Source organism: Mesorhizobium sp. Arg314 (assembly GCF_053714275.1).
Map to the genome: position 1 here is coordinate 1 of NZ_JBSKBP010000029.1, position 57,671 is coordinate 57,671.

Genomic DNA, 57,671 nt, shown 5'->3' on the forward strand with positions numbered 1-57,671 from the left:
GCAGCATGAAGGCCGAATCCCTCCTTCCTTTCAACTCCCAACGCACATCTGGTCGCGATGGCGATCTATCATCTTCACGTCAAGGTCATTGGCCGCAAGGCTGGCTCGAGCGCGGTGGCGTCAGCGGCCTACCGCTCGGCGTCGCGGCTGTCCGAGAGGAGGTGTTGGACAAAACGTTTGCCGCGTTGCTGGACCAACTGCACTTCGATGAGGAGGTGCTGGATTGGGTACGCGACGCGCTCAAGGCGAGCCATGCCGATGAGCGGCGGGACCAGGAGCAGGCGATCGAGCGGTGCCAGACGCAATACAAGCGCCTCGAAGATCGCCTCCAAGCCATGTACCTGGACAAACTCGATGGGCGCATCGACAACGCCTTCTATGACCGCATGTCAGCGCAGTGGCGAGTCGAACAGACGCGTCTCTTGCGTGAGATGGAGCGCCACGGCGAAGCGCAAGAATCATACAAGGAGGACGGCGTTCGGCTCCTGGAATTGGCTCACAACGCTGGCCAGTTGTTCCTTCGTCAGCCTCCGCACGAGAAGAAACGGCTTCTGAATCTGGTACTGTCGAACTGCAAGTGGAACCGAGGGGAGATTCAAGCAGCTTTCAGCCAACCTTTTGATTTGCTTGCGGAAACGGTGGCGGCGGCAGTCATTGAAGAAGCCAGCGGAGCCGCTTTGTCCACAGGGCATCCAGTTTGGCTGGGGCGCCAGGATTCGAACCTGGGAATGTCGGTACCAAAAACCGATGCCTTACCACTTGGCGACGCCCCAGCAGGCGCCCGCTGCGCGCGGCCTTATAGGACGAGGCGGAGCAAAGCTCAATGGCAGCTATGCACGAAACGCGACGGCAATCTGCCGCTACCGTCTAAGCGCCATGATTGCGCAGCCGGGCGTAGAGCTGGGCATAGGCCTGCCCCATTTTTTCGGCGGTGAAGAGATCGCAGAACCGTTGGCGCGCGGCCCGCCCCCATTTTTCCGCGTCTTCGGGGGAATCGAGCAGGCGGTTAATGGCTTCGGCAAGCCGAACCGGATCGGAGGGCGGGACGACAAGGCCGGTGACGCCGGCCTTGTTCACATAGGAGGTTCCTGTCCCGATCTCGCATGAGATCATCGGCTTGCCGCACATCGCCGCCTCCACAAGCGACACGCCATAGGCCTCGGACCGCTGGTTCGAGGGGAAGACGAAACCGCTGCAGGCATGAAGCAAGGCCATCTTCTGTAGCTCGGACACCTCACCGAGGAAGATGATGTTGTCGCGGTCGAGCCTTTTGGCCTGGAGCTTCAACTGCTGCTCGATCGGTCCCGATCCGGCAATGACGATCTTGCATCGCGCCCGGTCCGAGGCCTCGATGAGGATATCCAGCCCCTTGTAGTAACGCAGGACGCCGACGAAGAGCACGAAAGGCTCCGTCACAATCGACTGGCGCCAAGCGTCGTCTGCCGCCGTCGGCACGGGATAGGCGTTCTCCTCTATGCCGATCGGGATGACCGTCGATTTGGCCGTGAACCGCCTGAGCACCGTGCTCGATCTCAGATAGTCGGGAGATGTCGCGACGATCGCGTCGACATCGCTCAGGAAGCGCTGCATCAGCGGGTTGTAGAACGGCAGCAGAAGGCGCTGCTTGACGATGTCGGAATGGTAGGTGACGACGGCCGGCTTGCCGTGGCGCGATCTGAGATGTGCGATGTCCATGACCGGCCACGGAAAATGGTAGTGCACCAGGTCGGACTGACGCGCGAGCGTGTCGAATTTGCGGAACACCTCGCGGGAAAATCCTGTCGAGGCGAGCTCGAAATCCAGCCTGGCTTTCACGGCCATGTGGCCGCCGATGCGCCTGGTGTTTTCGCCGGGTGCCCTACTCAGCGAAAGAATCTGCGTTTCGACGCCATGGCTGGCCGTGCTTTCGGCGATGGCATGGATCGTCCGCTCCACGCCGCCGAAGCTGTCCGGCCAGTATGTCTTGAAGAAATGCAGGACTTTCAAACCGGCGTCTTTCGTCTTTGCCGGATGGCCTGCTCGAAGATCTGCTCGGGCAATCGGCAGCGGGATGTCTTGCAACCGCGCCGGCACAACACTTCAGGCGTTCATGCGGACGTTGATCTCTTTGAAGAGGCAGAGGAAGGCGTTAATTTCGGCCCGTCGTGAGCTTTCTGGTTTAACGCAAACCGCCTGTCCGGGACAGAACGAGATCGCCTTGCAGTTTGGGTACTTCCTCCCATGTTACCTTGCGCAGCGGTTGTTGCCAAATGGCGAGATAGGGGATGAACCCCTCCGATTGGAGGAATGCAATATTTTCCGTGATAGCCTCTGCGCCAAGCGTGCGGTTGACGAGAAACGGGTCCCATTCAATGATAAGCTTGATATCGCGGTTATTGCGGATGACCGCTTTGGCCCCGCGCAGCACAAGCGTTTCGTAACCCTCGACGTCAATCTTAAGGCCGTCGATCTTTTGGCCGGCGAACATCTTGTCGAGCGTGATTGTGCTGACCTGGATCACTTCGACACTGGAATTCCCGGCCTCGTCGAAGATATCGAGCCGCACCTGCGGAACAGTAAAGCCGGACATTGCGGAATGCGACCGGAAGTTTGAAAAGCTTTTGACTTCCTCGGTATCGGCAACCGCGAGTTGGTGGGTCTTGATGACATTCCCCATGCCATTGACATCGACGTTGAGTTTCAGTGTGCCATACAGGTGGGGCAGGGGTTCGAAGGCATAGACTTTGCCTGTCTGACCAACAATCGATCCTGCGAAAAGGGTATGCAACCCGACATTGCTACCAACATCGATAAACGTCGAGCCAGGTTCCAGTATCTGCATCATGGCATCCCTGACGTGATCTTCCCAGCAACCGTGCTCGAGCACGTGCAGGGTAATATGGTGGTCGTTGGCGTCGAGGAAAAACCGATGTCCATCCGAGGTGTGGAAGTAGATGTGCCTATCTGCGGAATTCAGCGTCAACGGTACGGCTTTGGCAATTGCGCGTGCATCGACAGTCCCTGGAGACGTGTCGTTCAGCCGCTGGAGCATCGCATTGAACTGACTGTCAAGTTGCGACTTGATCACGTCGGAGAGCCGCCGCTCGACTCGTTCACTGACCTTGATGGCAAAATAGTCGATCGCAAGCTTGGCACCGTTGCGAATCCAGTTACCCATTTTAGGCCTCCCAGAGCCCAAAGGGCCAAAGGGGACCCCCTTTACCATTATGCCGCGCTTTACCGCAACACTGGTTGCTCAACCCGCGCCTCACGGTGTAACAGAAACGGCCCAGACCCTAGTTGCCGCCAGCTGACAGAACAGGGGCAGATCACCATCTCAGCGCTCAAGATTGCGCGCTGTTGAGATGTAAGTTCTGCCAATTTCATTGGAGGTACTGCAGTTGAAGTTGATATTTCTCAGCCATCACAAGTGCGCATCAAGCCTGCTGAGCTCATTTCTTTTACATTTGAGCAAGGTCAATGGGCTGACATTTTATGCAACTTCAGACGGTTCCGAAATCCCTCCGGAGAATGTAGACATAACGCACCTAGCAAACGCGAACTATAAAACAGTGGCTCCACATCTTCGTGGTGTGGTTGTTCATCTCATCCGCAACCCGTTAAACGTAGTGCAGTCCGCCTATTTCTCGCACCTTGGGACACATCCGCTGGATGGTTGGCCAGAACTAGCTTTGCAACGCAAGGTGCTTCAGCAGTGCTCGCAAGAGCACGGAATGTTCCTCACTCTGGCATTTGTCGAGCGCGATGATTTCTACAAGAATACCGGTGGCCCACTCGCCGATCTGCGGCACTGGGATTTCTCGGATCCACGCATCGTTACGGTGCGCATGGAAGACTTCGGTGAAAACATCGGCGGCGTGATTCGTCCGGCTGTAGGTTCTGCTGCCATTAGGCTTCAGTGGCCAGAATCAGATGAATTTTCATTCCGTCGTATGTCTGGCGGGAGGAAGCCCGGGCAGGTCGATTCGCAATCGCATTATCGATCCGGTAGCTCTGATGCGTGGCGGGAGGAGTTGCCGCCGCCTGTCATCGATTACATCAGGACTCATTACCGCAGTCTGCTGGAAAGGTATTACCCGGCTGCTCTTGAACGCTAGGGCAGGCTTGCATCCTCCCTTTCTTCTCCACGTCCCGTCGCCCACTAAAAGTCGTTCAGAGTGCATCGTCGATATCCTTGCTCGGCCAATTCGCCTTCACGGCGCCGACATTAGTGCGATTGTTTCGTCGATCGCCATTGCCTTGACCAGGCGTGGATAGCAGTCCTTCGGGTATGGCTTCTCGCCTCACTTCGGATAGGCAAGACCCGCCTTGACTGCTGCATCGCGCTTCGCGCCCCCGCCGAGCGGCGGGTAGAACACGTGCGGCTCAAACACAACATCTTCGGCCGGGCAGTCGCGTCGAAGGCGGATCCTGCCGCCTCGACGTCCATGAAGGCGTGCATCTCATCCTTGCCAACTGCGATCTCGGCGCCGATGCGCGGAACGTCAATATCCTGCATGCGCGCGCCGGCGCCCTTGAACGTGGTGTCCACAGGGAAAACCTCTTGAGGTTGTGGGGATTGCGGAACACGTGGCCGCGCATCATATTGCGCGGCGCTATTCTTCTTGCGGTCTTGCTTTGCCAGTCGCCGGGAAGAGGCTAAGCTTCAGAACGGGGGTGCTACGGCCGGACAAGCGGTTTTTTCCTATTAAAGAGCCGGCGCAACCATTTGGAGGGATCAATGAATATTGGCGTGGATCGTCGCCAGGTGGCTCTCAGCCCGTTGAATATGACCGGCAGAGGGATTGAGATCGCCCCATACTTCAATCCATTTTTGGACAAGTCTCAGTACAATGTCGTCTACACCGACTATGTTTCCACCGAAGAGCTCAGGGCCAAGGCAGCCTCAAACCCCGGTGCGGTTTCAAGGGCAGTACCAGAAATTGACTTCGTTTGGAAACCTGGGTGCCGTCTGAAAGAGTGCATGGGCGACAACAATGAATCGTTTGACTTCGCAGTCGCGTCACACGTTGTTGAGCACGTTCCAAACACGATCGGCTGGTTAAACGACATCCTGGAGGTGATGAAAGTCGGCGCAAAGCTTGCGCTTATGGTGCCCAACAGGATGGATTCCTTTGATTTTTACCGGAGAGAGACGACAGTCAGTGACCTCATCGGCACATTTGTCGAGCGCAGGGACATCCCCACACCTTCACAGGTTTTCGATTTCATGAGCCGGTCTGTGGAGGATACGGGCTTACGCCCCAAGACTTTCGGCGAAGGGTATGAGTTCGACAGTGTAAAGCGCAGTTATACGGATGATGACGCGCTTAGGACAACGATATCGACCTATTCGAATCATGCTTACCTTGATGTCCACTGCACTGTCTGGACGGATCAGAGTTTCGTAAAGGCTTTCCGTCATATAGCCTCCTTGGGGGTGATGAATGTCGATGTGTCGGATGCTGTTAAAACCGCACCAAGCGAGTTTATAGTTCATTTAACCAAGCTTGGCGAACCCACGATTTACGCCCCTGACCCCGATCGGACCATAGACGATTTGCAAAATGATTTGGATAGCGCGCGAAATGCATTTGCTGAATGCAACCAGCGCTATGAGATGCTTTGGAATTCGAGATGGATGAAAACTGGCCGAGCCCTTAGAACATTGTTCAGGTAGCGTTCCATAAATAAATGACCAGCACGGCGCGAGCCGGGGCGACGGGGATGTGGGTAGACAATGGCAAACAGAATTCACATTGATGCGAACGCGCCCCGCGCCCGTCCGTACAGTTGCCGGTGTCGAATTAAAGCTTAACCGCAGCTGTGAAGAAGCATAACGCTTACAATAGCGTTCCCCGCAGGAGCTTCTCCGGCGAGATCAATGGTCGCCAGGGCAGCAAATGCAGCGCCGCGAACTCGTTATGGCGCCTCGTTTACCGTCAGCCCAATCACACATCACGGACAATCCCGCCGAAGTTAGGCCTCCAGAGCATGTAACTGAACAATGCACCCGCGTATTCGTCTCAACCTGTACGATTCAGCCTTCGTGCAACGCCGCTAACAGTGAACCACAATTAAGTGCAGCGGCGAGGATTCTTCATCAACCCGCTAGAGCTCTATTTCCACCAATCTTCCGTGCTCCAAGGAGAAAATTCGCGTACAAAACTGCTTTATGAGATCAGTCGAATGGGATGCAAACACAAATATTCGGGAACTATCGACAAGTGTCTTCATGCGGTCTTGGGCTTTTGACTGAAACGCAGCGTCGCCCGTGCCAAACATTTCATCGACTAACAAGATTTCGGGACGCACTGCCGTTCCCACTGCGAACATCAGGCGCATCTTCATTCCTGCCGAATAGGTATGAACGGGAAGTTGTAAGAAGTTCCCCAATTCAGTAAATTCTTCGATCTCGGGCACCATAAGCGTAATCTCTGACCGCGTTGAGCCCAAAAGCATACCCATACGATAGATGTTCTCGTATCCCGACAATTCCTCATCAAGGCCCGCACCCAGTTCGATGATGGTTGCGACCCGACCATCCCTGGTTATTTCTCCGGCAACGGGCATAAATATACCGGCCATAGTGCGCAACAAGGTCGTCTTTCCGGCCCCGTTGTGCCCGATTAACCCGACACTGTCGCCGTCATGCAGTTCAAAGCTCACGTCGTCCAATGCTGTAATCGTAACGACGCCAGCTGTGGCCTGGGATACTATCCCGCCAGTACCAATTTGGACCAACTTGTTTCTCAACGACATGCTTTTCGCATTGTAGACTGGGTATTGGACCGTCACGTTTTTAAACTTTAATAGCGCCATCATCACACCCAAAAAACCACGCGGCCATGCTTTTTGCTAAGAATCCATAGGGTTGCGACTCCGCCGAATATAAGTAAGCCAACGCTAACCTCGTAGACAAAAACGGGCGGTGCGAAGCCCAGCACCGGGTCGCGAATAAGTGAAACGAGGTAAGTAAGCGGATTGAGCCAAGCGATGAATTCGCTCATCGCGAGCTGCTTGGGTCGATATATGACCGGTGTGAGGAAGAACATCAGCGGCATGAACGACCCCACGAGCGGGCCCAAGTCTCGAAACCGCGCACCTAACAACCCAATCAAGGTGGACAGCCAGAAGAGGTTGGCAATCACGAGAATTAGACCGGGCACCACGAGTAATTGATTGAAGCTTAACGGCGGCGGGAATATTAGTAAAACGAATACAACAACAATTAAATTGTGACAAAAATTTATCAACTGTCTCAAGAGCAGCTGTAAGGGGAAAACGAAAAGTGGAGTTCTTAAATTTCTTATCAGTCTTGCGTTAATAATGTATACGTTAGATGCTTCCAGAATCGATCCAGATAGTAGCTGCCAAACTACGAGGCCAATAGAAAGCGACGGGATAAACGTCGGCTTGTCAACGTGGAGTAATTCGCTCCATAAGAAGCCAAGGCCCACCACGCCAACGGCTGTACCTAGCACTAACCAAAGTGGTCCGAGCACGCTTCGTCTGTATCGCGCCTTGGTATCGCCCCATGCAAAGTACAAAGACAGCGGCAGCATTCCTGCCGCCTGGACGAGATCGTTCCAGCCTTCTTTAAAATCCCTAACCATCTGCTATTGCGCGGCCTGTTTGAAGCCTTGTGCCTGAGGTTCAACGTTAACTAAAACATCAGGGAGATCGCGGACGTAAATTAGTGCCTGGGTTTGACAGTTGTAAACCGATGCCGCGGGTCTTTTAGGGCGGGCGCTGAGATCCCGTCGCATCAACATCTCGGTTTTGGCAGCAATCTCCAGATAGTTGCCGATGTCGAATCTCATATAGTTGTCATAGGGCAAAAGTGTAAACAGCTCATCAAACGCAAAAGAAGAAGAACAAAGTACCCGTTGGCATGCATCCATGCATATTGACGCGATCCCTGACCCGTCCTGGCCATTCTCGTAATAAGGCAGCCACGCGACATCTATCGCGCTTGCGACCTTCCAAAAGTCGTTGTCTTCGAGTTCTCCCAGAAAAAATACTCTGCCGCGAAGCGCTTTGTTTGCCGAGACGGTTTCTATGAGTTTTTGAAGATACGCGTCGGTCTTTCCATCTACCCTCAGCGTGTGGGGATGCTGACGACCAAAGATTAGCAGTTTATATTCCTTTGGTAGACGTCCAACTGCCTTCAAGGCATCGCCGTGGCCTTTGTAGGCACTTATATATCCAAACATCCCGAGCAATATGTCGGTTTCTGCAAGATTGAGCTCAGACCGAATCCGTCCTAGGACCGACCCATCTCTCACGAAGCTATCTGGGATAATTTTCAGTGGGTGCACGTCAACGCGTGTATAATCAAAAAATTGTTGAATCTGCCGGGCGGCCCTTGAAGTGTGCACGATCAGGCGAAGGTTATTCTTGATGGCATTTTTAATGATCTTTCGATTAATTCTTATATGTATATCGGCCAGCTTGTTGCCAATAATCTCCCGCAAGCCGCTGACGATTTGCAGGGTTATTAATTTCTTTATCCCTGCCCTGGCACTCGCGGAGGAGGCTTCCATGAGGCGAGGCGAATGCAGGGTAACGGTGGTATTGGGATTCGCTCTCATTAGAATAGTAGCGCGGCGAATGATATCCCCAGGAAGGGTGCCATAAAGGCCCGCTTCAAACTGAATATTTACGCCATCAAAAGCTTTCAGCCGATTCGCAAGTTCGCAAATGTGCCGATGAGCTTTTTGTCGTATCATCTTATTTGTTGATTGCAGCAATCTTAGGTCAAGTTCGACAACCTCGACACTTGCATTGCTGTGCTGGCGGATTGAATCATGCAACACTCTTGTAAAAGACGCGTTGCCGCAGCTTTCAGAGTAGCTGGATACGATCGCGAATGTGCTCATTGTCGAATGCCAGCCTGATTGCCGTCATACCACTTGTAGGTGCGAGCCAACCCGCATTCTATGCTAACTTCCGGCACAAACCCTACGCTTCTCAATTGGCTGTTGTCTACTATGCGGGTTTTTATACCCACCGGTCTATCTACGTTGAATCTGACGTCGGAAACGCCTGCCTCCGACGCAATACACTCCGTGACCGCTCTGATGGTAACGCCATTGCCGCTCGAAATGTTCACGAAACTTTGCAACCCCGTGTTCGTCAAGCACAACATTACGCCTTTGGCCGCATCTTCGACATGCAAAAAATCTCGCTCCGCAGAGCCATCCCCCCAAACCTCGAGCGGCGTCTTGGTCAGCGCCGCGCGGTGAGCCTTGACCACTAATGAAGGAATAACATGCCCGTTCGTAGCATCAAATCGATCGTGGTCACCGTATAGATTAGTGAAGATACCATAGGTATATCGCATACCTATTTCTTCATTTAGAATCCGAAGATAGCTGTAAGCATGACGTTTAGCCATAGCGTAGCCGAACTCTCCGGAATGCGGTAAGCCAGAGAAGAAATGATCTTCGCGCAATGGCATCTCAAGATAAGGGTATGGGTACGATGCAACTGTCCCCGCAAAGAAAAAGTTCTTCACAGGGTATTTTGCGATGGCAGAAAAAACATGATGATTGATAGCTGAGTTCTCAATCACGGCACGGAGTTGGTTGTTCATATTGCCTGCCAGACCAAATACCGTCGCCGCCAGGTGAATTACTGTGTCTGGGCGATGGGCTGAGAAATATCGTTGCGTTGCATTCTCATCGAGCAAATCCAGCTCTTGGCGGCTTGGCTTTAACACAACATCGACGCCAAGCCGCTCAAGCTGCAGAACAATGGCTCGGCCTAGGACGCCGCTCGCACCCGTGACGAGGCATCGCGAATTAGGCAGCGGTTCAGGCGCAGACGACATCAGGGTCATGGGTACGCGTGCCCTCATTCCGGTCGGGGATAGTGATTGTAACCGCTACTCTGAATCATTTGGTCTCTTTGCGCGCTCAGCATGTCTGCGCGCATCATCTCGCCAACCAATTCAGTGAAGCCAATTTTAGGTACCCAGCCGAGCTTTGATTTTGCCTTGCTGGCATCTCCAAGAAGCGTTTCCACCTCCGCCGGCCGGAAATAACGAGGATCCACGGCTACGATGCATTCGCCGGTTTTGGTGTCATATCCTTTTTCATCGACACCTTTTCCTTCCCACCGGATATCGATATCCAGTTCTGCAGCCGCAAGGGTCGCAAACTCACGCACCGAGTGTTGCTCACCAGTTGCTATGACGTAATCCTCGGCCGTCTCCTGCTGCAGGATAAGCCATTGCACTTCCACGTAGTCCTTGGCGTGCCCCCAGTCGCGCAGCGAGTCGAGATTGCCCAGGTAAAGTCTCTCTTGTGTGCCTAGCTTGATACGCGCGAGCGCCCGCGTAATCTTGCGTGTCACAAACGTCTCGCCCCGCATCGGAGACTCGTGATTGAACAAAATGCCGTTGCACGCGTAGATACCGTACGCTTCGCGATAATTGACCGTAATCCAATACGCATACAATTTGGCCACAGCGTATGGAGACCTTGGATAGAATGGCGTGGTCTCCTTTTGGGGCGTCTCTTGCACAAGCCCGTACAGTTCGGACGTAGACGCCTGATAGAAGCGGACCTTTTTCGCCAAGCCAAGAATGCGAATGGCTTCCAAAATTCTCAAGGCCCCGAGAGCATCGGAATTCGCGGTGTATTCGGGTTCCTCAAATGAAACGGCTACGTGGCTCTGTGCCGCCAGATTGTAAATCTCATCCGGCTGCACGAGCTGAATGATGCGCATAAGACTTGACGAGTCGGTGAGATCGCCGTGGTGCAATGTCAAGTCCACACCTTTCTCATGTGGATCATGGTACAAATGATCGATACGATCCGTGTTAAAAAGGGATGTACGACGCTTTATACCATGCACCGAATACCCCTTTGCCAGCAGAAGTTCCGCCAGATAAGCGCCGTCCTGTCCCGTAATGCCGGTTATCAGTGCTATCTTTTTCATCAACGCTCTCGATATGTTCTGGTAGTTGCTCCCCCGAGCCCTTACGTCGTTAATTGTCGGCCCTCGCGAGATCCGCATCCACCATCTCGCAGATCATCTGCTCCAATGAGATCGTCGCCTCCCAGCCCAACTTCGCCTTTGCCTTGGCCGGGTTGCCAAGCAATATCGGGACATCCGCCGGCCGGAACAGGTCAGGATCGATGACCAGGTGATTATCCATCTCCAGCCCGACATGCTCGAACGCGATTCTGCACATGTCGCGCACCGTCGTCGTTCTACCGGTGGCGATCACGTAGTCGTCGGGCTGATCCTGCAGCAACATCAGCCACATGGCGCGGACATAGTCTTTCGAGTGGCCCCAGTCACGCTTGGCGTCTATGTTGCCCAGCCGCAATTCCTTGGCTTGGCCCTTCTTGATGCGCGCGACGGCGTCGGTGACCTTGCGTGTCACGAATTCGATGCCGCGAAGCGGCGATTCGTGATTGAACAGGATGCCGCTCGAAGCGTGCAGGCCGAAGCTTTCGCGATAGTTGACGGTGATCCAGTGACCGTAGACCTTCGCCACGGCGTAAGGCGAGCGGGGATGGAACGGCGTGGTCTCCGACTGCATCGGCTCCTGGATAAGGCCGTACATTTCCGACGACGATGCCTGATAGAAGCGCGCCTCGGGGTTTTCGAGACGCAGCGCCTCAAGCACATTGGTGACGCCGATACCGGTGACATTGCCCGTCAGAACCGGGTGCTGCCATGAAGATTTGACGAATGACTGCGCGGCAAGGTTGTAGACCTCGTCCGGCCTTACGTCGCGCATGGCGCGCGCCAGGCCCGACAGGTCTGTCAGGTTGCCGTCCACGATCCGCACGTCTTTCTCGATGCCCAGCCATTTCAGCCGCGTGGTGTTGACGTCGGCTGTGCTAGACCGTCGCGCAAGGCCGTGGACCTCGTAACCCTTACTGAGCAGGAGCTCAGCCAGATAAGCGCCGTCCTGCCCGGTAATGCCGGTTATCAATGCTGTCTTTGTCATCAACGCTCAGTATGTTTTGCTAATTTCTCCCCCAAGCGCCGTTTCTCCAATTGCCCGCCCCAGCCCTGCGGACCAATGAATCGTTATGCGCGTCCGTATACGTCATCGAAGCGCACTATGTCATCCTCGCCGAGATAGTCGCCGCTCTGAACTTCGATGATCACCAGGTCGATCTTGCCAGGATTCTCCAGCCGATGCTTGTGGCCGCAAGGGATGTAGGTCGACTGGTTTGTCGCCAGGAACAGTTCCTGATCGCCGTTGACCACTTTCGCCGAGCCGCTGACCACGACCCAATGCTCCGAACGATGGTGGTGCATCTGCAGGCTCAGGCGCCGCCCGGGCTTCACTTCGATGCGCTTGATCTTGAAGCGGTCGCCCTCTTCCAGAACCGTGTAGGTGCCCCATGGCCGGTGCACGGTCGAGTGAAGCAGATGTGCCTCATGTCCTGAGGCCTTGAGCCCTTCGAACAGTTTCTTGACGTCCTGGACCCGGTCGCGGGACGCCACCAGCAACGCGTCCGGCGAATCCACGATCACCAGGTCGCTCACGCCGACAGTGCCGATGACACGCTTGTCCGAACTGATGTAGCTACCGGCCGTGTCCACCATGTGCACATCGCCGCGTATCCTGTTCCCGCTTCCATCCGCCGGGATCAGCTCCGCCATGGCATTCCACGATCCGATGTCGTTCCACTCCATCTCGCAGGGCACCACCGCAAGATTGCGCGTCTTCTCCATCACCGCGTGATCGAGCGAGATGCGCGGCGCGAGCGCGAAATGCTCAGGAGAAAGTTCGATCCTGTCGGAGCTCCCGTTGTTGTTGGACAGGCCGTGCTCATAGCTTGCGGCAACCGCATCGAGGACGGCAGGGCAGTGCGCGGCCATCGCATCGAGCATGGTCCGCGCCTTGAAGCAGAAGATGCCGGCGTTCCAGAAGAAACGCCCCGATGCGAGGTAGGTCTTGGCCGTCTCGAGGTCCGGCTTCTCAACGAAACGGACGACTTTCTCGCCATCGGCCTCGATATAGCCGAAGGCGGTGTCCGGACGGCTGGGCCTGATGCCAAGCGTGGCGATCAGCCCTTGCTGTGCATGCTCGATGGCCCGGCCCATGACTTTGGCGAACGCGGGCAGGTCGCCGATCATGTGGTCCGCCGGGAAAACGCACAAAATTGCGTCCGGGCCCTGCGTTGCGTTGGAGTGGACGACAGAAGCGGCAACCGCGGCGGCAGTGTCGCGCCCTTCGGGCTCGAGAAGGAAAGTATGCGGCGGAACCGCCGGGGACAATTCGTCGAAGTCGTCTTTTGTCAGGAAAAGATGATCCTTTGACGTTACCGCGACGAGCTCCGCGACGTCCTTCAGCGAAGCGGCGCGCAGCACGGTGTGCTGGATCAGCGAACGTCCATCCGCAACCTTGAGGAAGGGTTTCGGGTGCGATTGCCTGGACGCCGGCCATAGCCGCGACCCGGCGCCACCGCTGATGATGACGGGAACCACTTTCATTCAACGGCCTCTCGCTCGTCTGCCTCTCTACTGTCCCGCGCCCGTTCGAGGGCTATTGCCACGATTTCAGTCGCCCTGTCATGGCTGGCTGCCTCGGCATAGCAACGAAATTCAGGAGCGTTGCCGGAAGGCCGCAGGTGGATGATCTCGCCGCTGGCCATTCGCGCCCTGAGACCGTCTGTCTCGTCGACGTCCGCGACGGTGCCGAAGGGGGCAAGGAATTGCTGCAGCGCGTCGTGTCCGGCGAGCCTTCGCATCAAGCCGCGCGATTTCTCGACAGGAAAGTTCTCGAGCCGCTCGCTGGCGCAGACCGGAAGATTCCAGGTTTCGCGCAGGCTGGACAGCGATTTTCCAGTCGATGCCATCGTGCCCAGCACCGCCAGGATCGGCAAAAATGAATCCCGTGTCGGCAGCGCCGACAAAACCTTGCCGTTCACCGGGCAGTCCGATCCCAGAAGAACCCCGCCATTGGCTTCGAAGCCGACGACGATGCCGCCTGCCTGCCGCGCGGCGTTCATTCCCTCGATGACGAAAGGGGATCCGACCTTCGTTCTCTTGACGTTGAATCCGAAAGCCTCGGAGATGCCTGAGTTGGAGGTGACCGGCGTCACCACGATGTCGGCCCGCAGGAAGAGCGCCGTGGCGAGCCCGATCAGGTCGCCGCGGAACAGTTCGCCTTCTTCGTCAATGATGAGAGGGCGATCGGCATCGGCATCGGCCGAGAGCACGGCGTCGAATTTGAATTCGCGCACCCAGTCTTTCACCTTCGCCATCGTTACCTGGCCGACGGCCTCCGTATCGACGGGCACGAAAACCTCTGTTTTCCCGACGGGGATCACTTCCGCGCCGCAGGATCGCAGGATCTCGACCAGCAGCTCCGCCGCAACTGTACTGTGCTGGTAGACGCCGAGCCTCATTCCGGAAAGGGCGCGAGGGGCAAGAATACCATCGGCACGGTCTCGAAAAGCCGCGAGCGCCTGGTCATGGCCGGTTTGCCAGTCCGCATGGGCTGGCGGCCACGGATATTGGTCCGACAGGTCAGCGACATGACGGGTGATCGCGGCCTCATCCGCCTTGTCGATCTCGCCCTTCGGCCCATAGAACTTGATGCCGTTGCGGTCGGCGGGAATATGCGATCCGGTCACCATAAGCGCCGCGGCGTCATGCCGGCGGGCATAAAAGGCAAGCACGGGTGTGGGGATCGGACCGCAATCGACCGGCTGGAACCCGGTTGCGGCCAGTGCCGCCATGCAGTCTTCGGCAATCGTTTGACTGCTGTCGCGCAAGTCGCGCCCGACGAAGACCTTGCCTTGCTGAAATCCGGTCGACCGCAAGCGCCGGGCAAAACCCTCGGTGTAAAGTCCGCTTGGCCTTCCAACCAATTCGGAAGCCAAACCCCGAACGCCGCTTGACCCGAATTTCATCAGTCTGCTTTTGCTGTTGGAAGATCGCCGCTACTTATTGGAGTGAGCACGGCTGTCAACAACAAAAAAATACCTCGAAACTTGCGTCTTTTCTAATATCCCCAGACGGCCAGTTCGTTGCCGGCCGGATCGGTGAAATGAAACCGCCTGCCGCCGGGGAAGGCGAAAATCGGCTTGACGATGGTCCCGCCGGCGTTCTCGACCGCGTCCAGCGTTTCCTCGAGGTTTTCGGAGTAGAGCACGGGCAGCGGTCTGGCCGGCGCCTCGCCGGCATCGGCCTGGAAGCCGCCGTCGAGGCCCTCGGCAAAGGCCGAATAGGTCGGGCCGTAATCGGTGAACGACCATGAGAAGGCGGCGCTGTAGAAGGATTTGACACCGTCCAGCGTGCCGCCTGTCGCCGGCAGTTCCAGATAGTCGAGTTTTCCGTTGAGTTTCATCGCGCTACTCCAACATGTTCTTGTTATGTTCTATATCGCGCCGCGCCCTCCGGCAAGTCTTTTTGACGCAGCTTTTGCTTGATCGCCGGCAAGTCTTTTTGACGCAGCTTTTGCTTAATCGCCGGCAAGTCTTTTTGACGCAGCTTTTGCTTAATCGATTGTAGCGGCCGCGCTTGCTTTGCCGGTGCCTTGCCTTTCGCACTGCAGCATCCTATCGCTCGGATCGGGGAAGGCGGGGGAACCGGGCCGTGGTCCGGATGTTTTTGTATCTTCCACGAACTGGAGGGCAAGCATGACCAAGTGGGTTTACACTTTCGGCGACGGCGCCGCTGAAGGCCGTGCCGGCGACCGCAACCTTCTCGGCGGCAAGGGTGCCAATCTGGCCGAGATGTGCAGCCTCGGGCTGCCGGTGCCGCCCGGTTTCACCATCACCACCGAAGTCTGCAACGCCTATTATGCCAACGGCCGAACCTATCCTGGCGCGCTCGAGGCGGATGTGGTCTCCGCGCTCGACCATATCGGCCGGATAACCGGCCGCCGCTTCGGCGATCCGTCGAAGCTGCTTCTGGTCTCCGTGCGCTCCGGCGCCCGCGCCTCCATGCCCGGCATGATGGATACGGTGCTCAATCTCGGCCTCAATGACGAGACGGTCGAGGCCTTGGCCACCGATTCCGGCGATGCGCGCTTCGCCTATGACAGCTACCGCCGTTTCATCCAGATGTATTCCGACGTCGTCATGGGTCTCGACCACGAAGTGTTCGAAGAAATTCTCGAGGACGAGAAGGCAAGTCTTGGTCACGAGCTCGACACCGAGCTGACGGCCGCGGAATGGCAGGGCGTGATTGCGCTCTACAAGGCCAAGGTCGAGGAAGAGCTTGGCAAGCCGTTCCCGCAGGATCCCCAGGAGCAGCTCTGGGGCGCGATCGGCGCCGTGTTCTCGAGCTGGATGAACAGCCGCGCCATCACCTATCGGCGCCTGCACGACATTCCCGAAAGCTGGGGCACGGCGGTCAATGTCCAGGCCATGGTGTTCGGCAATATGGGCGACACCTCCGCAACCGGCGTCGCTTTCACGCGCAATCCCTCGACCGGCGACAGGCAGCTCTACGGCGAGTTCCTGGTCAATGCCCAGGGCGAGGACGTGGTGGCCGGCATCCGCACGCCGCAGAACATCACCGAGGCGGCGCGCATCGCCGCCGGCTCCGACAAGCCGTCGCTGCAAAAGCTGATGCCCGACGCCTTCCGGGCCTTCGTCGACATCTCCGACCGGCTGGAAAAGCACTATCGCGACATGCAGGACCTCGAATTCACCATCGAGCGCGGCAAATTGTGGATGCTGCAGACCCGCTCCGGCAAGCGCACCGCAAAGGCCGCGCTGAAGATCGCCGTCGAGATGGCGAAGGACGGGCTGATCACCAAGCAGGAGGCGGTCGCCCGCATCGATGCGGCCTCGCTCGACCAGCTCCTGCATCCGACCATCGATCCGAAGGCCGCGCGTGACGTCATAGGCATGGGCCTGCCGGCCTCGCCAGGTGCTGCCACCGGCGAGATCGTCTTCTCGTCCGGCGATGCCGAGGACGCCAAGGCGCAAGGCCGCAAGGTCATCCTGGTGCGCATCGAGACCAGCCCGGAAGACATCCACGGCATGCATGCCGCCGAAGGCATCCTCACCACGCGCGGCGGCATGACCAGCCATGCCGCGGTGGTGGCACGCGGCATGGGCAAGCCCTGCGTGTCGGGCGCCGGCTCGCTGCGTGTCGACTACAAGGCCGGCACGCTGCTCTCGATGGGCCAGACCTTCCGCAGGGGCGACATCATCACCATCGACGGCGGCAACGGCCAGGTGCTGAAGGGCGCGGTCGCCATGCTGCAGCCGGAGCTGTCGGGCGATTTCGCCGCCATCATGGAATGGGCCGATGCCGCGCGCCGCATGAAGGTGCGCACCAACGCCGAAACGCCGCTCGACGCGCGCATGGCGCGTTCCTTCGGCGCCGAGGGCATCGGCCTTTGCCGCACCGAGCACATGTTCTTCGACGGCGACCGCATCGTCGCCATGCGCGAGATGATCCTGGCCGACACCGAGAAGGACCGGCGCGCCGCGCTCGACAAGCTCCTGCCGATGCAGCGCTCGGATTTCCTCGAGCTGTTCGAGATCATGGCAGGCCTGCCGGTGACGATCCGCCTGCTCGATCCGCCGTTGCATGAATTCCTGCCCAAGACCGAGGCCGAACTCGCCGAGGTGGCGGCAGCCATGAATGTTTCGGCCGACAAGCTCCGGCAGCGCACCGAGGCACTGCATGAGTTCAATCCGATGCTGGGCCATCGCGGCTGCCGGCTCGCCGTCTCCTATCCGGAGATCGCCGAGATGCAGGCGCGCGCTATCTTCGAGGCGGCGGTCGAGGCCGGGCGCAAGGCCGGCGCGCTGGTGGTGCCGGAAATCATGGTGCCGCTGGTCGGCCTGGTGAAGGAGCTGGAATACGTCAAGGCGCGCATCGACGCGGTGGCGCAAAGCGTCATGCAGGAGACCGGCACCAGGATCGACTACCTCACCGGCACGATGATCGAGTTGCCGCGCGCGGCAATCCGCGCTCATGTCATTGCCGAAGCGGCCGAATTCTTCTCCTTCGGCACCAATGACCTGACCCAGACCACGTTCGGCATCTCGCGCGACGATGCGGCGTCCTTCCTCGAAACCTACCGGCAGAAGGGCATCATCGAGCAGGATCCGTTCGTGTCGCTCGATGTCGACGGCGTCGGTGAACTGGTGCGGATCGCGGCCGAAAAGGGCAAGGCGGCGCGACCGGGCATCAAGCTCGGCATTTGCGGCGAGCATGGCGGCGATCCGGCGTCGATCCGCTTCTGCGAAGAGGTCGGTCTCGATTATGTGTCGTGCTCGCCTTACCGTGTGCCGATCGCCCGGCTGGCGGCCGCGCAGGCGGCCGTGGCGGCGGCGAAACGCGCCTGAGGGGCATCGGCACCTTACGGTTTTGTATGGAATGTCACGCGAACGTGCGCGTGACTGCCCTGTATCTCGACATCGTTTACAGGGAGTTTCCGACACTGAATTTTTTGGTGTCAGAAACCCATGGTGCAGGTTGCCCCAACCACTTTCCGATCGATCCTGATCCTGCAGACCAAGTTCATCGGCGACATCGTGCTAGCCTCGACGCTGGCGAAGAACCTGCAGCTTCAATATCCGGGCGTCAGGATCGTGTTTCTTTGCGAAGCGCATTTCGCCGGCTTCCTGACAGCCCACGGTATTGCCTCCGAAGCCGTCCCCTTCAGCCGCGCCAAGCTGCGCGGCTCGCCGCTCGAGCGGGGACGCGAGCTCTTCCGCGTGGCGCGCACATTGCGGCAGCATCGCTTCGACATGACCATCGATATTACCGATTCGAAAACCTCGCGGATTGTTTCCGGACTGGTCAATTCTCCGGTCAGGGTCGGCTATTTTCCGACGGATCGGCCTCTGCGCTGGCATGAACGCCAGCCCGCCAATGTCAGGATGAAGCCTTTCGGATTTGGCAAAAAACATTTTCTCTACCGCTATTTGTCCCCCTTGGAGGCGCTTGGCGTCGACGTGCGCGTCAGGGTGCCGGCCATTCGACCGCTGCCCTTCGAGACGACGCGCGCCCTGGCCTTGCTGGCCAGGCACAATATCCGCCCAAACGCATTTGTCGCGGTTCATGCCGGAGCAAGTTTCGCCGGGCGCCGCTGGCAGCCGGAGCGCTTTGCCGAAGCGATCGACAGGATCGCCGGTGAAACCGGCCTGCGTGTGGTTCTGGTCGGCGGCCCCGACGAACACGAAGCGACCGACAGGATTCTGGCAGCGACGAGGACGCCTGTCGTCAACCTGGCGGGAACGCTGCGGCTGGAAACATTGCTGGCGCTGCTCAAGGAAGCGCGACTGTTCCTCGGCAACGAAAGCGGCCCGATGCATATGGCGGCCGCCGCCGGCACGCCGGTCGTCGGCCTGTTCGGCCTGACCAACCCGATCCGCTGGGCGCCGGTCGGCGTGCCCAGCGTTTCGTTGCGGCCATCCATGCCTTGCGACTGCGTCGGCGGCGACCTGTGCCGCCGGACCGACCCGAGCAAAGCATGCTGCGTCTGGCGCCTGGAGGTCGATCCGGTGGTGGACGCGGTGCTGGAACTGTTGGCGCGCACCGAGATGGTCCTGGACGCCGCGGTCTGACATCTGCGGGAATTCTGTTCCGCCGTCGGCCGCCTCGAACCTCCTGGCGGCACGCAAAGAGTCGTTATGGCCCAGAGCCTGATCGTCATGTATATCAGATCACGTGCACTTACGCGTGATGGTTCCACATGTCGACATCCAAGCCTGGCTTCGCGGAGCCCGATCCGCCCGGTATCCGGCCAAAGATGTCGGAGGTTGGCCCTGGCCCGGTCCGCTCGATCCTGATCCTGCAGACGAAATACCTCGGCGATCTCATCCTTGCCTCCGCGCTGGCGAAGAACCTGCAGATCGCATATCCGGACGCCAAGATTGTCTTCCTTTGCGAGGCCCGTTTCGGAAGCTTCCTTACCGCGCACGGGATCGCGTCCGAGGCCGTCACTTTCAAGCGTGCCAATGCGCGCGGCACCATATTGCAGCGCGGCCTGGAACTCTGGCGAGTGGTCCGCACGCTGCGCCGGTTCGGCTTCGATATGACCATCGACCTGACCGATTCGAGTACATCGCATTTCATCGCCATGGTCGTTAATGCGAAGACACGGGTCGGCTACTTTCCAACCGAACAGCCGTTGCGTCTTTTCGAGCGCCAATCCGCCAATGTCCGGGCCAAGCCGTTCGGTTACGGCGGCAGGCATTTTCTCTATCGCAATCTTTCGCCGCTGGAGGCGCTTGGCGTGGAGCTGCGGGTGAAGGCTCCTTCAATCCAGCCAGTGCCGTCGGAAACCACGCAGGCCCTGGCCTTGCTGGACAAGTTCGGTCTTCGGCGCAATGCCTTCCTTGTGGTGCATGCCGGCGCAAGCTTTCCGGGGCGTCGGTGGCTGCCGGAGCGTTTCGCGGCGGTCATTGACACGATATCGACCGAAACCGGTCTGGCGGTCGCTCTTATCGGCGGTCCCGATGAGACCGAGGCGAATGACCAAATCATGGCCATGGTCAGGACACCGGTCGTCAATCTGGTCGGCGCGCTGTCGCTCGAGACATTGCTGGCGCTGCTCAACGAGGCTCGATTATTCCTCGGCAACGAAAGCGGCCCGATGCACATGGCGGCGGCGACCGGCACGCCGGTGGTAGGTTTGTTCGGGCTGACCAACCCGATCGTGTGGGCGCCGGTCGGTGCGCCCAGCATTTCTCTGCGCCCCTCCATGCCTTGCGACTGTGTGGGCGGCGACCTGTGTCACCGGACCAATCCAAGCAAGGCATGCTGTGTCTGGCGCCTCGAAGTGGATGCGGTCGCCGATGCGGTGCGCGAGCTTCTGTCGCGGACGGAAGTGGCCTTGCAGCGCACGAACTGATACCGCGGGAAAATTCCGCGCTTGCGTGCCGGCGCATCCCCATTTTTGCCTTGATGCCGGTCATCTTTGGCGCGGTTCTCATCCGGTAAACTGTTCGATACGACGGACTTGAAGGAATGCGCGTGCTTCGGAACTCTCTTTGCGCCATGGCGCTGTCGCTGTTCACCGCGTCGGCGGGCAATGCCACCGCCTTGCTCGAGCCGACGCTGCATCTGAAGCCGCAGGGCGTTGAAGGCGGCGGTCGCGTCGCCCTGACGCTCGATGCCTGCGGCGGAAAGACCGACACAAGAATTCTTTCGGCACTTGTCGACAACAGGATACCGGCTACGATTTTCGTTACCGGCATCTGGCTGAGGCGCAATGCCGAAGCCGTCGAGATCATGCGGGCGCATCCCGATCTGTTCGAATTGGAAAACCATGGTGGCCGCCACATTCCGGCGGTCGATATACCACGGAAGATCTATGGCATCCGCAGCGCCGGCAGTCCGGACGCCGTTCAGGTCGAAGTTGAATCCGGCGCCGCGGCCTTGGCCAGCGAAGGCGGTCCGGCGCCGAAATGGTTTCGCGGCGCCACCGCCGAATACAGCCCCTCGGCGATCGCCATGATCCGCAAACTGGGCTTCAAGATCGCCGGCTTCTCGGTCAATGGCGACGGCGGCTCGCTGCTTGGCGCGAAGGAAACGGCACGCCGCATCGGCGCCGCCAAGGACGGCGACGTCATCATCGCCCACATCAACCAGCCGACCCATGCGGCCGGCGAGGGCGTGGTCCAGGGGCTGCTCGCCTTGAAGCAGAAGGGCATGACCTTCGTGCGCCTGGACGATGCCGAGGGTATAGGCAACGACGGCACGACGGATTGAGAGCGCGGTGTGAGGGTGTCGACGGCTGAATTTTGGCAGCCACATCCTTCCGGAATTGACGTAAACGCACATCCCTTCGTCATCCACGGGCGAAGCAAGGAGCGTAGCGACGCAGCGCAGACCCGAGGATCCATGCCGTGACTTTGACGCGCCGCGGCGGTGCAGAATTCTGCTCCGCTGCGCCCTTCGATCAAGGTAACGGCATGGATCCCAGGGTCTCCGCGACGGAGCTTACGCTCCTGCTTCGCCCTGGGATGACGTTCCGGCTTCACCTGTATCGGCCGGTAGCAATGGCCGTGCCGGATCAGGAGCTCAGCCCGGCGTGGCTTCGACCGACACCTTGTTGGCATAGAACGCGCCGTGATTGCGGATCTCGGTCATTTCGTCGAACGGCTGTTCATAAGCCCACATCGCATTTTTGCCGGCTTCTCCGGTCGCCTGGATACTCCAGTAGCTGGCATCGCCCTTGTACGGGCAATGCGTGGAGTGCTCGGTGCTGACGAGCTTGCTGAAATCGATGTCGTCGAACGGGATGTAGAAGACTGCCGGATATGGCGGTTCCGACAGCAACTTGGCCCGCGCCGATCTGGCGATGACGGTATCGCCCGCGCGCACGGTGACGTTGCCGCGATAGGGTTCAACGGTGATCACCTTGTCCGGATTGCGCTGGTATCCGGGGGCGGGGTTGGCGAGCTTGTCCATGAATGGTCTCCTTGGGGGAGATTTACATGTGTCGGGCAAGCGCGTCGCGCAAGCTCGCGCGGCGCGAGGCGTCATCACCATTCATTGAACGTCTGTAACCTGGCGTCAGGCGGCCGTCTTGAAAGCATCCATGAGGCCGGCATAAGCGGCGGCAATGCCCGCGACGGGATTGGTGCTTCTTGCCGCGGTCTCGACCTTTAGCGCGCCGCCGGAGGCCGGCAGCGTGAGCAGCAGGAACTGACGGTTGCCGCCGTCGCCGATGCAGGCGGCGGCGACATGCTCGCCCGCGCCGCCGTTTTCAACGCGCATCTTGAACAGCAACGTCCCGCCAACGGCCTCTAGCGCGCCGCCGACGACTTCGGCAAATTCATCTTCGGAAACGGCCTTGGTATCCGGCGTCAGATCGTCCAGACTTTCGGCAAGCGTGCTTTCGAGGGCTTTTTCGTCGAGCTGCGCGTTCATGCGAACCACTCCATTCGCCAATCTCACCCAGCCCGTTAATGAAACTTAACGGCGACGATGGCCGGATTATGGCGGTTTTCCCTGGTCCTTCGATCCATCCACCGGCTTCGACTTATGACGGCTGGACAATCCGCCGGTTCGTTCCACAATGCGTGAAACAAACGACGCGAATGCGCAAGGGGAGGAACCGATGCTCGGACTCATGCAGCAATGGCCGCTTCTTTGCCACAAGCTGATCGACCACGCCGAACGCCAGCATGGCAGCCGGGAGGTCGTCTCGCGTTCGATCGAAGGCCCGATCGTGCGCACCACCTACGCCGAAATCCATCGCCGGGCGCTGAAGGTGGCGCAACGGCTGGAGCGTGACGGCTTCGGGCTCGGCGACCGCGTCGCCACGCTTGCCTGGAACACGGCCCGCCATATCGAGGCCTGGTATGGCATCATGGGCATCGGCGCGATCTATCACACGCTCAATCCGAGGCTTTTTCCCGAGCAGATCGCCTGGATCATGAACAATGCCGAGGACAAGGCGATCTTCGTCGACCTGACCTTCGTGCCGCTCCTGGAAAAGATCGCCGGCGCGGTCCGCTCGCTGAAGCTGGTGATTGTGCTTACCGACGGCGCACATATGCCGCAAACGTCACTGCCGAATGCCGTCGCCTATGAGGAATGGTTGGCCGAAGTTGACGGCGCCTTTGCCTGGAAGGTCTTCGACGAGAACACCGCTGCCGGCATGTGCTATACCTCCGGCACGACCGGCGACCCGAAAGGCGTCCTCTACAGTCACCGTTCGAATGTTCTCCACGCCATGATGGCCGCCATGCCCGATGCCATGGGCATGTCCACGCGCGACGTTATTTTGCCTGTCGTGCCGATGTTCCACGCCAATGCCTGGGGCCTTGGCCAGAGCGGCCCGATGATCGGCTCCAAGTTGGTGATGCCCGGCTGCAAGATGGATGGCGCCTCGATCTACGAACTGCTCGACACCGAGAAGGTGACGTTCAGCGCCGCCGTGCCGACGGTCTGGATGATGCTCCTGCAGTATCTGGAGGAGACCGGCAAGAAACTGCCCTATCTGAAGAAGGTGGTCATCGGCGGCGCGTCCTGCCCGCGCGCCATCACCGCCAAGTTCCAGGACAATTATGACGTCCAGGTCGTACACGCCTGGGGCATGACCGAGATGTCGCCGCTCGGCACCCTCTGCACCATGAAGCCGGCCTTCGAGGACCTGACGGGCGAGGCCCGGCTGGATGTTCAGGGCAAGCAGGGTTTTGCGCCATTCGGCGTTGAAATGAAGGTGACCGACGATGACGACAACGCGCTGCCCTGGGACGGCAAGACCTTCGGCCATCTCAAGGTGCGCGGCCCCGCAATCGCCCGCGCCTATTATGGCGGCGCGGGCGCCGAGCAGTTCGACGCGGACGGCTGGTTCGACACCGGCGATGTCGCCCATATCGACGCCAGCGGCTACATGCAGATCACCGACCGCGCCAAGGACGTCATCAAATCCGGCGGCGAATGGATATCGACCATCGATCTTGAGAATCTCGCGGTCGGCCACCCGGACGTGGCGGAGGCGGCAGCCATCGGCATCCCGCATTCCAGATGGGGCGAGCGGCCCTTGCTCGTCGTCGTGCGCAAGCCCGGCAGAGAGCCGAGCAAGGACGACATCCTCACCTTCATGAGCGGCAAGGTGGCGAAATGGTGGATGCCCGACGACGTCGCCTTCGTCGGCGAAATTCCGCACACCGCCACCGGCAAGATCCAGAAGATCAGTTTACGCGACCAGTTCAAGGATTACCGCCTGCCGACGGATTGACGAAAAATGTTCGATCTTTCGGCTTCAAGCCGGCGCCAAAAACCGCTAACTCTCGGCCGGGGTTGGGACAACACGGCAAAGAATGGCACCTATTCCTGAACGGCAGACGTCGAGGGCGGCCGGCTGGTCGCGGCGGATCGGAGCATTTTCTCTCGTCCTGTTGCTTACCGCCGTTGCCGCTTACAGGCTCGGTCTCGTCGAGACACCGCCTTTTCTGTGGGTGCTCGCGGTCGTGGCGTTGCTGGCGGCGCTCGCCTTGTTGCTGGCGGGCCTCGGCCTGTCGCGGGTCTGGAGTTTTGGCGATCGCGGCGGCCGCGATCTCAGCATCGGCGCGTTGCTGGCGCTTCTGGTGTTGGCACCCTACGGCGTCGCGGTCTACTGGGCGACGATCTATCCGCCGCTGCGCGACATTTCGACCGATCTCGACGATCCGCCGGCGCTGGACACCAGCGACCGCACCGGCGACATGAACGAGCTGCCGCCGCCTACGCCTGGCGAACAGGCTCTCCAGGCCGATGCCTATCCGCTGGTCAGTGGGCGCAGCTACAACCTGCCTTTCGAAACCGTCGTCGACGCTGTCGAAACCGTGCTCGATCGCCGCGACTGGCAGTTGACGGCGCCTTATCCCGATATCAACGGGCAGAGCGAGGCGACGATCAATGCGCTGGCCAAGGGCTTCGTGCTTGGACTGCCGGCCGACGTCGCCATTCGCGTCACCGACGATGGCGAGCAGGTCATCGTCGACATGCGCTCGGCCTCACGCTACGGCCGCTACGACCTCGGCGACAACGCCGCCCGCATCACGAACTTCCTTGGCGAGCTCGACCAGGAGGTCGCCGGGCAGGTCGGCGCGGCGCCTGCGGAATAGAGCAATTCCAGGAAAAGTGTGAAGCGTTTAGGGCTCGCCGACTTCGGCGTAGCCTTTCCGTCCGGAAGCCAGAAAAGGAAGAGGAAGCGGCTCGCCGTTTCCGTGAAACGCTGAAGCGTTCCGGCCTAACCAGCAGGCACGAAAAATCCGTCGATTGCGGGCTCGCCATCGGTTGCGACCAGGCCGCGCGCGACGAGATCCTCGAGATGAGCAAGCACCGACAGGCCGGCGGCGCCGTGCAGCCGCGGGTCGGTGTCGCGATAGATCGCCGCGACCATTTCCTTGATCGTCGGGTCTCCGGCGCGGATGCGCTCCAGGATCGCTCTTTCGCGCATCTTGCGATGCGTCTTCAGGCCGCGCATGAACCTGCCGGGTGCGGACACAGGTCCGCCATGACCCGGCAACAGCAAACGATCGTCGCGCGCAAGCAGCTTGTCGAGGGAGCTCATATAGTCCGCCATGGCGCCATCCGGCGGCGCGACGATCGAGGTCGACCACGCCATGACATGGTCGGCTGAAAACAGTGTGCCGGTTCCCTCGAGGGCAAACACGGCATGATTGGCGGTGTGGCCGGGCGTAAGCACGGTGCGAATTGCCCAGCCGTCGCCCTCGGTCAGTGCATTGTCGGCCAGCGCGACGTCGGGAACGAAACCCAGGTCGGCGCTGGCGTCGAGCGGATTGACCTCGCCGATGTGCAAAGCGCGGGCCGGCCTATGCGGGCCTTCGGCAAGCGTTGGCGCGCCGGTACGCTCTTTCAGCCGCGCCGCCAAGGGCGAATGGTCGCGATGGGTGTGGCTGACGAAGATGTGGCTGACCGGCCGGCCGCCGATCGCCATAAGCAGCGTTTCGAGATGGGCGTCGTCTTCCGGCCCAGGATCGATCACCGCCAGCGTATCGCGGCCGATGAGATAGCTGTTGGTGCCGTGGAAGGTGAACGGGCTCGGATTTCCGGCGGTGATGCGCAGCACATCTGGCGCGACCGTAACCGCCCGGCCATAGGCCGGGTCGAAGCTGGTGTCGAATTCAATGGCCATGCCGGCGGGCTCCGTTGCAATGCGGCAAAATGATTGCCGCCCGATACGGAAGCCAATATAGGAAAACAAATGCATGTCGCCCAAAACTGCGCAGCGGTTTTGGGAGAACGGCATGCATCAAGACAAAGTTTGAAGCGCATCGCCTGAAATCGTTTCTCCGCGACGCGCAGCCACAACGGGGAAGACCATGGCAATTGCAACCACGATGCGTCCGCTCGTTTCTCTCACCCTGCCGGATCGGGGCGCCGCCCGGCTCGCGACCCAGCTCTTCCTGGCGCTCGCCGGAACCCTGCTGCTCACGCTTTCGGCCAAGACGAAAGTGGTGCTCGGCCCGGTCGACATTTCGCTGCAGACGCTCGCCGTGCTGTTGATCGCCTCGGCGTTCGGCCTGCGGCTGGCGGTCGCGACGCTGCTTCTCTACCTCGCCGAGGGCGCCATGGGTTGGCCCGTCTTCCAGGGCACGCCGGAAAAGGGCATCGGCATTGCCTATATGCTGGGCTCGACGGGCGGCTATCTTGCCGGCTTCGTGGTCATGGCGGCGATCGCCGGCTGGGCCGCCGACCGCGGCTGGGATCGCAATCCGTTCAAGCTGTTCGGCGCCATGCTGACTGGCGAGGTCGTCATGATGGCGATGGGCTTTGCCTGGCTGGCGGTGCTCATCGGACCGGAAAAGTCCTGGCAGTTCGGCGTCCTGCCCTTCATCGTCGGCGACCTGATCAAGGTGGCTTTGGCCGCCAGCCTGGTGCCGGCCGTCTGGGCGCTGCTCAAGCGCGGCTGAGCCCGACCGAAACGGGAAGGGCTGGCCGGCGACAAGCGCCCGCCGGCCCTTTTTTATGGGGCGGTCGGATTTCGCTCGAAACCACCGCATGCCCGATGATAGAAGCGGGAAGGGTGTCGGGAAGAAATCAAAGCCGACATTGACAAGCCTGTGCCCGAAACCTAAGCACGGCCAACTTGGCGTCGAGGCGGGGGCCGCGGTGGTCCAAGGAGAGCTTGTTGAAAGGAATTATCCTTGCGGGCGGCAGCGGAACACGTCTTTATCCGCTTACATTAGCTGTATCTAAGCAAATACTGCCGATCTACGACAAGCCGATGATCTATTACCCGCTGAGCGTTCTGATGCTCGCGGGGATCCGCCAGATCCTGGTCATTTCAACTCCACGCGACTTGCCGGTCTTCCAGGCTTTGCTGGGCGACGGTTCCGAATTCGGGCTGGAGCTCTCCTATGCCGGGCAACCGCAGCCCAACGGCCTCGCCGAGGCTTTCATCATCGGCCGCGACTTCATCGGCAAGGACAACGTGTCGATGATTCTGGGCGACAACATCTATTTCGGTGAGGGCCTGTCGCATCTGTGCCGTGCCGCGGCCGGCCGTGAAAGCGGCGCCTCGGTATTCGCCTATCATGTCGACGATCCGGAGCGTTACGGCGTGGTTTCGTTCGACAAGGCGACCGGCAGGGCTTTGACGATCGAGGAAAAACCGCAGAAGCCGAAGTCCAACTGGGCCGTCACGGGTCTCTATTTCTACGACAACGATGTCGTCGATATCGCCTCGACGATCCGCCCTTCGGCGCGCGGCGAGCTCGAGATCACGGCGGTCAACAACGTCTATCTCGAGCGCGGGCGACTGCACGTGCATCAGCTCGGCCGCGGCTATGCCTGGCTTGACACCGGCACGCATGACAGCCTGCACGAGGCATCGTCCTTCGTGCGCACGATCGAGCATCGCCAGGGCATAAAGGTCGCTTGCCCGGAGGAGATCGCCTTCGAACAGGGCTGGCTCGGCGCCGAAAAGGTCCTGGAGCGGGCGGCGCGCCTGGGCAAGAATGAATATGCCGCCTATCTGCGCAAGCGCGTTGCCGATCTGACGGAGGAACGAGGTGCTTGAGATCAGGCAGCTCGGCCTCGACGGCCTGCTGGAGATCGTGCCGAAGCGGCATGGCGACGCGCGCGGTTTTTTCAGCGAGACCTGGAATGCCGGGCGTTTCGCCGAGGCCGGCATCGATCTCGTCTTCGTGCAGGACAACCATTCCTATTCCGCCGCGGCCGGCGTGTTGCGCGGGCTGCATTACCAGCTGCCGCCGCGCGCCCAGGACAAGCTGCTGCGCGTCGTCAGGGGCAGCGTGCTCGATCTCGCGGTCGACATCCGCAGCACCTCGCCGACTTTCGGCAAGTGGGTGGCGCTGGAGGTGTCGGCGCAGATGGGCAACCAGATCCTGGTGCCGAAGGGTTTCGCGCACGGCTTCGTCACGCTCGTGCCGGATACCGAGGTGCTCTACAAGGTGACCGACACCTATTCCCCCGAGCATGACCGGTCGATCCGTTTCGACGATCCCGACATCGGCATCGAATGGCCGGCGGTTGCCGGCGGATTCCAGCTTTCGGACAAGGACCGCAAGGCGCCGTTGCTCGCCATGGCGGAGGTGTTCGCGTGAGGAGAGAGGGCGGCATGAATTTCCTGGTCACTGGCGGCGCCGGCTTCATCGGCTCCGCCGTCTGCCGGCATCTGTGCGCCAACCCGGCCTATCGCGTCACCAATCTCGACAAGCTCACCTATGCCGGAAACCTCGCCTCGCTGCGGCCGATCGAGAACGCGCACAATTACCGCTTCGAGCAGGCCGACATCCGCGACGAGCGCGCGGTGCTCGAGATACTGCGCCGTGACGATATCGACATCGTCATGAACCTCGCCGCCGAAAGCCATGTCGACCGCTCGATCGACGGCCCCGGCGCCTTCATCGAGACCAACATCGTCGGCACCTACCGTATCCTGAATGCGGCGCTGGAATACTGGCGCGGGCTGCCGGAGGCCCGTCAAAGCCGCTTCCGCTTCCACCATGTCTCGACCGACGAAGTGTTCGGCGATCTTCCCTTCGACGGCGGCATGTTCGTCGAGGAGACGCCCTATGCGCCGTCCTCGCCCTATTCGGCGTCGAAGGCGGCATCCGACCATCTGGTGCGCGCCTGGCACGAGACCTACGGCCTGCCGGTGGTGCTGTCCAACTGCTCGAACAATTACGGCCCCTACCATTTCCCGGAAAAGCTGATCCCGCTGGTCATCCTCAACGCGCTCGACGAGAAGCCGTTGCCGGTCTACGGCGCCGGCGCCAATGTGCGCGACTGGCTGTTCGTCGAGGATCACGCGCGGGCCCTTGAACTGGTGGCCACCAAGGGGCGACCGGGCGAGAGCTACAATGTCGGCGGCAATTCCGAGCGCACCAATCTCGGCGTCGTCGAGACGATCTGCGATCTTCTCGACCTGAGGCGCCCGCGCAGAGGCGGCGCGAGCTACCGCGATCTGATCGCCTTCGTCACCGACCGCCCCGGCCATGACCGCCGCTATGCGATCGACGCCTCCAAGATCGCGCGCGATCTCGGCTGGGCGCCGAAGGAGAATTTCGACAGCGGCCTGGCAAGGACCGTCGACTGGTATCTCGACAACAAATGGTGGTGGGGGCCGATCCGCGAGCAGCGCTACGCCGGTGAGCGGCTGGGCCAGGGTTCGATCGAAAACAGCCCGACCCAAAACAGCCCGATCGACCATAAGACGATCGAAAGCAGCCCGGCCGGGAACAGGGCCGAAAACAGGAAGGTGGCCACGTGAGGCTTGCCGTCACCGGACGCGAAGGCCAGGTTGCCGCAAGCCTGGTCGAGGCGGCGCGAGGCCGCGACGATGTCGAAGTCGTCGCCGTCGGCCGCCCAGTGCTCGACCTCGCGCGGCCCGACACGGTGTTCGCAGCACTTGAAGCGGCAAGGCCCGACATCGTGGCTTCCGCCGCCGCCTACACAGCCGTCGACCAGGCCGAGGACGAGAAGGACCTGGCCTTCGCCGTGAACGCCGCCGGCGCCGGCAAGGTGGCGCAAGCCGCGGCTCGGCTCGGCGTTCCCGTCATCCATCTGTCGACCGACTATGTCTTCGACGGCACCAAGGACGGCGCCTATGTCGAGACCGACCAGACCGCCCCGCTTGGCGTCTACGGCGCCTCCAAGCTTGCCGGCGAACAGGCAGTGGCGGCCGCCAACCCGCGCCACCTCATCCTGCGCACCGCCTGGGTCTACAGCCCCTTCGGCAGGAACTTCGTCAAGACGATGCTGAGGCTGGCTGGCGACCGCGACGAGATTTCGGTCGTCGCCAACCAGTGGGGAAACCCGACCTCGGCGCTCGACATCGCCGATGCGATCCTGCATGCGGCGGCGAGGCTGCGGGAAGACAAGAATTTCGCCGCCTTCGGCATCTATCACCTGGCGGGCGAGGGCGAGACCAACTGGAGCGGCTTTGCCCGTCACATCCTGGATACAAGCCGCGCGTTGAGTGGCCCGTATGCGAGTGTTCGCGATATCGCGACGAGCGACTATCCGACCAAGGCCAGGCGCCCCGCCAACTCGCGGCTGTCGAGCGCGAAGTTTGCGGGCGTGTTTGGTTGGCAGGCGCCGGGGTGGCGGGAGGCGACTGAAGCTGTCGTAGCTCGTACCGTCGCCGACTATCAGGTCTGAAAGATTCGACCGGCTGGCGAATGACCCGGCTCAAGAGCGCCTACGCGAAGCGGCGACAAGCGGTTGCGGGCCTCGAACATCGGCAATGACGCGATGTGAACAAAAAACCTCTGGCTCTCCTCCCAACTCCGCGCTAATGCCATAACCGGGTGAACGGGTAGGGGATTTGCAATCCAGAGTGGCGGCGGACGATGTTTTGTCCTGCGCCATTCTGACAGCATCTCGACGCCTGGAGTTCAGTACTACCCAATGACCGCCTATGTAGAAGCCGTATCGGAACTCCGACCGAGGATGCGGCGCGCCATCATCATGGTCCAGGACCTCGTCATGGTCCTGGTCGCCGTGGCTCTTAGTCTCATCCTTTCGCGGTCGCGGCTTTCTTTCGACGCGTTCTCCTTGGGCGGGCTGGCCTGCTGGGCGCTCATCGTGCTCGTCGCCCATCTCTTGTTTCGCTCCAGCGGCCTTTACAACACCGTGTGGCGCTTTGCCTCCACGCCCGACTTCTTCAACATCCTCAAGGGCTGCGGCAGCCTGACCGTGGTCCTCTATCTGGCCTCGCTTGCCTTCCGCTTCTTCCTCGAGCCGGTGTCCGGCCTCAACGAACGCCAGTTCATCGTCTTTTACCTGGTCTCCTTCACCATCATTTCGGCGCCCAGGCTTTACTATCGCTTCCTGCGCGACGGCGCGTCCTGGCGCATCCTGCGCCGCGCTCCCGGCGACGCGCCGGTCAAGCAGGCGCTGTTCATCGGCCGGCTGGGCGAGGCCGACCTGATCGTGCGCTTCACCCGCGCGGCCCGGCCTGCCGAATACGCCATTGCCGGCATCATGGCGACAGAAGCCGATGCGCCGCTCGGCACCCGGATCCAGGGCGTTCCGGTGGTGGCGCTGCGGCCGCGCCTTGTCGAGGTGCTGGAGGACTATGTCAACGGCACGGAAAACCTCGACCTTTTGATCTTCGGCAACGGCGTCGCGCGCGAGATCGAGGACTATGCCGAGCTGGTGCGCGTCGCCCGCCACAGCGGCATCGCCGTCGTCCAGTTCTCCGGCCTGTCGGAGCTGGGGCAGGGCGGCAAGCTGGTTCTCGATACGGTCGAGATGGAAACCATCATGCGCCGCTCGGCGGTTGCCACCGACACCACGCGCATCGGCGCCTTCGTCGGCGGCAAGCGCGTGCTGGTCACCGGCGGCGCCGGCTCCATCGGCCGCGTCCTGGTCAAGCGCGCGCTGGAGCTCGGCGCCGAGGCGGTGCTGGTGGCCGACAATTCCGAGTTCGGCATTTTCCAGCTCGACCAGCTGATCGACGACAAGGACCGCGACCGGCTGACCAGCCGCATCGTCGACGTCACCGACCGGCCTCACATGATGCGCCTCGTCAGCGAGTTCAAACCCTCGATCCTGTTTCATGCCGCGGCGCTCAAGCACGTGCCGCTGCTCGAAGAGAACTGGGAAGCGGCGATCGAGACGAATGTCTTCGGCACGCTCGCCTGCGCCGAGGTCGCCGCCGAATGCGGGGTGCCTCAGTTCCTGCTGATTTCCAGCGACAAGGCCGTCGACCCGACTTCGGTGCTCGGCGTCACCAAGCGGGCGGCCGAGCAGATCGTCTCCTCGCTGCATGAAACCCAAGTGGCGCCGTCGCCGCTGCATGCCGGCGCGGCGAACGGCCACCAGGCCGGCGCGCATCATGCCCATCACTTGGGAGCGCATCGTCCCGGCACCAAATTCATCGCCGTGCGCTTCGGCAATGTCTTCGGCTCCAATGGCTCGGTCGCGACCATCTTCCAGGCTCAGATCGAGGCCGGCGGGCCGGTCACCATCACCGACCGGCGCATGACCCGCTATTTCATGACCGTGGCCGAGGCCGTCGACCTCGTCATCATGTCGGCCGCCGATGCCGAGCAGCGCCAGGGTCGGGACGACTACGCCATCTACATGCTCGACATGGGCAAGCCCGTGCCGATCCTCGAAGTCGCCGAAACCATGATCCGCATGGCCGGCAAAAGCCCCTATACCGACATTCCGATCCGCTTCACCGGCATCAGGCCAGGCGAGAAGCTGCACGAGACGCTGCATGGCGAGAACGAAGAGGTCGTCAAGCTCGACATCGCCAAGATCTTCGGCCTCAGGAGCGACGTCGTCGGCTGGCCGAAAATCCAGGCCTGGCTGACCGCGCTGGAGGCGGCCATCCGCGATCAGGACAAGGCAGCGGCGCTGGCGGTGCTGGCAGGCCTCTACCAGGATCAGAACATTCCAGAGCGCGACATGCCGAAAGCGGCAGGGCAAACCGCTTAGCCTGCCTTGCCCATGCACAGCCACCCAAGCGTACCCGAACATTTGCAGGATGCGCCGCCGCTCTCGTTCGGCTCTGGCGCCGGATCTGAACCGTGACGGCAAAGCGGGCTTTCGACCTGATTATCGCGGCCGCGATGCTGGCGGCGGCGTCGCCGATCATGCTGGTCGCCATGCTGGCGATCCGGGCGACGTCGCCCGGCCCCGCCATCTTCTCGCAAATCCGCGTCGGCCGGGGAGGGGCCCTCTTTGCCTGCCGCAAATTGCGCACGATGCATCGGGACACGCCGTCCTTGCCCACCCACGAGGCGCCGGCCAGTTCGGTCACCGCGGTCGGCAAGGTGCTGCGCGCAACCAAGATCGACGAGCTGCCGCAGCTCTGGAACGTGCTCAAGGGCGAGATGAGCCTTGTCGGCCCGCGCCCATGCCTGCCGAGCCAGACGGAGCTGATCGAACGGCGCAGGGAGCTGGGCGTGCTTGCCGCGCTGCCGGGCATCACCGGACTGGCGCAGATCAAGGGGATCGACATGTCGGATCCGAAACTCTGCGCCGAGACCGACGCCGCCTACCTCAGGGCTGCCTCGACCGGTCTTGATCTCAAGATATTGCTGGGTACGCTCTACCGCGCATAGAGCGTTTTCGCCGTTTCACCGTTTCACGCAAACGGCGAACCGCTCTATCTGTTTGTTTTGATGCATTCCGGACGGAAGGCTAATGCATGTCGCCCAGAAGTGTGCCGCGGTTCTGGGACAACGACATGCATCAAGACAAAGACCTAAAGCGCGTCGCCTGAATCCGGTTCAGCGCGACGCGCTTTAGGGCGAAGGCGCCGAGCCTGACCGCCTGCACTTTTCCTGGAATTGCTCTAACCGGCCTGTCGCGCCAGCTCCTCGAGCCGGCCGAGCGTGTCGGCTTCCGGCGTCCAGCCTTCCGAGGCCAGCAGCGACGGGTCGCAGATCTGCGTCGCCACCAAAGCTTGCCACGACGCCTGCCGGCCAAGCAGCGTGGCCACCAGCCGGAACGGCCAGGCCGGCGTGGGAAGAAGCCGGGCCGGCCGGCCGTATCCGCGCCGGAATGCGGCGACGATTTCAGACATCGCAACCGGCGAAGCATCGCCCAAAATGTAGGTCGGACGCGGCGGCATCGGACGGGTCAGCAGATGCGTCACAGCGCCGGCCACGGCGTCATTGGAGATGAGCGAGCGAACCGCCGTCAGAGCGGCCGCGGGCAGCGGCAAGCCGGTGGCTGCGAGCCGCATCAGCCCGCGCAGATTTCCCTTCATGCCTTGGCCATAGACCGGCGGCAGCCGCAGCGCCGTCGCACCGGTGCTTCCGGCGGCTGCAAAAGCCTCCAGCATTGCGATCTCACCTTCGCGCTTGGAGCGCCCGTAGGCGCATTGCGGGGCAGGGGGCGTGGCCTCGTCGATGGTGCCGCTGAAATCGGGCCCTACGACGGCGCGGATCGAGGAGAGATAGATGAAGCGCCCCGCGGTGCGCGTCGCCGCTGCCTGGGCGAGCCGTCCGGTCAGTGTCGCATTGACGGCTCGGAAGTCGGCTTCGCCGGCGCTGCGATCATTGTTGAGCGCCGCGCAGTGGACGACATGCGCCACATCGCCCATCAACGCCAGAAAGGCTTCCTCCGGCGCCTCGGCGCCAGGCAGCGCGACGACATCGTCCGCGCCCGTCGCTCGTTGCGGCAGGCGGGAGGCGATCCGTACGTCAAATCCGGCCTCGCGCAACCGGCTCACGACCCGGCGTCCAATGAGGCCCGTCGCGCCGGTGACCAGGACCTTCATGATCGCGGGCTGGCGCCCGGCGCCATGGCAGGCGCGCTTTTCCCGGTCGGCGCCACCGTGCGCCCGGACGCAAGGTAGGTTCCCGTGATCAGGAACACCATCAGCGTCGCGTCGAGAATATCGTGGCCGATAAGGATGCCGGTCATTCCGCCGGTGAGATAGGTAATGACCGTGACAAGGACCATCGTCGCGCCGAACCGCTCGACCGGATCGGCGCTGACGCGCAGCGTCCTTGCCGCGTTCCAGGCGGCAACGACGAAGATCGACGCGAGCGCCAACGCCCCCAGCAGGCCGGCCTCGACCAGCGCCGTCAGGAAGCCATTGTGGAAATGGCTGAAACCCTGGTTCAGGCCGAACTGGTCCTGAAAGCCCTGCTTCATCAGCGCCCGGCTGGCCGAAATGCCGTGGCCGAAAATCGGCATCTCGCGAAAGGCGCTGAAGCCCATTTCCCACATCGCCACGCGCAGGCCGAGCGCCGTCGAGTGGTCGCCATTGGCGTTCAGCGCATCCCAGTCGCTGACCAGGAAGTCGGTTCGATCGAGGATGACGCGAGAGCCGATGGCGCCGATCACCAGGGCGACCAGGACGCCGATCACCGCAAAGCGCGCCACGCTGGCGCTGGTGAACCGGCGGCGATTGACGAGAAGGACGACGATGCCGGCAATCGGCACGGCCACCCAGATCATGCGCGACGCCGAATAGACGACCGCCAGGGCTCCGGCCATCGCCGCCAGGACCAGCAGCTTCCAGCGCTTCTCGATGCCTGACAGCGCGCCGGCAAGGCACATCATCACGGCAAGGCAGGTAACGGTCGCGAAGACGATCGCGTTTCCGGCGCCGCCCTCGGCCCTTATGCCGAGCCAGTGATACTGGACGACGGCGATGGCCAGCGCACCGAAGCAGGCCGCGCAGCTTGCCGAAATGGCGATGCGTACCAGCGTGATCTTCTCGGTGATGCTCCAGGTCGAATAGGAGGCGGGGAAGAGCAGCAAGGTGATCAGCGGCAGGAACAACCGCAGATCGGCCGCCAGCGTACCGTTAACGATCGAAGCGACAAACATCGCGGCGCAATAGGCATAGATCGCCACCGTCAAGGCGAGCATCGGCCGGTCGATGTTGAAGCGCCGCCGCTTCGTGGCGAGCAGCATCGCGGACCACACACCACCGGCGTTGAAGGCGATGCTGACCAGCGACCCGAGCACCGGCGGCGAAAAAAAGCAGACGATCGAGAAATAGACGTTGATCTGTGCGGGAGTGAGGTGGCGCCGGAGCGTAGTGAACGGGTTCAAATGCTTTGCTTCGCAATTTCCAGCTTGCGCCCGGATCCGTGGAGCCGGCCGAAGGCCGCCTCGATGAACTCCGTTTGCCGCGCCTTGCCCGTTCCCCGAGCCCGTATAGCCGCTGGCGCTGTCCCACGATAGGGCGGTTGACGATGTTCCGACAAAAATCCTCGGCCCTGGCGAAGACCGGGCAACCGGGATCCCCGGAAGCTAAGAATTCCAAGCCACGGTTTTCCTCGCTTCGGCTTTCCAATGGCCCCGGCAGGATTTTCCGCTTTGCCGGCCTCGCTTGGAAAATTCGTTCTCTAATCACCCCGTGCCGTGCGGGTCTTGCATTGTTATCGCCAGCGCCGATCTGTTAGAACGCCCGCACGAAACAGTTTGTCCAAAGTGGAATTTGCGCCCGGGTGGCATGGAATTGCGCCTGCGATGCAAGATTTCCGCTCGACGGCACGAGAGAACGCTCGACAGTCCATGAATATCGCGCTCACGCATCTGCAGCGGCTCGAGGCCGAATCCATCCACATCTTCCGCGAGGTCGCGGCGTCCTTCTCCAAGCCGGTGATGCTTTATTCGGTCGGCAAGGATTCCTCGGTGCTGATGCATCTGGCGATGAAAGCCTTCTACCCCGCCAAGCCGCCTTTCCCGTTCCTGCATGTCGACACCACCTGGAAGTTCCGCGAGATGATCGCCTTTCGTGATCAGATGGCGCAGAAACTCGGCTTCGACCTGCTCGTCCATGTCAACGAGGATGGCGTTCGCGACGGCATCAATCCCTTCGACCACGGCTCCAACACCCACACCCACGTGATGAAGACGGTGGCGCTGCGCCAAGCGCTCGACAAATACGGCTTCGACGCCGCGTTCGGCGGCGCCCGCCGCGACGAGGAGAAGTCGCGCGCCAAAGAGCGCATCTTTTCCTTCCGCAACGCCCAGCACGCCTGGGACCCGAAGAACCAGCGGCCGGAAATGTGGAAGATCTTCAACACCCGCATCGCGCCGGGCGAGTCGATCCGCGTCTTCCCGCTGTCCAACTGGACCGAGCTCGACATCTGGCAGTACATCTTGCAGGAGAACATCCCGATCGTGCCGCTCTATTTCGCTAAAGCGCGGCCGGTGGTCGAACGTGACGGCATGTTGATCATGAAGGATGACGACCGCATGCAACTGCGTCCCGGCGAGGCGATCGAGAACCGCCTGGTGCGCTTCCGCACGCTGGGCTGCTACCCGCTGACCGGCGCCATCGAATCCGACGCCGATACGCTGGAGGCGATCGTCGGCGAGATGCTGACCGCCCGCACCTCGGAGCGCCAGGGCCGCCTCATCGACCGCGACGAGGCAGGCTCGATGGAAAAGAAGAAGCGCGAGGGTTATTTCTGATAATGCGCCACATCATGGCCAAGAGCCTCGCCCAGACCGATCAGATCCGCGACTATATGGCCGCGCAGGAGAAGAAGTCGCTGCTGCGCTTCCTCACCTGCGGCTCGGTGGACGACGGCAAGTCGACGCTGATCGGCCGGCTGCTCTCCGACACCAAGCAGATATTCGAGGATCAACTCGCCGCGCTCGAGAAGGATTCGCGCAAGCACGGCACCACCGGCGACGACATCGACTTCGCGCTGCTGGTCGACGGGCTGGAGGCGGAGCGCGAGCAGGGCATCACCATCGACGTCGCCTACCGCTTCTTCGCCACGCCGAAGCGCAAGTTCATCGTCGCCGACACGCCCGGCCATGAGCAGTACACGCGCAACATGGCGACCGGCGCCTCGACCGCCGATCTCGCCATCGTGCTGATCGACGCGCGCCAAGGTGTGCTGCGCCAGACCAGGCGCCATTCCATCATCGCCTCGCTGCTCGGCATCCGCCACATCGTGCTCGCCGTCAACAAGATCGACCTCGTCGGCTTCGACAAGGCCACGTTCGACCGGATCGTCGCCGACTACAGCGAGTTCGCCCAGCAACTGGGCTTCTTAAGCGTCGTGCCGATCCCGATGTCGGCGCGCTTCGGCGACAATGTCACCAACCGCTCGGAGCGCACGCCGTGGTATTCCGGGCCGTCGCTGATCGAGCATCTGGAAACGGTCTCTGTCGACGAGGCCGCAGTTGAACTGCCGTTCCGCTTCCCCGTCCAGTATGTGAACCGCCCGAACCTCGATTTCCGCGGCTTCGCCGGCACCGTTGCCTCGGGCACCGTCTCTGAAGGAGACGAGGTCGTCGTCGCCAAGTCGGGCAAGGCGTCGCGGGTCAAGCGCATCGTCGCGCAGGGCGGCGACCTCGGCCAGGCGGTCGCCGGCCAGGCGATCACGCTCGTTCTCGAGGACGAAGTCGAGGTGTCGCGTGGCAATCTGCTGGTGTCGCCGGCGGCACGTCCGCAGGTCGCCGACCAGTTCGCCGCCAACATCGTCTGGTTCGACGAGCAGGCGCTGCTGCCCGGCCGGTCCTATGTCCTGCGCACCGAGACCGACCAGGTCAGCGCCACCGTCACCGAGCTCAAGTACCGGGTCAACGTCAACGATTTCGCGCATGAGGCTGCGAAGTCGCTCGACATGAACGAGGTCGGCGTCTGCAACCTCTCGACGCGGGCGCCGATCGCCTTCGATCCCTTTGCGCAGAACCGTACCACCGGCGCCTTCATCCTGATCGACCGTATCACCAACGCCACCGTCGGCGCCGGCATGATCCTGCATTCGCTGCGCCGCGCGGAAAACATCCACTGGCAGTCGCTGGATGTCGGCAAGCGCGGCCGCTCGGACCTGAAGAACCAGCGCCCGGCCGTGTTCTGGTTCACCGGGCTTTCGGGTTCGGGCAAGTCGACCATCGCCAACCTGTTCGAGAAGAAGCTGTTCGCGTCCGGCCGCCACACCTACATCCTCGATGGCGACAACGTCCGCCACGGCCTCAACCGCGATCTCGGCTTCACCGACGCCGACCGGGTGGAGAACATCCGCCGCGTCGCCGAAGTAGCCAAGCTGATGGCCGATGCCGGGCTGATCGTCATCGTCTCCTTCATCTCGCCCTTCGCCGCCGAACGGCGCGTGGCGCGCGAGCTGATGGCCGAGGGCGAGTTCGTCGAGGTGTTCGTCGACACGCCGTTCGAGGAGTGCGCCCGCCGCGATCCGAAGGGCCTTTACGCACGCGCCTTGAGCGGCGAGATCAAGAATTTCACCGGCGTCGATTCGCCCTATGAGGCGCCGCAGAATCCCGAAATCCATCTCGAGACTCTCGGCAGGAGCCCGCAGGAGATGGCGGAAGCCCTGGAACACTGGCTGACCGAGCGAGACATTGCTGAAGAGCAGTATGACAATGGCGGCGGTATCTGACGACGAAACGATGCTGGGCGTCTTCGAGCGCCTGGCGCTGGACGCCGGGCGCGAGGTGATGCGCGTCTTCCACGAAGGCTGCGCCGTCGACAGAAAAGCCGACTCCTCGCCGGTAACCGAAGCCGACCGCGAAAGCGAGAAGATCATCCTTGCCGGCCTGCGCGCCGCCTATCCGGATATCCCTTGCGTGGCCGAGGAAGAGGTTGCGGCGGGCATCGCCACACCCGACCTCGACGGCGCGTTTTTCCTGATCGATCCGCTTGACGGCACCAAGGAATTCGTCAACCGCCGCACCGACTTCACCGTCAACATCGCGCTGGTGCGCCATGGCGTGCCGGAAGTCGGAGTCGTGTTCGCGCCGTGCACTGGACGCTTTTTCTCCGGTCGGCCCGGCAAGGCCGAGGCGCTGGACATCGACAGCGATTATCGCATTGCCGGTCGCCGCCCGATCGCCGTGCGGGAAGGCGCCACGCCGCTCGCCGTCGTCGCCAGCCGCTCGCATAATACGCCCGAGACGGACGCCTTCATCCGCGACCTCGGCGCCGCCGAGATCGTCTCTGTCGGCTCGTCGTTGAAATTCTGCCTGCTCGCCGCCGCCGAGGCCGACGTCTACCCGCGCTTCGGCCGCACCATGGAATGGGACACGGCGGCCGGTGACGCGGTGCTGCGCGCTGCCGGCGGCATGACGCGCACGCTGGACGGCGAGCCGCTGGTCTACGGCAAGCGCAACCAGGCCAGCGACAGCGATTTCGCCAATCCGCATTTTGTTGCGAGCGGGAAGAGCTCGGCTTAGGGCTTTGGTGATTGGCCGCCTCCGTCGCGTCGTCATCCTAGGGCGGAGCAAGGAGCGAAGCGACGCGCGCAGACCCTAGGATCCATTCCGTGACGCTAAGGCGTTGCAACGGCTCAGAATTCTGCTCCGCTACGCACTGCATGTGAGGTCACGGCATGGATCCTCGGGTCAAGCCCGAGGATGACGAAGCGGAAGCTCAGATACTCGGCGACGGCCAATGTCTGGATCAGAGCGGCCGTCGGAACGCGCGTTCCCAAAGGGAGCGTGCCCATTATTGGCCACCCACCTCACTAGGCGACCGAAGGACTTGCAGGCAGCACGACCACTTTCGTTCCGATGGGGACGCGCCTGTGAAGGTCCATGATGTCCTGATTGAGCAGGCGGATGCAGCCGGATGAGACCATCGTGCCGATGGTCCACGGCTCGACCGTGCCGTGAAGCCGGTAATACGTGTCTCGCCCATCGCGATAGAGATAGAGCGCTCGGGGGCCGAGTGGGTTGCCGCTGCCGCCCGGAAGGCCGTCCCTCAAGGGACCGTAGCGTTCCGGTTCGCGCGCGATCATACCGGGCGTAGGGCGCCATCCGGGCCACTCGGCTTTGCGTGCGATTGTCGCCTCGCCCTGAAAGTTGAATGCCTCCTGCTTGCCCACGCCGACGCCGTATCGCAGCGCTCGCCCACCTTCCATGACCAGATAGGCATATCGGGCTGCAGGATCGACGACGATGGTTCCGGGCCGTTCACCCGTCCGATAGGTCATTTCGCGACGAAGGAATTGCGACTTGACCCGTTTTAGGTCCACGGCCGGAACGGGGAACGGCTCGGTGTCGATGGCCGCATACATGGAAAGGTAGGAGGGATCGACACTCGGTTCAGAGGCAACGGATTGCGGCTGCTGGTTCGTCACACAACCAGCCAACGCAAATGGCACTCCAATTACAAAGCTACGTCTGTTGATGCTCATCCTTCTTCCGAAACCTCGCGCGAAGAGAAAAATCCTTATCGGATAGAACTGCATAGCGAAATTCGCGTCTATATGTTATGGCGTGATAAGAGCCATAACTAATGGATATTAAGTGGACATCGCCATTGCTCTGCGCGCCTTCGTGCGCACCGTCGAACGCGGCTCGGTCACAGCGGCGGCGCGCGACCTGGCGGTTTCCCAACCTGCCGTCACAAAGCACCTGCGCAATCTCGAGCGTCATGTCGGCGCGAGGCTCCTGGAGCGCTCGTCTCGCATCGTGCGGCCGACTCCACAGGGACAGGCGCTCTACGAGGCGAGCCGGGGGGCGCTCGCCACAATTGACGCAGCGCTGGAAGGCGTGCGGCGCGACATGGGCGCGGTGGAAGGCAACTTGCGCCTGCACGCTCCTTCATGCCTTGGCGCGAAGCATCTGCATCCGATTGTGATGGCCTTCCAGAGACGCTATCCGGCGGTCACAGTCGATCTGGTGTTGGAAAATCGTGACGTCGATCTCGTCTATGAGAACTTCGACCTCGCGGTGAAATACGGGCGTCCATCCAACCAGGACCTGATCATCCGTCAGCTCGGCCTGATCCGCCGCATTCTCGTCGCCGCGCCGACCTTCCTCGAACAGGTCGGGCCGATCAACACGCTCGAACGTCTGTCTGATGTCGCTGTCATCACCAGCGCCGCGTTGCTTTCGCCGCGTGATGTGCTGACGCTTCGTCGTCGGGATGGCGAAGCGGTCGACATCACGGTTCGCTCTATTCTGCGCACCAACAATGCCGATGTGATCGCTTCTACGCTGGTGCAAGGTCATGCAGCCGGCCCAGTCCAGCAACTTCTGGTGAACGAGGAACTGGCGGAGGGACGGCTTGTTCGTATTCTGTCAGACTATGAGGTCAGGCCGACCGAGGCATTTCTCGTCTATCCCTCCGTCCGCTTCATGCGACCGGTCGTCCGTGCCTTCACGGACTTCGCTGTTCCCGCGCTGCGTGCGGTCGACGGGATAACAGTAAACGAGCCGCCTGCTGGCCAAGTGGAGAATCCGGCCAGCCTTCGGCGGGATGAATTCGCGGATTGAACCTCCGCTTGGGGTGAATGCGCCATCCGCGTGCCTCAATCAGGCCGGAACGATGCTCCCGCATAGCCAATCTTGGTCATACAATGCGCACGAGCGAGATGGCTTTCCCAACAGTGGCGCGTGTGATGCCAACGCTTGCCCAGTAAAACTCTCAAATCTCCAGGGTCAGCAAATGTCTGTCTCGGTCAAAACCTGCCCGAGGATGACGAAGGCGCTGTTTAAGCCGCCGCTACATGCGCCGAATTCGACCCGATGTAATTGCGGATCGTCTCGATGATGCGGTCCTGGTCGGCTTCGCTGAGATAGGCGTGCATCGGCAGGCAGAGGATCTGCTTCGGCAGCTCTTCCGAGACGGCGAGGCCGGTCGGCGTGCGCGGATAACCCTTGTAGGCGACCTGCTCATGCAGCGGCTTCACATAATAGATCACCGACGGAATGCCTTTTTCGCCGAGATGCGCCTTCAGCCCGTCGCGTTTCGGCGTCTCGATCGCATACTGCGCCCAGGCCGAGCGGCCGTGGCCAAGATTGCGCGACGCCTTGACGATGTCGCCAAGCCCTTTGGCGTAGCGGCCGGCTGCCGCCTGGCGCGCCACCATCTCGTCCTCGAGGATGGCGAGCTTCTCGATCAGGATCGCCGCCTGCAGCGTGTCGAGGCGCGAATTGATGCCGACGCGGACATTGTCATACTGCGTCTCGCCCTTGCCGTGGAAGGCGAAGGATCTGAGCTTGTCGGCGAGCACACCGTCATTGGTGAACATCGCGCCGCCGTCGCCATAGCAGCCGAGCGGCTTGGCAGGGTAAAAACTGGTCGAGCCGACATGGCCGAAGGCGCCGCACATCGTGCCGTCGGCGGAACCGCCCATCGACTGGGCGGCGTCCTCGATCACCAAGAGGTTCTCGCGCTTGGCGATCGCCATGATCGCCTCGTAATCGGCGGAGAGGCCGAACAGGTCGACCGGGATGATCGCCTTCGGCTTCAGCCGGCCTTCCTTCTTGATCATCTCGATCGCCGCCTCAAGGCTGGCGGTATCGATATTGTAGGTGTCGCGGTCGACGTCGACGAAGACCGGCTCGGCCTTGGCAAGCGCCACCACTTCGGCGGTGGCGGCGAAAGTGAAGCTCGGCACGAACACCGCATCGCCCGGGCCGATGCCGGCCGCAAACAGCGGCAGCAGCAGCGCATCGGTGCCGTTGGCGCAGGCGACCACATGCTTGACGCCGATATAGGCCGCGAGCTTGTTTTCGAATTCGGTGACCTGCGGCCCGAGGATGTAGCGGCCGTCCTCGACGACGTGGTCGATAGCGGCTTTCAGCCGGTCGCGGATACGTTCGCGCTGCGCGCCAAGATCGATGAACTGCATGTCGGCCTCGAATGGATTTCAAAAGAGTGCCGGAGCCTGCTTTGTGCGTCCCGACGGACGCACGTCGCTCCAACATAGACCGGGCCGCTGGTAACAGACTTGGCGCGGCTGAGAAAGCCGGCCGGGTCCGAGGCAAATTGCTTATGTGTCGCAGCCTGTTACCGGTTTTGCCGGCGCAATGGCTGAAAAAGCCGGAAATCCGAGCTTTGCAAGGCGTTTTCGGCCTCTTTTATCGCAGCGTCCCGTTGTCGGGAAACATAAAGTGATCGGCCGGGGAGGGCGGTTTGTGCCCAATCCGGTAGCGGATCACGCGATTTCGTGCCGCCAGGGCGGGTTGGCGCCGGCCCGCGAAACCGTCACTGCGGCCGCCTTGGCGCCGAGCTCCAGCGCCTTGCGGATCGCGTCTTCCGGCAGGCTGCCGATCGCCGCCTTGGTGAGCAGGCCCTGCTCGTGCAGCGATGCCAGAATGCCGGCATTGAACGTGTCGCCGGCGCCGACCGTGTCGACCACCTTGACCTTCTGCGGCATGACCGTGACCTTGTGCGTCTTGCTGTAGCCGACGGCGCCTTCGCTGCCACGGGTGACGACGATCAGCTTCGGCCCGCGATCCAGCCAGTTGCGCACGACATCCTCATGCGAGCCGGCCTCGTCGAACCATTTGAGGTCCTCGTCCGAGAGCTTGACGATGTCGGCCATCGCCATCATCTCGCGAATGCGCCGCAGATGCTTGGCCTTGTCCGGGATGAAGTTCGGCCGGATGTTGGGGTCGAGCATCATCACCCGGCTCTCGTGCTCGCGCAGCATGAATTCCTCATAGGCCGATCCCGCCGGCTCCGAGATCAGGCTGATGGCGCCGAACAGCATCGCCTCGATCTCGGTGCCCAGTTTCGGCAGGTCCTCGACGGTCAGCATGCGCCCGGCGGTATTCTCGTCATAGAAGGTGTAGGTCGCCTGGCCGTTGGTGAGCCGCACGAAGGCGAGCGTCGTCGGACGCGGCGAGGTATGCGCATAAGTGGAGCTCACCTTGCTCGCCCCCAGCGCCTCGCGGAACTGGCCGCCGAACAGGTCGGAGGAGAGGCCTGAGAAGAAGCCTGCCGGGGCCCCGAGCCGGCCGAGAGCGATCGCCGAGTTGAACACCGCGCCGCCGACATAGGGCGCGAACGCCGCTTCGCCTTCCGTCGTCGTACGCGGCAGCATGTCGATCAGGGCTTCGCCACAGCAAAGGATCATGTCGTCTTGGTCTCCGGCGGATGGATCACGCCTTTGCGGATGATGATGTTGGCGTAGAGCCTGGGTTCGCTGGTCGCCACGATGGCGTGCGCGGCCTTGACGCGTGCATAGAAGTCAGGCCCGGCCAGCGCAACCACCTTGTGGCCCGGCGCGCGCCTGGCGCAAACCTCTTCCATCTCATGGTGCACAGCGTCGGCCAGCGCCGGGTCGCCCTGCACCGAGGCACGGAACAAAGCCTCCGGCACCGCCCCATCCACCGGCAGTACGGTGAGCACGGCGTCGAGGACGGCAATGACATGGTGGCCGTCCGCGCGGATCAGCCGCCGCGCCTGTTCCTCGGCCGGATAATTGCCGTCGACGATGGCGATCTCGTCGCCATGGCCCATTGCCCGCAGCGTAGCCAGAAGCTGCGGGCCGAGCAGCGACGGGATGCCGATCAGCATGGTCAGGCGCTCCTGGAGATCGAGGTCGGTCCGATCAGGAAGCGCTCGGACAGCGGCAGGCTGGCGCCGCCCAGCGCCCGCGCATGGATGCCCACGGTTCCTTCGCGCACCACGGGCAGCTTCAGCCCTTCGGCGTCGATGCCTGCAATGGCTTGCCTGATTGCCTCGACAAGCCGGCGCCGAACATCGAGCGGCATCCAGCCGTCGATCACCGCCGCTTCGAAATCGATGACCGACGAGGCCGCGACAATGGCATAGGCGAGTGCCCGCGAGGCGCTGGCGATCCAGTCGTCGAGCTCGGCGCCGATATCGCCCCATTCCTGCGGTGAGGTCCAAAGGTATGAGCCGTCGATGCCCTTGGCGCTGAGCGCCTTTTCCAGGATGGCTATCGAGGCGACGTCGATAAGCTGCGTCGGCTTGCCGTCCGGTCCAGGGACTGGCATCGAGCCCAGCGCGCCGGCATTGCCGGTCGGTCCGCCGAACAGGCGGCCGTTGAGCACGATGCCGCCGCCGGCAAAGGCGCCGATGTAGAAATAGACAAAGTCGCGCGCCGCACCCGCCTGGCCGAAAACGAGCTCGGCGCCGCAGGCGGAGGTGGCGTCGTTTTGCAGATAGACCGGAAAGTCGCACTGCGCCTGGATGTCGGCACGGATGTCGCGATGGCGCCATTCGTCCATGATCTCGCGCGGCGCGCCGGCGGTGTCGGCCCAGCTCCAAAGCTCGAACGGCATGGCGATGCCGAGGCCGGCAATGCGCTTGTCCTGCACCGGCGTCAGTTCGCCGCGCATCGTCTTGATACCCGCGCTGACAAACTCGACGGTCTCGCGCGGCGCGGGATAGCGATAGGAATGCTGCAGCATGGCGCGCACATTGCCGAGAAAGTCGATCAGCACCAACTCGGCGCTGCGGCGGCCGATCTTGAGGCCGATGAAAAAGGCGCCTTCCGCGTTGAGCGCCATCGGGATCGAAGGCTGGCCGATCTTGCCGCGCAACGGCGCCTGGCGCACGAGCAGCTTGTCTTCCTCGAGCTCGCGCATGATGACCGACACGGTCTGGGCCGAAAGCCCGGTCATGCGCGCAATGTCGGATTTGGCCAGGCTGCCATGCTGGCGCACCAGGGACAGCACGAGCCGCTCATTGTGGTCGCGCATGCCGCTTTGGTTGGTGCCGCGATGCATGCGGCTCTCCACGGCCTCGGGCGTACCGTGCCTCGCAATGCCGGTCTCCACCCCTGTTCCTCCCGTCAGTTTCCCTAGATGGCTTTTCGTTCAGAATGAGTGAACGACGCAAGCCTGTCAATAATAAATAAGAGTGATTTAATTATTGACAGCTGCCTCGGACTGGTGTTCTTTGAGCTGGCGTCCACGCTGGGAGAAATGGTTGGATGCACTTGAGGCGCCGGGTGGCCGGCGTCCGGAATGGTTCCACTGGGAGGAAAATCGTGACCAAGAAATCACTGCTTAAGTCCACCGTGTTCGCGGCGGCCGGGTTGGGCCTGATGGCGTTCGCCTCGTCCGCATCGGCCGCCGGCGTCGGTGCCTGCCTGATCACCAAGACCGACACCAATCCCTTCTTCGTCAAGATGAAAGAGGGCGCGACAGCCAAGGCCAAGGAGCTCGGCGTTACCCTTAAGACCTATGCCGGCAAGATCGACGGCGACAGCGAAAGCCAGGTCGCGGCGATCGAAAGCTGCATCGCCGACGGCGCCAAGGGCATCTTGATAACCGCCTCCGACACCAAGGGCATCGTGCCGACTGTGAAGAAGGCACGTGACGCCGGCCTGCTGGTGATCGCGCTCGACACGCCGCTCGATCCGATCGATGCCGCCGACGCGACTTTCGCCACCGACAATCTGGAAGCCGGCAAGCTGATCGGCGCCTGGGCCGCCGCCACGCTCGGCGACAAGGCCAAGGACGCCAAGATCGGCTTCCTCGACCTCACCCCCTCGCAGCCGACTGTCGACGTGCTGCGCGACCAGGGCTTCATGATGGGCTATGGCATCGACGTGAAGGACCCCAACAAGATCGGCGACGAGGTCGATCCGCGCATCGTCGGCCATGACGTCACCAACGGCAACGAGGAGGGCGGCCGCAAGGCGATGGAGAACCTTCTGCAGAAGGACAACACCATCAACGTCATCCATACAATCAACGAGCCCGCTGCCGTCGGCGCCTACCAGGCGCTCAAGGCCGTCGGCCTGGAAAAGCAGGTGCTGATCGTTTCGGTCGACGGCGGCTGCCCCGGCGTGAAGTCGGTGACCGAAGGCGTGATCGGCGCCACCTCGCAGCAATATCCGCTGCAGATGGCGGCGCTCGGCATCGAGGCGATCGCCGCTTTCGCCAAGGACGGCACGAAGCCGAAGCCGACCGCAGGCAAGAACTTCTTCGACACCGGCGTCAATCTCGTCACCGACAAGCCTGCCAAGGGCGTCAAGTCGATCGACACCAAGGAAGGCCTCGCCAAGTGCTGGGGCTGATGGCTGCCTGACAGCCAGCAACAAACCTGACGGCCGGGGGCTTGATCCCCGGTCGCTTCGGGTGGACGATGTGTCACTGAAAACGCGAATAATCCCGGCAGCAGACCGGAAAGGCGTGGACGGGCGTCGGCTGGTGGCCGGAGCCCAGGGGAGAAAACATGGCTCAAGCTCAGGAATTCGAGAAGGTCCTCTCGGGCAGCGACACGAGTGTTGCGGCATTTGACGAGCACAAATCGGCCGTCAAGCGTGCCCAGCATTTCCTGCACTCCACGCCGGCCGCGGTGCCGCTGATCGTGCTGGTTCTGTCCATCATCATCTTCGGCATCGCCATCGGCGGCCGTTTCTTTTCATCCTACACGCTGACGCTGATCCTGCAGCAGATCGCCATCGTTGGCATCCTCGGCGCCGCGCAGACGCTGGTCATACTGACCGCCGGCATCGACCTGTCCATCGGCGTCATCATGGTCATTTCGGCGGTGATCATGGGCAATTGCGCGGTCACCTACGGTATGCCGGCCTTGGTCGCCGTGGCCATCGGGCTCGCCGCCGGCGCCGCCTGCGGGCTGCTCAACGGGCTGCTGGTCGCCTATATGAAGTTGCCGCCGTTCATCGTCACGCTCGGCACCTGGAACATCGTCATGGCCACCAACTTCATCTATTCGGCCAACGAAACGATCCGCGACACCGACGTCGACACTCAGGCGCCGCTGCTGCATCTGTTTGCCCTGAGTTTCAGGGTCGGATCGGCGGTGCTGACGGCCGGTGTCATTGCCATGGTCCTGCTGGTGATGCTCCTGTGGTACGTGCTTAACCACACCGCCTGGGGCCGCCACGTCTACGCTGTCGGCGACGATCAGGAGGCAGCGAAACTGTCGGGCATCCAGACCAAGAAAGTGCTTATGACGGTCTACACCCTGGCCGGGCTGATCGCGGCCTTCGCGGCCTGGGTCTCCATCGGCCGAAACGGTTCGGTTTCGCCGTCCGCCGCCGTTACCGACTACAATCTGCAGGCCATCACCGCGACGGTGATCGGCGGCATCTCGCTCTTTGGTGGCCGCGGCTCGATCCTCGGCACGCTGTTCGGCGCCATGATCGTCGGCGTCGTCTCGATGGGCCTCAACATGCTCGGCGCCGACCCGCAGTGGAAAGTGCTGCTCACCGGCGTGCTGATCATCGGCGCCGTGGCGATCGATCAATGGATCAGAAAGGTTTCGGCATAGTCATGACCATGGAACCCATCCTCACCGCCCGCGGTCTGGTCAAGCGATATGGCCGCGTCACGGCCCTCGACAATGCCGATTTCGACCTCTATCCGGGCGAAATACTTGCCGTTATCGGCGACAACGGCGCCGGCAAGTCATCGCTTATCAAGGCAATCTCCGGCGCGGTCGTGCCCGATGAAGGTGAAATCAGGCTTGAAGGCAAACCAGTAGCCTTCAAGTCACCGATGGAGGCCCGGGAAGCCGGCATCGAGACTGTTTACCAGAACCTGGCGCTGTCGCCGGCACTGTCGATCGCCGACAACATGTTCCTGGGTCGTGAGATACGCAAGCCGGGTCCGCTCGGCAGCTGGTTGCGGATGCTCGACCGTCCTGCGATGGAAAAGCGCGCCCGCGACAAACTCACCGAACTCGGCCTGATGACCATCCAGAACATCAGCCAGGCGGTGGAGACACTCTCGGGCGGCCAGCGCCAGGGTGTGGCGGTGGCGCGCGCTGCCGCCTTCGGCAGCCGCGTGGTGATCATGGACGAGCCGACAGCCGCACTTGGCGTCAAGGAAAGCCGCCGCGTCCTGGAGCTGATCCTCGACGTCAAGAAGCGCGGCCTGCCGATCGTTCTCATCTCACACAACATGCCGCATGTCTTCGAGGTGGCCGATCGCATACACATCCACCGGCTCGGACGGCGTCTCTGCGTGGTCGACCCCAAACAGATCTCCATGTCGGATGCCGTTGCCCTCATGACTGGTGCCAAGAAGCCGCCGGAAGACGCGCTGGCGGCCTGATCTCCGTCCACGGGCAAGTTGCCGCAGGAGAACCAGATGACAGAGCGATCTCAATCGATTGAATGTATGCTGCAATGCAGTAAGGTGGGGTAGGAGGAACGGCGAAAGCCGGTATGATCGTGGCAACATCACGAGAGGCAGCATGACGCGCGCTATGACGACCGAAGCCCCCGCTCTCGACAATCCAGATCCCAAGACCCTCGCCGAAGAGGTCTTGATGTCGCTCAAATACCGGGTCGGCAAGGACACCACCGTCGCCACGCCCTATGACTGGCTGACGGCCTCGATCAAGGTGGTGCGCGACCGCATCGTCGATCAGTGGATGCAGGCGACCAAGGAAGCCTACGACCAGCAGGAAAAGCGCGTCTATTACCTCTCGCTCGAATTCCTGATCGGGCGCCTGATGCGCGACGCCTTCTCCAATCTCGGCCTGATGGACAACATGCGCGAGGCGCTGTCCTCGCTCGGCGTCGACCTCGACCTGATCGCGGGCCTCGAACCGGACGCAGCGCTCGGCAATGGCGGCCTCGGCCGTCTCGCCGCCTGCTTCATGGAAAGCATGGCGACCGTCGATATCCCGGCCCATGGCTATGGCATCCGCTACGCCAACGGCATGTTCCGCCAGGAAATCCAGGGGGGCTGGCAGGTCGAGCTGCCGGAGACCTGGCTCGATCACGGCAATCCTTGGGAGTTCGAGCGGCGCGAGCGCTCCTTCGAGGTCGGCTTCGGCGGCTCGGTGGAATCGATCACCTCCAAGGACGGCCGGCTTGAACGCCACGTCTGGAAGCCGACCGAGCATGTGCTGGCCGTCGCTTACGACACGCCGGTGGCCGGCTGGCGCGCCAACCGCGTCAACACGCTCAGGCTCTGGTCCGGCATGCCGATCGACCCGATCCTGCTCGACAAGTTCAATGCCGGCGACCATATCGGCGCGCTGGCCGAAAGCAACAAGGCCGACGCGCTGTCGCGCGTGCTCTATCCGGCCGACTCCCACATGGCCGGCCAGGAACTGAGGCTGCGGCAGGAGTATTTCTTCTCGACCGCCTCGCTGCAGGACATCGTCCAGCGCCATCTCAGCCAGTATGGCGATCTGAAATCGCTGCCCGACAAGGCCGCGATCCACCTCAACGACACCCATCCCGCGGTCGCCGTGCCGGAACTGTTGCGGCTTCTGATGGATGTCCACGGCATGGACTTCGACCAGGCCTGGGACATCACCAAGCGCACCTTCGGCTACACCAACCACACGCTGCTTCCCGAGGCGCTGGAGAGCTGGCCGGTTCCGCTGTTCGAGCGCTTGCTGCCGCGCCACATGCAGATCGTCTACGCCATCAATGCGCAGGTGCTGCTCGAGGCCCGCGCGACCAATCAGTTTTCGGGTGAGCAGATCGCCCGGATATCGCTGATCCAGGAAAATGGCGACCGCCGCGTACGCATGGGCAATCTGGCCTTCGTCGGCTCGCATTCGATCAACGGCGTTTCGGCTTTGCACACCGAGCTGATGAAGGAGACGGTGTTCGCCGACCTCCACAAGCTCTATCCCGATCGCATCAACAACAAGACCAACGGCATCACGCCCAGGCGCTGGCTGATCCAGTGCAATCCGGGCTTGACCTCACTTGCCCGCGAGGCGATCGGCGGTCGCTTCATGGATGACATCGAGGCGATCAAGGATCTCGATCCCCTGGCCGAAGATGCTGCTTTCCGGGAAAAATTCGCCGGTGTGAAGCGGCAGAACAAGGCGCGACTCGCCAACCTTGTCGCCGACCGGCTCGGCATCAGGCTCGACCCGTCGGCGTTGTTCGACATCCAGGTCAAGCGCATCCACGAATACAAGCGTCAGCTGCTCAACATCCTGGAGGCGATCGCGCTCTACGACCAGATCCGCTCGCATCCCGAGCGGGACTGGATGCCGCGCGTGAAATTCTTCGGCGGCAAGGCGGCGCCCAGCTACCACAACGCCAAGCTGATCATCAAACTGGCCAACGACGTCGCAAAGGTCATCAACGGCGATCCGTCGGTGCGCGGCCTGCTGAAGGTTGTGTTCGTGCCGAACTACAATGTCAGCCTGGCCGAGGTGCTGATGCCGGCCGCCGACCTCTCCGAGCAGATCTCGACCGCCGGCATGGAGGCCTCGGGCACCGGCAACATGAAGTTCGCGCTGAATGGCGCGCTGACCATCGGCACGCTCGACGGCGCCAATGTCGAGATCAAGGAACATGTCGGCGACGACAACATCTTCATCTTCGGTCTCACCACCGCGGAGGTCGCCGACCGGCGCGACAATGGCTACAATCCGCGTGGGGTCATCGAAGGGTCCCCTGAACTGGCGCAGGCTGTCGCGGCAATCTCCTCCGGCGTCTTCTCGCCCGACGATCCGGGTCGCTATCGCGACCTGATGAACGGCCTTTACCAAAGCGACTGGTTCATGGTGGCGGCAGATTTCGATTCCTACGCTGCCTGCCAGCGCGAGGTCGACGCCGTCTGGCGCAACAGCCCCGACTGGTACGCGCGCGCCATCCGCAACGTCGCCCGCGTCGGCTGGTTCTCGTCCGATCGTACAATTCGCCAATATGCGAAAGAAATCTGGAACGTGCCCGTCTGATGTGATTGCATGAGGTCACGAACAATGTGGTGCATGCCGACCAAAAGTGCATAGCGGCTTTGGGGCAACGGCATGCACAAATGAGATAGTTGCCCGGGGAGGGAACACCGCCTGATGAGGAAGCCGCGCGCGACCGCTGCGACAAGCGGGCCGGACGGACTGGCGCCAGCCGGCGATGTCGCGGCGATTGTCGCCGGAACGCATGGCGATCCTTTCGCGGTTCTGGGCGTGCAGGAAGCCGACAAGGTTTTCGTCGCCCGCTGCTTCGTGCCCAACGCCGAATTCGTCACAGCCTATACGCTGACCGGCAAGGAAGTCGGCGAGCTCTCGCGCCGCGACGATGCCGGCTTCTTCGAGGGCAAGGTCTCGATCCGCAAGCGCCAGCCGCTGCGCTATCACGCCAAGAATGCCGGCGGCGACTGGTGGCTGACCGATCCCTATTCCTTCGGCCCGGTGCTCGGACCGATGGACGATTACTATATGGCCGAGGGCTCGCATCTGAGGCTGTTCGACAAGCTCGGCGCTCACCTTGTCGATCATGAGGGCGCGAGCGGTGTGCATTTCGCCGTCTGGGCGCCCAACGCCAGGCGCGTCTCCGTGGTCGGCGCCTTCAACGACTGGGACGGCCGCCGCCACACCATGCGAGACCGCAAGGACACCGGCATCTGGGAGTTGTTCATTCCCGACCTCGGCGCCGGCAAGCCCTACAAATTCGAGATCATCGGGCCCGACGGCGTGCGCCTGCCGCTCAAGGCCGATCCGTTCGCCTTCGAGTCGGAGTTGCGCCCGGCGACCGCCTCGGTGACGGCGCCGCCGCTGGCGCATCAGTGGGGCGACGAGGCGCATCGCAGCTACTGGCGCAAGGCCGATCCGCGGCGTGAGGCGATGTCGATCTACGAGGTCCATGCCGGCTCCTGGCAGCGCCGCGACGACGGCACTTTCCTCTCCTGGGACGAGCTTTCCGCGCGGCTGATCCCATACGCGGTCGACACCGGCTTCACCCATATCGAGTTCCTGCCGATCTCGGAGCACCCCTACGATCCGTCCTGGGGTTACCAGACCACCGGCCTCTACGCCCCGACCGCCCGCTTCGGCGATCCGGACGGCTTCGCCCGCTTCGTCGACGGCGCGCATCGCGCCGGCGTCGGCGTCATCCTCGACTGGGTGCCGGCGCATTTCCCGGTCGACGAGCACGGGCTTGTCCATTTCGACGGCACCGCGCTCTATGAGCATGCCGATCCGCGCCAGGGCTTTCATCCCGACTGGAACACGGCGATCTACAATTTCGGCCGCCGCGAGGTGGTGTCGTTCCTGGTCAACAACGCGCTGTTCTGGGCCGAAAAATACCATGTCGACGGCCTGCGCGTCGACGCGGTCGCTTCCATGCTTTACCTCGATTATTCGCGCAAGGCGGGCGAGTGGATCCCCAACGAGAAGGGTGGGCGCGAGAACCTGCAGGCCGTCAGCTTCCTGCAGAAGATGAACAAGGAACTCTACGGCCACCATCCCGGCGTGATGACGATCGCCGAGGAATCGACCTCATGGCCGAAAGTGTCGCGGCCCGTGCACGAAGGCGGCCTCGGCTTCGGCTTCAAGTGGAACATGGGCTTCATGCACGACACGCTGGAGTACCTCTCCAAGGAGCCGCTCTTCCGCAAGCACCACCACAACGACATCACCTTCGGCCTGATCTACGCCTTCTCCGAAAATTTTGTGCTGCCGCTCTCGCATGACGAGGTCGTGCACGGCAAAGGCACGCTGCTCAACAAGATGGCCGGCGACGACTGGCAGAAATTCGCGACGCTGCGCGCCTATTACGCCTTCATGTGGGGCTATCCCGGCAAGAAGCTGCTGTTTATGGGCCAGGAATTCGCCCAGCGCCGCGAATGGAGCGAGGAACGCGCGCTCGACTGGAACCTGCTCGAATTCGCGCCGCACCGCGGCGTCTGGCAGACGGTGCGGGACTTGAACTACCTCTACCGCTCGCGCCCGGCGCTGCACGCGCGCGACTGCGAGCCGGAGGGCTTCTCCTGGCTGATCGTCGACGACCGCGACAACTCGGTCTTTGCCTGGCTGCGCAGCGCGCCGGACGGCAACCCGATCGCCGTCATCTCCAATTTCACGCCGGTGCCGCGCGAGAACTATCGCGTGCCGCTGCCGAAGGCGGGAAAGTGGCGCGAAATCATCAATACGGATGCTGCCGTCTATGGCGGCTCCGGCATGGGCAATGGCGGCACGGTCGAAGCGAGCGGGGAAGGGGGCGGCGCATCGGCGACGATGCTTCTGCCGCCGCTGTCGACGATCATGCTGGAATTCGTCGCGGACTGAAGCAGATGATGTCTCACCTTGCTGAAGTTTTGGTCCGGGGCAGCTTGTTTGGGAGGGTAACAAAATGGCAGAGATCAAGAGAACCCAGCCGCTGGCACGCGATGCCATGGCCTATGTGCTGGCCGGCGGCCGCGGCAGCCGCCTCAAGGAGCTGACCGACCGGCGTGCCAAGCCCGCCGTCTATTTCGGCGGCAAGACGCGCATCATCGATTTCGCGCTCTCCAATGCGCTCAATTCCGGCATCCGCCGCCTCGGCGTCGCCACCCAGTACAAGGCGCATTCGCTGATCCGCCACCTGCAGCGCGGCTGGAACTTCCTGCGGCCCGAGCGAAACGAGAGCTTCGACATCCTGCCCGCATCGCAACGCGTTTCGGAAACGCAGTGGTATGAAGGCACGGCCGACGCCGTCTACCAGAACATCGACATCATCGAGGCCTATGGGCCCGAATACATGGTCATCCTCGCCGGCGACCACATCTACAAGATGGATTACGAACTGATGCTGCGCCAGCATGTGGATGCCGGCGCCGATGTCACCGTCGGCTGCCTGGAAGTGCCGCGCATGGAGGCGACCGGCTTCGGCGTCATGCATGTCGACAAGAAGGACAACATCATCGCTTTCGTCGAAAAGCCGGCCGATCCGCCCGGGATTCCGGACAAGCCGGAATTCGCCCTGGCCTCGATGGGCATCTACGTGTTCAAGACCAAGTTCCTGATGGAGCAGCTGCGCCGCGACGCCGCCGAGCCCGGCTCCAGCCGCGACTTCGGCAAGGACATCATCCCCTACATCGTCCAGCACGGCAAGGCGATCGCCCATCGCTTCGCCAAGTCCTGCGTGCGCTCCTCGCATGAGTCCGAGCCCTATTGGCGCGACGTCGGAACGGTGGATGCCTATTGGGAAGCCAATATCGACCTCACCGACATCACGCCCGAGCTCGACCTCTACGACCGCGACTGGCCGATCTGGACCTATGCCGAATTGAAGCCGCCGGCAAAGTTCGTGCATGACGAGGACGGCCGCCGCGGCGAGGCGATCTCTTCGCTGGTGTCGGGCGACTGCATCGTCTCCGGCGCCACGCTGCGCCGCAGCCTGATTTTCACCGGCGCGCGCATCAATTCTTATTCCAAGCTTGAGGAGGTGGTGATGCTGCCCGACGTCCAGGTCGGCCGCAACGCGCGCCTCAAGCGCGTCGTCATCGATCACGGTGTGCAAATCCCGGAGGGACTGGTGGTCGGCGAGGATCCGGCGCTCGACGCCAAGCGCTTTCGCGTTTCGGAGAAGGGCATCTGCCTGATAACGCAGGATATGATCAACAAGCTGTCGACCTGATAAGGTCGATCAACAAGCTGTCGACCTGATAAGGTCGATCAGCAGGTTGTCAATCTGATCAGCAAGCTGTCAATTTGATCGTCCAATCACCAAGTTGTCACTTTAGCAGTGGATCGTTAGGCGCATGCAGGTTCTCTCGGTCACGCCCGAAATCTTTCCGCTGATCAAGACCGGCGGGCTTGCCGACGTGACCGGCGCCTTGCCGATCGCGCTTGGCCCCAAGGGCGTGGCGATGCGCACGCTGGTACCCGGCTATCCTGTGGTGATGGCGGCCTTCACCAAGAAGAAGGCCGTCTACCAATATCCGCTGCTGCAGGGCGGCAAAGCGTCGATCCATGCCGTCAAGATCGGCGACCTCGACCTCTTCGTTTTGGACGCGCCGCATCTCTTCGATCGCCAGGGCGGCCCGTACGGCACCGCTTCCGGCGCCGACTGGCCGGACAATTGGCGCCGCTTCGCGGCGCTCAGCCAGGCCGGCGGCGACATTGCCGGCGGCGCCATCTCCGGCTACCAACCCGACATCGTGCATGCCCATGACTGGCAGTCGGCGATGACGCTAGCCTATATGCGCTACGGCAAGGCGGTCGGCGTGCCGTCATTGATCACCGTGCACAACCTTGCCTTCCAGGGCCAGTTCGGCGCCGGCATCTTCGGCGAGCTCGGCCTGCCGGCCGTCGCCATGCAGCTCGACGGCGTCGAATATTATGGCGGCGTCGGCTATCTGAAGGCAGGCCTCCAGGCCGCCTGGGCGATTACCACGGTGAGCCCGACCTATGCGCAGGAAATCCGCTCGCCGGAATTCGGCATGGGCCTCGACGGGCTGATCAACATGCGCGCCACCGATCTCCACGGCATCGTCAACGGCATCGATGTCGACATCTGGAACCCCGAGACGGACAAGCATCTGGTTGCCAAATATTCCGCCGATACGCTTCAGGCGCGCCACCTCAACCGCAAGGCGGTCGAGGATCGCTTCAGCCTCGAGGTCGACGGCAGTCCGATCGTCTGCGTCGTCAGCCGGCTGACCTGGCAGAAGGGCATGGACATTCTGGCCGCGGTCGTCGACGGCATCGTCGCCGCCGGTGCGCGGCTGGCGATCCTGGGCTCGGGCGACGCCGGCCTCGAAGGCTCGCTGCTCGCCGCCGCCGCCCGCCATCGCGGCCGAGTCGGCGTCGTCGTCGGTTACGACGAGGGGCTTTCGCACGTCATGCAGGGCGGCTGCGACGCCATCGTCATCCCTTCCCGCTTCGAGCCCTGCGGGCTGACCCAGCTCTATGGCCTGCGCTATGGCTGTGTGCCGGTCGTCGCCCGCACCGGCGGCCTCGCCGACACCATCATCGACGCCAA

General features: G+C 61.8%; 47 protein-coding genes and 1 tRNA gene (1 of these 48 running past the window's edge). 26 read left to right on the forward strand and 22 right to left on the reverse strand.

What is annotated here, in order from left to right:
* Positions 1-698: 698 nt before the first annotated feature.
* The 3 genes from ACWGS9_RS24820 to ACWGS9_RS24830 all read right to left on the reverse strand — a co-directional run bounded on the left by ACWGS9_RS24820 (position 699) and on the right by ACWGS9_RS24830 (position 3,157).
* Positions 699-773, reverse strand: a tRNA-Gln gene (locus tag ACWGS9_RS24820).
* 94 nt (positions 774-867) lie between these two features.
* Positions 868-1,986, reverse strand: a complete 1,119-nt coding sequence (locus ACWGS9_RS24825) for a glycosyltransferase (protein ID WP_454507735.1) — start codon at positions 1,984-1,986, stop codon at positions 868-870.
* A gap of 172 nt (positions 1,987-2,158) precedes the next feature.
* Complete coding sequence (locus ACWGS9_RS24830) at positions 2,159-3,157, reverse strand: FkbM family methyltransferase (RefSeq protein WP_454507736.1); 999 nt, start codon at positions 3,155-3,157, stop codon at positions 2,159-2,161.
* Between the two features lie 223 nt (positions 3,158-3,380).
* Between ACWGS9_RS24830 and ACWGS9_RS24835 the strand changes: the two genes are divergently transcribed.
* Together ACWGS9_RS24835 and ACWGS9_RS24840 are read left to right on the forward strand one after the other, a co-directional pair.
* Positions 3,381-4,097, forward strand: a complete 717-nt coding sequence (locus ACWGS9_RS24835; protein ID WP_454507737.1) for a hypothetical protein — start codon at positions 3,381-3,383, stop codon at positions 4,095-4,097.
* A 623-nt stretch (positions 4,098-4,720) separates the two neighbouring features.
* Positions 4,721-5,659 (forward strand): methyltransferase domain-containing protein, encoded by a 939-nt coding sequence (locus tag ACWGS9_RS24840; protein WP_454507738.1) that lies wholly within the window; start codon positions 4,721-4,723, stop codon positions 5,657-5,659.
* Between the two features lie 431 nt (positions 5,660-6,090).
* Here ACWGS9_RS24840 and ACWGS9_RS24845 read toward each other — a convergent pair whose 3' ends face one another.
* From ACWGS9_RS24845 to ACWGS9_RS24885, 9 genes are all read right to left on the reverse strand, one after another.
* On the reverse strand, positions 6,091-6,648 hold the full coding sequence (locus ACWGS9_RS24845) for an ABC transporter ATP-binding protein (protein ID WP_454507789.1): 558 nt from the start codon (positions 6,646-6,648) through the stop codon (positions 6,091-6,093).
* Positions 6,649-6,803: 155 nt separating this feature from the next.
* Positions 6,804-7,595, reverse strand: coding sequence for an ABC transporter permease (locus ACWGS9_RS24850; protein WP_454507739.1), 792 nt, complete (start codon positions 7,593-7,595; stop codon positions 6,804-6,806).
* 3 nt (positions 7,596-7,598) lie between these two features.
* Positions 7,599-8,861 carry a glycosyltransferase gene (locus tag ACWGS9_RS24855; RefSeq protein ID WP_454507740.1) on the reverse strand — a complete coding sequence of 421 codons (1,263 nt, stop codon included), beginning with the start codon at positions 8,859-8,861 and terminating at the stop codon, positions 7,599-7,601.
* The gene (locus tag ACWGS9_RS24860) at positions 8,858-9,823 is read right to left on the reverse strand and encodes an NAD-dependent epimerase/dehydratase family protein (RefSeq protein ID WP_454507741.1); all 966 of its coding nucleotides are present in this window, start codon (positions 9,821-9,823) and stop codon (positions 8,858-8,860) included. The genes ACWGS9_RS24855 and ACWGS9_RS24860 overlap by 4 nt, the downstream gene beginning before the upstream one ends.
* Positions 9,824-9,837: 14 nt before the next feature.
* Positions 9,838-10,926, reverse strand: coding sequence for a GDP-mannose 4,6-dehydratase (gene gmd, locus ACWGS9_RS24865; protein WP_454507742.1), 1,089 nt, complete (start codon positions 10,924-10,926; stop codon positions 9,838-9,840).
* A 49-nt stretch (positions 10,927-10,975) separates the two neighbouring features.
* Positions 10,976-11,950, reverse strand: a complete 975-nt coding sequence (gene gmd / locus ACWGS9_RS24870; RefSeq protein WP_454507743.1) for a GDP-mannose 4,6-dehydratase — start codon at positions 11,948-11,950, stop codon at positions 10,976-10,978.
* An 83-nt stretch (positions 11,951-12,033) separates the two neighbouring features.
* Complete coding sequence (locus ACWGS9_RS24875) at positions 12,034-13,449, reverse strand: mannose-1-phosphate guanylyltransferase/mannose-6-phosphate isomerase (RefSeq protein ID WP_454507744.1); 1,416 nt, start codon at positions 13,447-13,449, stop codon at positions 12,034-12,036.
* Positions 13,446-14,873 carry a phosphomannomutase gene (locus tag ACWGS9_RS24880; protein WP_454507745.1) on the reverse strand — a complete coding sequence of 476 codons (1,428 nt, stop codon included), beginning with the start codon at positions 14,871-14,873 and terminating at the stop codon, positions 13,446-13,448. The genes ACWGS9_RS24875 and ACWGS9_RS24880 overlap by 4 nt, the downstream gene beginning before the upstream one ends.
* Before the next feature lie 92 nt (positions 14,874-14,965).
* Complete coding sequence (locus ACWGS9_RS24885) at positions 14,966-15,310, reverse strand: VOC family protein (RefSeq protein ID WP_320211853.1); 345 nt, start codon at positions 15,308-15,310, stop codon at positions 14,966-14,968.
* Between the two features lie 292 nt (positions 15,311-15,602).
* On the opposite strand from ACWGS9_RS24885, the gene ppdK reads away from it, so the two are divergent.
* From ppdK to ACWGS9_RS24905, 4 genes are all read left to right on the forward strand, one after another.
* Positions 15,603-18,275, forward strand: coding sequence for a pyruvate, phosphate dikinase (ppdK, locus tag ACWGS9_RS24890; RefSeq protein ID WP_454507746.1), 2,673 nt, complete (start codon positions 15,603-15,605; stop codon positions 18,273-18,275).
* 120 nt (positions 18,276-18,395) lie between these two features.
* Positions 18,396-19,499: a glycosyltransferase family 9 protein gene (locus tag ACWGS9_RS24895; RefSeq protein WP_454507747.1), complete on the forward strand. Its 1,104-nt coding sequence runs from the start codon at positions 18,396-18,398 to the stop codon at positions 19,497-19,499.
* 437 nt (positions 19,500-19,936) lie between these two features.
* Entirely contained in the window at positions 19,937-20,788 is an 852-nt protein-coding gene (locus ACWGS9_RS24900; protein WP_454507748.1) for a glycosyltransferase family 9 protein, read from the forward strand.
* A 116-nt stretch (positions 20,789-20,904) separates the two neighbouring features.
* The gene (locus ACWGS9_RS24905) at positions 20,905-21,648 is read left to right on the forward strand and encodes a polysaccharide deacetylase family protein (protein WP_454507749.1); all 744 of its coding nucleotides are present in this window, start codon (positions 20,905-20,907) and stop codon (positions 21,646-21,648) included.
* Between the two features lie 312 nt (positions 21,649-21,960).
* On the opposite strand, the gene ACWGS9_RS24910 is transcribed toward ACWGS9_RS24905, so the two are convergent.
* Together ACWGS9_RS24910 and ACWGS9_RS24915 are read right to left on the reverse strand one after the other, a co-directional pair.
* Complete coding sequence (locus ACWGS9_RS24910) at positions 21,961-22,350, reverse strand: DUF427 domain-containing protein (protein WP_454507750.1); 390 nt, start codon at positions 22,348-22,350, stop codon at positions 21,961-21,963.
* 105 nt (positions 22,351-22,455) lie between these two features.
* Positions 22,456-22,812 carry a hypothetical protein gene (locus tag ACWGS9_RS24915; protein ID WP_454507751.1) on the reverse strand — a complete coding sequence of 119 codons (357 nt, stop codon included), beginning with the start codon at positions 22,810-22,812 and terminating at the stop codon, positions 22,456-22,458.
* 190 nt (positions 22,813-23,002) lie between these two features.
* Here ACWGS9_RS24915 and ACWGS9_RS24920 point away from each other — a divergent pair, with 190 nt between their 5' ends.
* Together ACWGS9_RS24920 and ACWGS9_RS24925 are read left to right on the forward strand one after the other, a co-directional pair.
* Positions 23,003-24,631: a fatty-acid--CoA ligase gene (locus ACWGS9_RS24920; protein ID WP_454507752.1), complete on the forward strand. Its 1,629-nt coding sequence runs from the start codon at positions 23,003-23,005 to the stop codon at positions 24,629-24,631.
* 82 nt (positions 24,632-24,713) lie between these two features.
* Positions 24,714-25,499, forward strand: coding sequence for a DUF1499 domain-containing protein (locus ACWGS9_RS24925; RefSeq protein ID WP_320211845.1), 786 nt, complete (start codon positions 24,714-24,716; stop codon positions 25,497-25,499).
* A gap of 125 nt (positions 25,500-25,624) precedes the next feature.
* On the opposite strand, the gene ACWGS9_RS24930 is transcribed toward ACWGS9_RS24925, so the two are convergent.
* Positions 25,625-26,533 (reverse strand): MBL fold metallo-hydrolase, encoded by a 909-nt coding sequence (locus ACWGS9_RS24930; RefSeq protein ID WP_454507753.1) that lies wholly within the window; start codon positions 26,531-26,533, stop codon positions 25,625-25,627.
* A 187-nt stretch (positions 26,534-26,720) separates the two neighbouring features.
* On the opposite strand from ACWGS9_RS24930, the gene ACWGS9_RS24935 reads away from it, so the two are divergent.
* From ACWGS9_RS24935 to ACWGS9_RS24965, 7 genes are all read left to right on the forward strand, one after another.
* Positions 26,721-27,311 (forward strand): biotin transporter BioY, encoded by a 591-nt coding sequence (locus ACWGS9_RS24935; protein ID WP_454507754.1) that lies wholly within the window; start codon positions 26,721-26,723, stop codon positions 27,309-27,311.
* Between the two features lie 218 nt (positions 27,312-27,529).
* Complete coding sequence (gene rfbA, locus ACWGS9_RS24940; RefSeq protein ID WP_454507755.1) at positions 27,530-28,420, forward strand: glucose-1-phosphate thymidylyltransferase RfbA; 891 nt, start codon at positions 27,530-27,532, stop codon at positions 28,418-28,420.
* A complete protein-coding gene (gene rfbC, locus ACWGS9_RS24945; RefSeq protein ID WP_454507756.1) occupies positions 28,413-28,967 on the forward strand; it encodes a dTDP-4-dehydrorhamnose 3,5-epimerase in 555 nt (184 codons plus the stop codon). Before rfbA ends, rfbC begins: the two co-directional genes overlap by 8 nt.
* Before the next feature lie 14 nt (positions 28,968-28,981).
* Positions 28,982-30,136 carry a dTDP-glucose 4,6-dehydratase gene (gene rfbB, locus ACWGS9_RS24950; protein WP_454507757.1) on the forward strand — a complete coding sequence of 385 codons (1,155 nt, stop codon included), beginning with the start codon at positions 28,982-28,984 and terminating at the stop codon, positions 30,134-30,136.
* Complete coding sequence (gene rfbD / locus ACWGS9_RS24955; protein ID WP_454507758.1) at positions 30,133-31,026, forward strand: dTDP-4-dehydrorhamnose reductase; 894 nt, start codon at positions 30,133-30,135, stop codon at positions 31,024-31,026. The genes rfbB and rfbD overlap by 4 nt, the downstream gene beginning before the upstream one ends.
* Before the next feature lie 249 nt (positions 31,027-31,275).
* The gene (locus tag ACWGS9_RS24960; RefSeq protein ID WP_454507759.1) at positions 31,276-33,315 is read left to right on the forward strand and encodes a UDP-N-acetylglucosamine 4,6-dehydratase; all 2,040 of its coding nucleotides are present in this window, start codon (positions 31,276-31,278) and stop codon (positions 33,313-33,315) included.
* A 92-nt stretch (positions 33,316-33,407) separates the two neighbouring features.
* Positions 33,408-33,944 (forward strand): sugar transferase, encoded by a 537-nt coding sequence (locus tag ACWGS9_RS24965; RefSeq protein WP_454507760.1) that lies wholly within the window; start codon positions 33,408-33,410, stop codon positions 33,942-33,944.
* Between the two features lie 233 nt (positions 33,945-34,177).
* Here ACWGS9_RS24965 and ACWGS9_RS24970 read toward each other — a convergent pair whose 3' ends face one another.
* Positions 34,178-35,107, reverse strand: a complete 930-nt coding sequence (locus ACWGS9_RS24970) for an NAD-dependent epimerase/dehydratase family protein (protein ID WP_454507761.1) — start codon at positions 35,105-35,107, stop codon at positions 34,178-34,180.
* Positions 35,104-36,396 (reverse strand): O-antigen ligase family protein, encoded by a 1,293-nt coding sequence (locus ACWGS9_RS24975; protein WP_454507762.1) that lies wholly within the window; start codon positions 36,394-36,396, stop codon positions 35,104-35,106. The genes ACWGS9_RS24970 and ACWGS9_RS24975 overlap by 4 nt, the downstream gene beginning before the upstream one ends.
* Before the next feature lie 465 nt (positions 36,397-36,861).
* On the opposite strand from ACWGS9_RS24975, the gene cysD reads away from it, so the two are divergent.
* From cysD to cysQ, 3 genes are read left to right on the forward strand one after another with little or no spacing between them, the layout of a single operon-like run.
* Complete coding sequence (gene cysD / locus ACWGS9_RS24980; RefSeq protein ID WP_320211827.1) at positions 36,862-37,767, forward strand: sulfate adenylyltransferase subunit CysD; 906 nt, start codon at positions 36,862-36,864, stop codon at positions 37,765-37,767.
* Positions 37,768-37,769: 2 nt separating this feature from the next.
* Positions 37,770-39,707, forward strand: a complete 1,938-nt coding sequence (gene cysN / locus ACWGS9_RS24985) for a sulfate adenylyltransferase subunit CysN (protein WP_454507763.1) — start codon at positions 37,770-37,772, stop codon at positions 39,705-39,707.
* Positions 39,708-39,717: 10 nt separating this feature from the next.
* Positions 39,718-40,500, forward strand: a complete 783-nt coding sequence (gene cysQ, locus ACWGS9_RS24990) for a 3'(2'),5'-bisphosphate nucleotidase CysQ (protein ID WP_454507790.1) — start codon at positions 39,718-39,720, stop codon at positions 40,498-40,500.
* A 290-nt stretch (positions 40,501-40,790) separates the two neighbouring features.
* Here the strand turns inward: cysQ and ACWGS9_RS24995 are convergent, their stop codons facing one another.
* Complete coding sequence (locus ACWGS9_RS24995; protein ID WP_454507764.1) at positions 40,791-41,462, reverse strand: L,D-transpeptidase; 672 nt, start codon at positions 41,460-41,462, stop codon at positions 40,791-40,793.
* Between the two features lie 112 nt (positions 41,463-41,574).
* Between ACWGS9_RS24995 and ACWGS9_RS25000 the strand changes: the two genes are divergently transcribed.
* A complete protein-coding gene (locus ACWGS9_RS25000) occupies positions 41,575-42,546 on the forward strand; it encodes a LysR family transcriptional regulator (RefSeq protein WP_454507765.1) in 972 nt (323 codons plus the stop codon).
* Positions 42,547-42,764: 218 nt separating this feature from the next.
* On the opposite strand, the gene ACWGS9_RS25005 is transcribed toward ACWGS9_RS25000, so the two are convergent.
* The 4 genes from ACWGS9_RS25005 to ACWGS9_RS25020 form a co-directional block, all read right to left on the reverse strand.
* Positions 42,765-43,907, reverse strand: a complete 1,143-nt coding sequence (locus ACWGS9_RS25005) for a DegT/DnrJ/EryC1/StrS family aminotransferase (protein WP_454507766.1) — start codon at positions 43,905-43,907, stop codon at positions 42,765-42,767.
* A gap of 306 nt (positions 43,908-44,213) precedes the next feature.
* On the reverse strand, positions 44,214-45,137 hold the full coding sequence (locus ACWGS9_RS25010; RefSeq protein WP_454507767.1) for a carbohydrate kinase family protein: 924 nt from the start codon (positions 45,135-45,137) through the stop codon (positions 44,214-44,216).
* Positions 45,134-45,580, reverse strand: a complete 447-nt coding sequence (locus ACWGS9_RS25015) for an RbsD/FucU family protein (protein ID WP_454507768.1) — start codon at positions 45,578-45,580, stop codon at positions 45,134-45,136. The genes ACWGS9_RS25010 and ACWGS9_RS25015 overlap by 4 nt, the downstream gene beginning before the upstream one ends.
* A gap of 2 nt (positions 45,581-45,582) precedes the next feature.
* The gene (locus tag ACWGS9_RS25020; protein ID WP_454507769.1) at positions 45,583-46,809 is read right to left on the reverse strand and encodes an ROK family transcriptional regulator; all 1,227 of its coding nucleotides are present in this window, start codon (positions 46,807-46,809) and stop codon (positions 45,583-45,585) included.
* A gap of 269 nt (positions 46,810-47,078) precedes the next feature.
* Here ACWGS9_RS25020 and ACWGS9_RS25025 point away from each other — a divergent pair, with 269 nt between their 5' ends.
* The 7 genes from ACWGS9_RS25025 to glgA all read left to right on the forward strand — a co-directional run.
* Positions 47,079-48,056 (forward strand): sugar ABC transporter substrate-binding protein, encoded by a 978-nt coding sequence (locus ACWGS9_RS25025; RefSeq protein WP_454507791.1) that lies wholly within the window; start codon positions 47,079-47,081, stop codon positions 48,054-48,056.
* A 158-nt stretch (positions 48,057-48,214) separates the two neighbouring features.
* A complete protein-coding gene (locus ACWGS9_RS25030) occupies positions 48,215-49,276 on the forward strand; it encodes an ABC transporter permease (RefSeq protein ID WP_320307667.1) in 1,062 nt (353 codons plus the stop codon).
* A gap of 2 nt (positions 49,277-49,278) precedes the next feature.
* On the forward strand, positions 49,279-50,061 hold the full coding sequence (locus tag ACWGS9_RS25035; RefSeq protein ID WP_320211820.1) for an ATP-binding cassette domain-containing protein: 783 nt from the start codon (positions 49,279-49,281) through the stop codon (positions 50,059-50,061).
* 142 nt (positions 50,062-50,203) lie between these two features.
* The gene (locus tag ACWGS9_RS25040) at positions 50,204-52,666 is read left to right on the forward strand and encodes a glycogen/starch/alpha-glucan phosphorylase (protein WP_454507770.1); all 2,463 of its coding nucleotides are present in this window, start codon (positions 50,204-50,206) and stop codon (positions 52,664-52,666) included.
* Positions 52,667-52,780: 114 nt separating this feature from the next.
* Positions 52,781-54,994 carry a 1,4-alpha-glucan branching protein GlgB gene (glgB, locus tag ACWGS9_RS25045; RefSeq protein WP_454507771.1) on the forward strand — a complete coding sequence of 738 codons (2,214 nt, stop codon included), beginning with the start codon at positions 52,781-52,783 and terminating at the stop codon, positions 54,992-54,994.
* Between the two features lie 64 nt (positions 54,995-55,058).
* The gene (gene glgC, locus ACWGS9_RS25050; RefSeq protein WP_320307663.1) at positions 55,059-56,324 is read left to right on the forward strand and encodes a glucose-1-phosphate adenylyltransferase; all 1,266 of its coding nucleotides are present in this window, start codon (positions 55,059-55,061) and stop codon (positions 56,322-56,324) included.
* A gap of 124 nt (positions 56,325-56,448) precedes the next feature.
* Positions 56,449-57,671, forward strand: partial view of a glycogen synthase GlgA gene (glgA, locus tag ACWGS9_RS25055; protein WP_454507772.1) — the 5' portion only. 223 nt of this gene lie beyond the right edge of the window; the window shows 1,223 of its 1,446 coding nt (coding positions 1-1,223); its start codon is at positions 56,449-56,451; its stop codon lies off the right edge, out of view.

Excerpts from the sequence above, each read along its gene's own strand:
- glgB (WP_454507771.1), top strand. The coding sequence starts at position 52,781 with ATGAGGAAGCCGCGCGCGACCGCTGCGACAAGCGGGCCGGACGGACTG.
- ACWGS9_RS24830 (WP_454507736.1), bottom strand. The coding sequence starts at position 3,157 with ATGGGTAACTGGATTCGCAACGGTGCCAAGCTTGCGATCGACTATTTT.
- ACWGS9_RS24935 (WP_454507754.1), top strand. The coding sequence starts at position 26,721 with ATGGCAATTGCAACCACGATGCGTCCGCTCGTTTCTCTCACCCTGCCG.
- ACWGS9_RS24995 (WP_454507764.1), bottom strand. The coding sequence starts at position 41,462 with ATGAGCATCAACAGACGTAGCTTTGTAATTGGAGTGCCATTTGCGTTG.
- ACWGS9_RS25040 (WP_454507770.1), top strand. The coding sequence starts at position 50,204 with ATGACGCGCGCTATGACGACCGAAGCCCCCGCTCTCGACAATCCAGAT.
- ACWGS9_RS24855 (WP_454507740.1), bottom strand. The coding sequence starts at position 8,861 with ATGAGCACATTCGCGATCGTATCCAGCTACTCTGAAAGCTGCGGCAAC.
- ACWGS9_RS24860 (WP_454507741.1), bottom strand. The coding sequence starts at position 9,823 with ATGACCCTGATGTCGTCTGCGCCTGAACCGCTGCCTAATTCGCGATGC.
- ACWGS9_RS25005 (WP_454507766.1), bottom strand. The coding sequence starts at position 43,907 with ATGCAGTTCATCGATCTTGGCGCGCAGCGCGAACGTATCCGCGACCGG.
- glgC (WP_320307663.1), top strand. The coding sequence starts at position 55,059 with ATGGCAGAGATCAAGAGAACCCAGCCGCTGGCACGCGATGCCATGGCC.
- ACWGS9_RS24895 (WP_454507747.1), top strand. The coding sequence starts at position 18,396 with ATGGTGCAGGTTGCCCCAACCACTTTCCGATCGATCCTGATCCTGCAG.
- ACWGS9_RS25025 (WP_454507791.1), top strand. The coding sequence starts at position 47,079 with ATGGCGTTCGCCTCGTCCGCATCGGCCGCCGGCGTCGGTGCCTGCCTG.
- ACWGS9_RS25010 (WP_454507767.1), bottom strand. The coding sequence starts at position 45,137 with ATGATCCTTTGCTGTGGCGAAGCCCTGATCGACATGCTGCCGCGTACG.
- cysQ (WP_454507790.1), top strand. The coding sequence starts at position 39,718 with ATGCTGGGCGTCTTCGAGCGCCTGGCGCTGGACGCCGGGCGCGAGGTG.
- ACWGS9_RS24880 (WP_454507745.1), bottom strand. The coding sequence starts at position 14,873 with ATGAAATTCGGGTCAAGCGGCGTTCGGGGTTTGGCTTCCGAATTGGTT.
- ACWGS9_RS24930 (WP_454507753.1), bottom strand. The coding sequence starts at position 26,533 with ATGGCCATTGAATTCGACACCAGCTTCGACCCGGCCTATGGCCGGGCG.
- cysD (WP_320211827.1), top strand. The coding sequence starts at position 36,862 with ATGAATATCGCGCTCACGCATCTGCAGCGGCTCGAGGCCGAATCCATC.
- ACWGS9_RS24910 (WP_454507750.1), bottom strand. The coding sequence starts at position 22,350 with ATGGACAAGCTCGCCAACCCCGCCCCCGGATACCAGCGCAATCCGGAC.
- ACWGS9_RS25015 (WP_454507768.1), bottom strand. The coding sequence starts at position 45,580 with ATGCTGATCGGCATCCCGTCGCTGCTCGGCCCGCAGCTTCTGGCTACG.
- cysN (WP_454507763.1), top strand. The coding sequence starts at position 37,770 with ATGCGCCACATCATGGCCAAGAGCCTCGCCCAGACCGATCAGATCCGC.
- ACWGS9_RS25035 (WP_320211820.1), top strand. The coding sequence starts at position 49,279 with ATGACCATGGAACCCATCCTCACCGCCCGCGGTCTGGTCAAGCGATAT.
- ACWGS9_RS24920 (WP_454507752.1), top strand. The coding sequence starts at position 23,003 with ATGCTCGGACTCATGCAGCAATGGCCGCTTCTTTGCCACAAGCTGATC.
- ACWGS9_RS24885 (WP_320211853.1), bottom strand. The coding sequence starts at position 15,310 with ATGAAACTCAACGGAAAACTCGACTATCTGGAACTGCCGGCGACAGGC.
- ACWGS9_RS25030 (WP_320307667.1), top strand. The coding sequence starts at position 48,215 with ATGGCTCAAGCTCAGGAATTCGAGAAGGTCCTCTCGGGCAGCGACACG.
- gmd (WP_454507743.1), bottom strand. The coding sequence starts at position 11,950 with ATGACAAAGACAGCATTGATAACCGGCATTACCGGGCAGGACGGCGCT.
- gmd (WP_454507742.1), bottom strand. The coding sequence starts at position 10,926 with ATGAAAAAGATAGCACTGATAACCGGCATTACGGGACAGGACGGCGCT.
- ACWGS9_RS24875 (WP_454507744.1), bottom strand. The coding sequence starts at position 13,449 with ATGAAAGTGGTTCCCGTCATCATCAGCGGTGGCGCCGGGTCGCGGCTA.
- ACWGS9_RS24850 (WP_454507739.1), bottom strand. The coding sequence starts at position 7,595 with ATGGTTAGGGATTTTAAAGAAGGCTGGAACGATCTCGTCCAGGCGGCA.
- ACWGS9_RS24905 (WP_454507749.1), top strand. The coding sequence starts at position 20,905 with ATGCGCGTGCTTCGGAACTCTCTTTGCGCCATGGCGCTGTCGCTGTTC.
- ACWGS9_RS24925 (WP_320211845.1), top strand. The coding sequence starts at position 24,714 with ATGGCACCTATTCCTGAACGGCAGACGTCGAGGGCGGCCGGCTGGTCG.
- ppdK (WP_454507746.1), top strand. The coding sequence starts at position 15,603 with ATGACCAAGTGGGTTTACACTTTCGGCGACGGCGCCGCTGAAGGCCGT.
- ACWGS9_RS24960 (WP_454507759.1), top strand. The coding sequence starts at position 31,276 with ATGACCGCCTATGTAGAAGCCGTATCGGAACTCCGACCGAGGATGCGG.
- ACWGS9_RS24915 (WP_454507751.1), bottom strand. The coding sequence starts at position 22,812 with ATGAACGCGCAGCTCGACGAAAAAGCCCTCGAAAGCACGCTTGCCGAA.
- rfbB (WP_454507757.1), top strand. The coding sequence starts at position 28,982 with ATGAATTTCCTGGTCACTGGCGGCGCCGGCTTCATCGGCTCCGCCGTC.
- ACWGS9_RS24970 (WP_454507761.1), bottom strand. The coding sequence starts at position 35,107 with ATGAAGGTCCTGGTCACCGGCGCGACGGGCCTCATTGGACGCCGGGTC.
- ACWGS9_RS24840 (WP_454507738.1), top strand. The coding sequence starts at position 4,721 with ATGAATATTGGCGTGGATCGTCGCCAGGTGGCTCTCAGCCCGTTGAAT.